The sequence below is a fragment of the Azospirillum sp. Sh1 genome (genome assembly GCF_008365135.1).
GTDB classification, from domain to species: domain Bacteria; phylum Pseudomonadota; class Alphaproteobacteria; order Azospirillales; family Azospirillaceae; genus Azospirillum; species Azospirillum oryzae.
Genome location: NZ_VTTK01000019.1, coordinates 55,611 through 113,281, shown reverse-complemented (window position 1 = coordinate 113,281; position 57,671 = coordinate 55,611). Strand labels below are relative to the sequence as shown.

The 57,671-nt window shown below is 67.8% G+C and carries 43 protein-coding genes and 1 pseudogene (1 of these 44 only partly in view); 37 read left to right on the top strand and 7 right to left on the bottom strand.

Features of this window, described 5'->3' with window-relative positions:
* From FZ029_RS19415 to FZ029_RS19370, 10 genes and pseudogenes are all read left to right on the top strand, one after another.
* Nucleotides 1–442: the 3' portion of an amidase gene (locus FZ029_RS19415; RefSeq protein ID WP_149271107.1), read on the top strand. Its footprint begins 938 nt before the window's first position; the window shows 442 of its 1,380 coding nt (coding positions 939–1,380); its start codon lies beyond the left edge, outside the window; it ends in the stop codon at nucleotides 440–442.
* Between the two features lie 90 nt (nucleotides 443–532).
* Entirely contained in the window at nucleotides 533–1,660 is a 1,128-nt protein-coding gene (locus FZ029_RS19410) for an ABC transporter ATP-binding protein (RefSeq protein WP_247892396.1), read from the top strand.
* Between the two features lie 11 nt (nucleotides 1,661–1,671).
* The gene (locus FZ029_RS19405) at nucleotides 1,672–2,553 is read left to right on the top strand and encodes an ABC transporter permease (protein WP_149271105.1); all 882 of its coding nucleotides are present in this window, start codon (nucleotides 1,672–1,674) and stop codon (nucleotides 2,551–2,553) included.
* Nucleotides 2,550–3,404, top strand: coding sequence for an ABC transporter permease (locus tag FZ029_RS19400; RefSeq protein ID WP_149271103.1), 855 nt, complete (start codon nucleotides 2,550–2,552; stop codon nucleotides 3,402–3,404). The genes FZ029_RS19405 and FZ029_RS19400 overlap by 4 nt, the downstream gene beginning before the upstream one ends.
* A 10-nt stretch (nucleotides 3,405–3,414) precedes the next feature.
* Entirely contained in the window at nucleotides 3,415–4,944 is a 1,530-nt protein-coding gene (locus tag FZ029_RS19395) for a D-aminoacylase (RefSeq protein WP_149271102.1), read from the top strand.
* An 18-nt stretch (nucleotides 4,945–4,962) separates the two neighbouring features.
* Nucleotides 4,963–6,624, top strand: coding sequence for a methyl-accepting chemotaxis protein (locus FZ029_RS19390; RefSeq protein WP_149271100.1), 1,662 nt, complete (start codon nucleotides 4,963–4,965; stop codon nucleotides 6,622–6,624).
* Nucleotides 6,625–6,673: 49 nt separating this feature from the next.
* Nucleotides 6,674–7,963: a D-amino acid dehydrogenase gene (locus FZ029_RS19385; protein ID WP_149271098.1), complete on the top strand. Its 1,290-nt coding sequence runs from the start codon at nucleotides 6,674–6,676 to the stop codon at nucleotides 7,961–7,963.
* Nucleotides 7,964–8,062: 99 nt separating this feature from the next.
* Entirely contained in the window at nucleotides 8,063–8,974 is a 912-nt protein-coding gene (locus FZ029_RS19380; protein ID WP_149271096.1) for an ornithine cyclodeaminase family protein, read from the top strand.
* A 239-nt stretch (nucleotides 8,975–9,213) separates the two neighbouring features.
* Nucleotides 9,214–9,495 (top strand): annotated as a pseudogene (locus FZ029_RS19375) (transposase); the annotation flags it as partial.
* Nucleotides 9,496–10,160: 665 nt separating this feature from the next.
* Nucleotides 10,161–10,415: a hypothetical protein gene (locus FZ029_RS19370; RefSeq protein ID WP_149271094.1), complete on the top strand. Its 255-nt coding sequence runs from the start codon at nucleotides 10,161–10,163 to the stop codon at nucleotides 10,413–10,415.
* Between the two features lie 5 nt (nucleotides 10,416–10,420).
* Here FZ029_RS19370 and FZ029_RS19365 read toward each other — a convergent pair whose 3' ends face one another.
* Both FZ029_RS19365 and FZ029_RS19360 read right to left on the bottom strand, forming a co-directional pair.
* Nucleotides 10,421–10,966, bottom strand: coding sequence for a GNAT family N-acetyltransferase (locus FZ029_RS19365; RefSeq protein WP_149271092.1), 546 nt, complete (start codon nucleotides 10,964–10,966; stop codon nucleotides 10,421–10,423).
* Between the two features lie 5 nt (nucleotides 10,967–10,971).
* Entirely contained in the window at nucleotides 10,972–12,213 is a 1,242-nt protein-coding gene (locus FZ029_RS19360) for an MFS transporter (RefSeq protein WP_149271090.1), read from the bottom strand.
* Nucleotides 12,214–12,288: 75 nt separating this feature from the next.
* Here FZ029_RS19360 and FZ029_RS19355 point away from each other — a divergent pair, with 75 nt between their 5' ends.
* Together FZ029_RS19355 and FZ029_RS19350 are read left to right on the top strand one after the other, a co-directional pair.
* A complete protein-coding gene (locus FZ029_RS19355; RefSeq protein WP_149271088.1) occupies nucleotides 12,289–13,188 on the top strand; it encodes a LysR family transcriptional regulator in 900 nt (299 codons plus the stop codon).
* Nucleotides 13,189–13,395: 207 nt separating this feature from the next.
* Nucleotides 13,396–15,816 (top strand): PAS domain-containing protein, encoded by a 2,421-nt coding sequence (locus tag FZ029_RS19350; protein WP_247892395.1) that lies wholly within the window; start codon nucleotides 13,396–13,398, stop codon nucleotides 15,814–15,816.
* A gap of 42 nt (nucleotides 15,817–15,858) precedes the next feature.
* Here the strand turns inward: FZ029_RS19350 and FZ029_RS19345 are convergent, their stop codons facing one another.
* Nucleotides 15,859–16,263 carry a 6,7-dimethyl-8-ribityllumazine synthase gene (locus FZ029_RS19345; protein WP_085084143.1) on the bottom strand — a complete coding sequence of 135 codons (405 nt, stop codon included), beginning with the start codon at nucleotides 16,261–16,263 and terminating at the stop codon, nucleotides 15,859–15,861.
* Nucleotides 16,264–16,665: 402 nt separating this feature from the next.
* Between FZ029_RS19345 and FZ029_RS19340 the strand changes: the two genes are divergently transcribed.
* Together FZ029_RS19340 and FZ029_RS19335 are read left to right on the top strand one after the other, a co-directional pair.
* Complete coding sequence (locus tag FZ029_RS19340; protein WP_149200195.1) at nucleotides 16,666–17,772, top strand: hypothetical protein; 1,107 nt, start codon at nucleotides 16,666–16,668, stop codon at nucleotides 17,770–17,772.
* Nucleotides 17,769–19,187, top strand: coding sequence for a hypothetical protein (locus FZ029_RS19335; protein ID WP_149271084.1), 1,419 nt, complete (start codon nucleotides 17,769–17,771; stop codon nucleotides 19,185–19,187). Before FZ029_RS19340 ends, FZ029_RS19335 begins: the two co-directional genes overlap by 4 nt.
* Nucleotides 19,188–19,365: 178 nt before the next feature.
* Here the strand turns inward: FZ029_RS19335 and FZ029_RS19330 are convergent, their stop codons facing one another.
* On the bottom strand, nucleotides 19,366–20,373 hold the full coding sequence (locus FZ029_RS19330) for a bile acid:sodium symporter family protein (RefSeq protein ID WP_149271082.1): 1,008 nt from the start codon (nucleotides 20,371–20,373) through the stop codon (nucleotides 19,366–19,368).
* Nucleotides 20,374–20,674: 301 nt separating this feature from the next.
* Here FZ029_RS19330 and FZ029_RS19325 point away from each other — a divergent pair, with 301 nt between their 5' ends.
* The 16 genes from FZ029_RS19325 (at nucleotide 20,675) to FZ029_RS19245 (ending at nucleotide 45,448) form a co-directional block, all read left to right on the top strand.
* Entirely contained in the window at nucleotides 20,675–21,847 is a 1,173-nt protein-coding gene (locus tag FZ029_RS19325; RefSeq protein WP_149271080.1) for an isovaleryl-CoA dehydrogenase, read from the top strand.
* Nucleotides 21,848–21,890: 43 nt separating this feature from the next.
* The gene (locus FZ029_RS19320) at nucleotides 21,891–23,072 is read left to right on the top strand and encodes an acetyl-CoA C-acyltransferase (protein ID WP_149271078.1); all 1,182 of its coding nucleotides are present in this window, start codon (nucleotides 21,891–21,893) and stop codon (nucleotides 23,070–23,072) included.
* Nucleotides 23,073–23,231: 159 nt separating this feature from the next.
* Nucleotides 23,232–24,365: an acyl-CoA dehydrogenase gene (locus tag FZ029_RS19315; protein ID WP_149271076.1), complete on the top strand. Its 1,134-nt coding sequence runs from the start codon at nucleotides 23,232–23,234 to the stop codon at nucleotides 24,363–24,365.
* Nucleotides 24,366–24,407: 42 nt separating this feature from the next.
* Nucleotides 24,408–26,015, top strand: a complete 1,608-nt coding sequence (locus tag FZ029_RS19310) for a carboxyl transferase domain-containing protein (protein ID WP_149200189.1) — start codon at nucleotides 24,408–24,410, stop codon at nucleotides 26,013–26,015.
* Nucleotides 26,016–26,026: 11 nt separating this feature from the next.
* Nucleotides 26,027–26,809 (top strand): enoyl-CoA hydratase/isomerase family protein, encoded by a 783-nt coding sequence (locus tag FZ029_RS19305; RefSeq protein WP_149271074.1) that lies wholly within the window; start codon nucleotides 26,027–26,029, stop codon nucleotides 26,807–26,809.
* Between the two features lie 4 nt (nucleotides 26,810–26,813).
* Entirely contained in the window at nucleotides 26,814–28,817 is a 2,004-nt protein-coding gene (locus FZ029_RS19300) for an acetyl/propionyl/methylcrotonyl-CoA carboxylase subunit alpha (RefSeq protein ID WP_149271072.1), read from the top strand.
* Between the two features lie 2 nt (nucleotides 28,818–28,819).
* Entirely contained in the window at nucleotides 28,820–29,719 is a 900-nt protein-coding gene (locus FZ029_RS19295; RefSeq protein ID WP_149271070.1) for a hydroxymethylglutaryl-CoA lyase, read from the top strand.
* A gap of 431 nt (nucleotides 29,720–30,150) precedes the next feature.
* The gene (locus FZ029_RS19290) at nucleotides 30,151–33,645 is read left to right on the top strand and encodes a DNA methyltransferase (protein WP_149271068.1); all 3,495 of its coding nucleotides are present in this window, start codon (nucleotides 30,151–30,153) and stop codon (nucleotides 33,643–33,645) included.
* A gap of 689 nt (nucleotides 33,646–34,334) precedes the next feature.
* Nucleotides 34,335–35,114: a hypothetical protein gene (locus FZ029_RS19285; RefSeq protein WP_247892394.1), complete on the top strand. Its 780-nt coding sequence runs from the start codon at nucleotides 34,335–34,337 to the stop codon at nucleotides 35,112–35,114.
* A gap of 28 nt (nucleotides 35,115–35,142) precedes the next feature.
* Complete coding sequence (locus FZ029_RS19280; RefSeq protein ID WP_149271064.1) at nucleotides 35,143–35,967, top strand: response regulator transcription factor; 825 nt, start codon at nucleotides 35,143–35,145, stop codon at nucleotides 35,965–35,967.
* On the top strand, nucleotides 35,948–37,567 hold the full coding sequence (locus FZ029_RS19275) for a HAMP domain-containing sensor histidine kinase (protein ID WP_149271062.1): 1,620 nt from the start codon (nucleotides 35,948–35,950) through the stop codon (nucleotides 37,565–37,567). Before FZ029_RS19280 ends, FZ029_RS19275 begins: the two co-directional genes overlap by 20 nt.
* A 314-nt stretch (nucleotides 37,568–37,881) precedes the next feature.
* The gene (locus FZ029_RS19265) at nucleotides 37,882–38,376 is read left to right on the top strand and encodes an Lrp/AsnC ligand binding domain-containing protein (protein ID WP_109075116.1); all 495 of its coding nucleotides are present in this window, start codon (nucleotides 37,882–37,884) and stop codon (nucleotides 38,374–38,376) included.
* A gap of 274 nt (nucleotides 38,377–38,650) precedes the next feature.
* Entirely contained in the window at nucleotides 38,651–41,629 is a 2,979-nt protein-coding gene (locus tag FZ029_RS19260; protein ID WP_149271060.1) for a methyl-accepting chemotaxis protein, read from the top strand.
* 301 nt (nucleotides 41,630–41,930) lie between these two features.
* Complete coding sequence (locus tag FZ029_RS19255; protein WP_149271059.1) at nucleotides 41,931–42,722, top strand: hypothetical protein; 792 nt, start codon at nucleotides 41,931–41,933, stop codon at nucleotides 42,720–42,722.
* Nucleotides 42,723–42,827: 105 nt separating this feature from the next.
* Nucleotides 42,828–44,477: a DUF4852 domain-containing protein gene (locus FZ029_RS19250; protein WP_149271057.1), complete on the top strand. Its 1,650-nt coding sequence runs from the start codon at nucleotides 42,828–42,830 to the stop codon at nucleotides 44,475–44,477.
* Complete coding sequence (locus FZ029_RS19245) at nucleotides 44,477–45,448, top strand: hypothetical protein (RefSeq protein WP_149271055.1); 972 nt, start codon at nucleotides 44,477–44,479, stop codon at nucleotides 45,446–45,448. The genes FZ029_RS19250 and FZ029_RS19245 overlap by 1 nt, the downstream gene beginning before the upstream one ends.
* Before the next feature lie 37 nt (nucleotides 45,449–45,485).
* Here FZ029_RS19245 and FZ029_RS19240 read toward each other — a convergent pair whose 3' ends face one another.
* Together FZ029_RS19240 and FZ029_RS19235 are read right to left on the bottom strand one after the other, a co-directional pair.
* Nucleotides 45,486–46,043, bottom strand: coding sequence for a TetR/AcrR family transcriptional regulator (locus tag FZ029_RS19240; protein WP_149271053.1), 558 nt, complete (start codon nucleotides 46,041–46,043; stop codon nucleotides 45,486–45,488).
* 71 nt (nucleotides 46,044–46,114) lie between these two features.
* On the bottom strand, nucleotides 46,115–47,860 hold the full coding sequence (locus tag FZ029_RS19235) for an AMP-binding protein (RefSeq protein WP_247892393.1): 1,746 nt from the start codon (nucleotides 47,858–47,860) through the stop codon (nucleotides 46,115–46,117).
* A gap of 199 nt (nucleotides 47,861–48,059) precedes the next feature.
* On the opposite strand from FZ029_RS19235, the gene FZ029_RS19230 reads away from it, so the two are divergent.
* From FZ029_RS19230 to FZ029_RS19200, 7 genes are all read left to right on the top strand, one after another.
* Nucleotides 48,060–48,953 (top strand): ABC transporter ATP-binding protein, encoded by an 894-nt coding sequence (locus FZ029_RS19230; protein ID WP_211104177.1) that lies wholly within the window; start codon nucleotides 48,060–48,062, stop codon nucleotides 48,951–48,953.
* Nucleotides 48,953–50,896 carry a long-chain fatty acid--CoA ligase gene (locus FZ029_RS19225; RefSeq protein WP_149271051.1) on the top strand — a complete coding sequence of 648 codons (1,944 nt, stop codon included), beginning with the start codon at nucleotides 48,953–48,955 and terminating at the stop codon, nucleotides 50,894–50,896. The genes FZ029_RS19230 and FZ029_RS19225 overlap by 1 nt, the downstream gene beginning before the upstream one ends.
* 186 nt (nucleotides 50,897–51,082) lie before the next feature.
* Nucleotides 51,083–51,970, top strand: coding sequence for a branched-chain amino acid ABC transporter permease (locus tag FZ029_RS19220; protein ID WP_014187949.1), 888 nt, complete (start codon nucleotides 51,083–51,085; stop codon nucleotides 51,968–51,970).
* Between the two features lie 7 nt (nucleotides 51,971–51,977).
* On the top strand, nucleotides 51,978–53,051 hold the full coding sequence (locus tag FZ029_RS19215) for a branched-chain amino acid ABC transporter permease (protein ID WP_149271049.1): 1,074 nt from the start codon (nucleotides 51,978–51,980) through the stop codon (nucleotides 53,049–53,051).
* Nucleotides 53,052–53,256: 205 nt separating this feature from the next.
* Nucleotides 53,257–54,537 (top strand): ABC transporter substrate-binding protein, encoded by a 1,281-nt coding sequence (locus FZ029_RS19210; protein WP_149271047.1) that lies wholly within the window; start codon nucleotides 53,257–53,259, stop codon nucleotides 54,535–54,537.
* 145 nt (nucleotides 54,538–54,682) lie between these two features.
* On the top strand, nucleotides 54,683–55,465 hold the full coding sequence (locus FZ029_RS19205) for an ABC transporter ATP-binding protein (protein WP_211101125.1): 783 nt from the start codon (nucleotides 54,683–54,685) through the stop codon (nucleotides 55,463–55,465).
* A gap of 182 nt (nucleotides 55,466–55,647) precedes the next feature.
* Nucleotides 55,648–56,877, top strand: coding sequence for an AMP-binding protein (locus tag FZ029_RS19200; protein ID WP_149271045.1), 1,230 nt, complete (start codon nucleotides 55,648–55,650; stop codon nucleotides 56,875–56,877).
* A gap of 146 nt (nucleotides 56,878–57,023) precedes the next feature.
* Here FZ029_RS19200 and FZ029_RS19195 read toward each other — a convergent pair whose 3' ends face one another.
* A complete protein-coding gene (locus tag FZ029_RS19195; RefSeq protein WP_149271043.1) occupies nucleotides 57,024–57,647 on the bottom strand; it encodes a glutathione S-transferase family protein in 624 nt (207 codons plus the stop codon).
* Nucleotides 57,648–57,671: the final 24 nt, after the last annotated feature.

Below are 57,671 nucleotides of genomic sequence, written 5' to 3'. Positions count from 1 at the left end.
ATACGCCGCCCACGGAGCGGCGATCGAGGCGACGCCGGAGCTGTTCGGGCCGGTCGTCCGCAACCGCATCCTGAGCGGCCGGGGCAAGCCGCCGCACGAGGCGATGATTGCGGAGCGGCGGCAGCACCAGCGGCGGTTCGACGCCGCGATGCGCGGGTTCGACCTTATCGCGCTTCCAACCTGCCCCGACGGCGCGATCCCCGTATCCGCGGTGGACGAGGACCACGTGCCGACAGTCTTCACCCGGTTCGCCAACTATCTCGACCTCCCGGCGCTGTCCATCCCGATCGGCTTCACCGCCCGCGGCATGCCGGTGGGCCTGCAGTTCGCCGCGCGGCGCCATGACGACACGATGCTGCTGTCGTTCGCGGCCAAGGCGGAGCGCGCCATCGACAGCCCGGTTCCAAGGCAGCGCGAGACGCTGTGCCGCGTCGCGGCGTGACGCACGTCGTCCCGAATATTCCCCATCGCCGCACCAAGAACCCCGCCCCGCCGCCATGCAGCGGTGGGTGTCTCCTGAGAGGAGAACTCCATGACCACAGCCCACTCCATGCACGAGGACTATTCCGGCTTGCAGCCCATTCGCGGCGGAACAGTGTCGATGGACAGCATCATCAAACACTACGGCAGCTTCACGGCGGTGGACGGCGTCAGCCTCTCCGTCGGCCGGGGTGAGTTTGTGGCGCTGCTCGGCCCCAGCGGGTCGGGCAAGACGACGCTGCTGATGATGATCGCCGGCTTCGAACATCCGGACAGCGGCGCCGTGTGCATCGACGGCGTCGACGTGTCACATATGCCGGCGCACCGCCGCGACGTCGGCATGGTGTTCCAGAAATATGCGCTGTTCCCGCACATGACCATTCTCGACAATGTGGCGTTCCCGCTGCGCATGCGCGGCGTTTCCGCCGGGGAGCGCAGGCTCAAGGCGCTGGACGCGCTGCGCGTCGTCGGGCTGGAGGGTATGGAGAAGCGGCTGCCGGCACAGCTCTCCGGTGGCCAGCAGCAGCGCGTGGCCCTGGCCCGCGCCATCGTCTACCGGCCCCCGGTGCTGCTGATGGATGAGCCGCTGGGGGCGCTCGACAAGAAGCTGCGCGAGCGCATGCAGATCGAGATCAAGCACCTTCAGGAATCGCTGGGCGCCACGGTGATCTACGTCACCCACGACCAGGAGGAGGCGCTGACCATGGCCGACCGCATCGCGGTCATGAATCGCGGCCGGCTGGAGCAGGTCGGCACCCCGGCGGAGCTGTACGAGCGGCCGGCGAACCCCTTCGTCGCCAGCTTCGTCGGCGAGACCAACCTGCTGGACGGCGAGCTTGTGGCCACCGCCGGAAAGGAGTGGACGGTGCGGCTTGCCGGCGGGGCGGTGGTGCGGGGCACGCCGGCCGCCGCCGCTGTCCGTCACGGCACGGCGGCGGGGGCACGGGTGCGTCTGACGGTCCGTCCGGAGCGCATTGCTCTGGCACCCGCGGCCGCCGGCGGGATGGGCGCCACAGTGACTGACGTGATCTACGCCGGCCCGACGCTGATCTACCTGCTTCGCTCCGACGGCCTGCCCGAAATCACCATGCGCGTCCCGGTGCAGAGCGACGCGATGAAGCCCGCGCGCGGCGAGGCCGTGTCCCTGACCTGGGACCCCGCCAACGCGCTGGTCTATTGAGGGGCACCGCCATGACCGCATCACTCAAACGGCTTGCGGCCACGCTGTGGCAAACCGACGGACGGAGATTTCCGGCACCGCTCTCCCTGCTGCTGGTCGGCCCGCTGGTGATCGGCCTGTGCGTGGCCTTCCTCCTGCCGGTCGGCCGCCTGCTTGCGGTGAGCGTCTGGAACCCGGACTTCACCCTCGCCGAGTTCGTCCACATCGCCGAGTCCCCGCTCTACCTGCGCATCCTCGGCCGGACCCTCCTGCTGGGTACCATGGTCACCGCCCTGACGTTGGTGCTGGCCTATCCGGTGGCCTTCCTGATGGCCCGGCTGAGCGGCTGGCGGCTCGCCGTCGCGACCGCCTGCGTCCTGGTGCCGCTGTGGACCAGCGTGCTGGTGCGCAGCTATGCCTGGATCATCATCCTGCAACGCAATGGCCTGCTCAACTCCGTGCTGATGGGCCTGGGGCTGACCGATGCGCCGCTGCCGCTGCTCTACAACGAGCTGTCGGTCGCCATCGCCATGACCCACGTGCTGCTGCCCTACATGATCCTGCCGATCTGGGCGGCGCTGCGCACCATCCCGCGCGACCTGCCGCTGGCGGCGCAGAGCCTCGGCGCCAACGCCGTCCGCGTCTTCTTCCTGGTGGTGCTGCCGCTGAGCCTGCCGGGCGTCGCCTCGGGCGTGCTGATGGTCTTCATCCTGTCGCTGGGCTTCTATGTCACACCGGCGCTGGTCGGCGGACCGGAGACGCTGATGGTCGCCACGCTCATCGGCCAGCAGACCACGGAGCTGCTCAACTGGCCCTTCGCCGGAGCGCTCGCTGCCCTTCTGCTCGCCATCACACTGCTGCTCGTCACGGTGTTCAACCGCTTCCTCGGGCTCGACAAGAAGGCCGCGTCATGACCTCGCACGCGCATTCCGCGCCGGCGGCCAACGCGGCCGCCCGGCGCCAGAACCTCTCGAAACACCTCGGCGACGCGCTGCTCAAGGGCGTCTGCGCCCTGATCTTCCTGTTCCTGCTGCTGCCGACCCTCGTCGTCATTCCGACGTCGTTCAGCGACACCCAGTATCTGGCTTTCCCGCCGGCCCACTGGTCGCTGCGCTGGTACGTCGCGTATTTCCAGGACCCGGAATGGATCGGCGCCACGCTGTTCAGCCTGAAGGTCGCCGGATTGACCACCGTCGCGGCCATGACCTTCGGCACCTTGGGCGCGCTGGCGCTGGTGCGGGGCAGGGTGCCGTTGAAGGGCGCGGTGCGGGCCGTCGTGCTGGCGCCGATGATCGTGCCGCACATCGTGATCGCCGTCGCCATGTACATGGTCTACATGAAGTGGAACCTGCTGGGCTCGCTGACCGGCTTCGTGCTGGCCCACACGGTGGTCTGCCTGCCCTTCGTGGTCATCACCGTCTCGGCCGGCCTGCAGAAGATGGACCCCAGCCTGGAGATGGCGGCGGCCAGCCTGGGGGCGAACCGGCTGCGCGCCTTCCGGCATGTCACGCTGCCGCTGCTGGGACCGAGCTTCGCGACCGCTGCGGCCTTCGCCTTCATCACCTCGCTGGACGAGGCGGTGATCTCCTACTTCCTATCCAGCAGCACCGAAAAGACGCTGACGCGCAAGATGTTCGAGGACATCGACTTCGACCTGTCGCCGACCATCGCGGTGGTTTCCACGCTCATCATCGTCATGTCCGTGCTGTTGATGGGCACCATCGAGGGACTGCGGGCGCGGGCGGCACGCCGGGCCAAGGCATAAGGCACGCACCATGGAAAAGCTCATCGCTCCGTCTCTGCCGCAGCCCTGCGGCGGGGACGGAAACGGGGAACCGCGCCCGCTCTACGACGTGGTTCTGCGCAACGGCATGGTGGCCGACGGCAGCGGGCGACCGGTTTTCGCGGCGGATGTCGCCATCCTGGCGGACCGCATCGTCGCGGTCGGTCCGTTGCCCCAGGGCAGCGGCGCGCTGGAACTGGACGTCACCGGGCTGGTGGTGGCGCCCGGATTCATCGACGTCCACACCCACGACGACCGGCTGATCCTCATCCAGCCGGAGGCGGAACCGAAGGTCACGCAGGGCGTGACGACCGTGGTCACCGGCAATTGCGGCGTCAGCCTCGCTCCCGTGATCCTCGATGCCGCGGGCTCCGACGGCGCCGTGCCGGCCCCGCTGAACGTGCTGGGCAAGGCGACGGACGACTTCTTCGGCACCTTTTCCGCTTATCTGGCGGCGGTGGAGGGGGCGTCACCCGCGGTGAACGTGGTGCCGCTGGTCGGGCACATGGGGCTGCGCGCATCGGTCGGCGCCGACCCGGCGCGCGCGGCGTCGGACAGCGAGGTCGCCGCCATGCAGGCGATGCTGGACGAGGCGATGCGTGCGGGGGCCTTCGGCTTCTCCACCGGCCTCGCCTATCCCTTCAGCCGCAACGCGCCGATGGAAGAGGTGGTGGCGCTCGCCTCGGTGGCCGGCCGCTACGATGCGGTCTACACCACCCACATGCGCGACGAAGGGGAGGGGGTGCTGGCGTCGCTGGAGGAATCCTTCGCCACCGCGCGGGCGGCCGGCGTGCGGCTGGTCATCTCCCACCACAAGTGTCTCGGCGTGTCGGTCTGGGGGCGTAGCGTCCTGACGCTGGCGGCCATCGACGCGGCGGCTGAGATGTCGGACATCGCCCTCGACGCCTACCCATACACCGCAAGCTCCACCGTTCTGCTGCCGGAAAAGCTCAAGCGGTCCAGCGAGACCTGGGTGACCTGGTCCACCCCCTTTCCCGAGGCGACCGGCCGGCGGGTCGAGGATATCGCCGCCGACTGGGGCTGCACGCCGGAGGAAGCGGCGGGACGCCTGGCGCCGGCCGGTGCGATCTACGTCAACATGGACGAAGGGGATGTCCGCCGCATCCTGAAGCACCGGCTCTGCATGATCGGGTCGGACGGTTTGCCGCACGATCAGCACCCGCACCCGCGGCTCTGGGGCACGTTCCCGCGCGTGCTCGGCCATTATTGCCGCGAGACCGGCCTGTTCACCCTGGAAGAGGCGGTGCACCGGATGACCGGGCTGCCGGCGCGACAGTTCGGCATTCCCGACCGCGGAGTAGTCCGCGCCGGAGCCTACGCCGACCTCTGCGTCTTCGACCCGGCCACGGTGAGCGACCGCGCCGACTTCCGCAGCCCCACCGAGCCGGCGGACGGCATCGTCCACGTCTTCGTCAACGGCCAGCCCGTGCTGCGGGACGGCGGCATCGTCGGCGCGCGTCCCGGGCGGGTCATCCGCAATCCCCACACCAGTGCGGCCTGACCCGCGCAGGAGGCGTTCATGAACACAGGTCCGGGCACGCGCGCCAGAGGCATCGCGGCCAAGCTGCTGCTCCTCTTCGGTGCCTTTACGGCGGTGTCGCTCGCCGTGGCCGGCGTCAATCTGCGGGGTCTGGAGGCGATCGGCCGCAGCGGGGAGGCCACCGTCCAGGGGTATGAAGTGATCGGCCGGCTGCAGCAGATCCTCCAGAACGTCTCCGAGCAGGACATGGCCGTCAGCCTCTATCTGGCGTCCACCAATCCGGAGGTTCTGGCGCCGTTCAGGGACACGCTCAGGCGACGGTTCGACACCCTTGTCGGCGAGACGCAGGCGCTCCGGCCGGCTGACCTGTCTCACCGCGCCCGCCTTGAGGCGACCGTCGAGGCGGTCAACCTGTGGCGTGAGGCGGTGCAGGGCGACATGCGGATCATGACCGCCACCGACGCGTCGCGCACCGCGATCGAACGCATCCGCCACGCGGTCAGCGAAACCATCGAGGCGGAGCGCGCGAGCCTTGCCGCGCAGTCGCGGGCTGCGTCGGAACGGTTCGCCGAGCAGCGCCTGATCATGGCCATCGGAGCGGCGGCGTCGGTGATCGGAGCGGTCATCCTCTATGCGTTCGTGGCGCGGCTGGTGTCCCGTCCAATGCTGCGCATCGCGCAAGTCATGCAGCAGCTGTCGGCCGGCGATACGAGGATCACGGTGCCGCATGCTTCGCGCTCCGACGAGATCGGCACCATGGCGCGGTCCGTCCAGGTGTTCCGCGACGCGCTGCTGGAGCGTGGGCGGCTGGAGACCGAAGCGGCGGCACAGGCCGATCGGGCCGCGGCCGAGCAGCAACGTCTGATGGCCGGTATCTCGAACCGCCTGGAAAGCAGCGTGCACAGCGTGGTCGCGGCGCTCAACGAGCGTGCCGGCCAGCTCCAGCAACGCTTCGGCATCGTCTTCGAGGCCGCCGAGTGCTCGAGCCGCGAGGCGGCCAATGTCGCCTGCTTGGCCGACGAGGCGTCGGTGCGCGTGGATGCCGTGGCCGGCGGTGCCGAGGAACTGTCGGCATCCATCGCCGAAGTGTCCAGCCAGGTCAGCCGCGCCGCCGATGTCGCCCGCGAGGCCACCGCCAAGGCCCATCACACCAACGCGATGGTCGCCGGCCTGGAGGAGGCGGCGGAGCGCATCGGGCGCATCGTCACGCTGATCAGCGAGATCGCCCACCGAACCAACCTGCTTGCTCTGAACGCCACCATCGAAGCGGCACGGGCCGGCGAGATGGGCCGCGGCTTCGCGGTCGTCGCTTCGGAGGTTAAGAGCCTGGCCTCGCAGACGGGCAGGGCGACCGACGAGATCAAGGAGCAAGTCGGCGCCATGCAAAGAGCCACCGGCGGGGCGGTGACCGCCATCCGCGAGATCGCCGATACGATCTCCGCCATGCAGGAGATCTCCGCCACCATCGCCACGGCGGTCGAACAGCAGGGCGCCGCCACATCCGACATCGCCCGCAACGTCCAGGGAGTGGCGTCGGGCACACGGAAGGTGTCGCACCACATCACCGACGTCAGCGTGGCGGCCGAAACCTCGTCGAAGATGGTCCGCGAAGTGCAGGCGGTCGCCGGCGAATTCGTCACCGAAGCCGAAAACCTGCACGGAGCGGTGGCCCGGTTCCTGGCGCAGCTGCGCGCCGCGTGAGCGGGGGGGCCGCACTCCACCTGCCGCGCTACAATTGAGAGACGCACGCATGCACATCATCGTTCTCGGAGCCGGCGTCGCCGGCCTGACCACCGCCTATTGCCTTGCCCGGGACGGCCATGAAGTCACGGTCGTCGACCGGGAGCACGGTTCGGCGCGCGGTGCCAGCTACGCCAACGGCGGTCAGCTCAGCTACAGCTACGTCGCACCGCTGGCCGGCCCCGGCGCCTTGCGGGATTTGCCGCTCTGGCTGCTCGACCGCAATTCGCCGCTGCGTTTCCATCCGCGTCTCGATCCGCATCAATGGCGCTGGTGCCTGCAGTTCCTGGCGGCGTGCACCGGCCGGCAGAGTCGCCGCGCAACTGAGCGGCTGCTGGCCCTCTCCTTGTACAGCCGCGCTCTGCTGGAAGAGTTCGTAGCGCGAACCGAACTGGACTTCTCGCACTCCCGCACGGGCAAGCTGGTAGTCTACTCCAGCGAGAAGAGTTTCCAGGGCGCCGTGGCGCAAATGCGCTACCAGGAACGCTTCGGCTGCGTTCAGCACGCCGTGGAGGCGGCAGAGTGCCTGACGATCGAGCCGTCCCTGTCCCGCATTCGCGACCGCTTGGTCGGCGGGATTTTCACGCCCAGCGAGCAGGCCGCCGATTGCCATCGGTTCTGCGTCGGGCTTGAAGCGCTGCTCCGTGCAGAGCCCTACAATGTCAAATTCGCCTATGGCCTCGCCGCCAGCCGGTTCGTCTGCGACCGGGAGCGGGTGTTGGCGCTCGAAACCGACCAGGGCGCGATCGAGGCCTACGCCTATGTCCTTGCTTTCGGAACGGGAAGCCGGGCGCTGGCCGGCACGGCGGGGATCGATCTGCCGATCTACCCGCTGAAGGGATACAGCATTTCGGTGGCGGTGCGCGCAGCGGCGGCGTCTCCCGCCGTCAGCGTCACGGATTATGCCCGGAAGATCGTCTACGCTCCGTTGGGCAATCGGCTGCGTGTCGCGGGTATGGCCGACATCGTCGGGTACGGGCGGGACATGGACGAACAGCGGCTGGCGCTGCTGATCCGGGAGGCGAGGGCTGCTTTCCCTGACGTTTCCGATTATCGACAGGTCGAGCCATGGTGCGGCTTGCGGCCGGCGACGCCGACCAGCATGCCGATCCTCGGACCGACGAAATTGTCCAATCTGCTCTTGAATGTCGGGCACGGCGCCCTCGGCTTTACCTTGGCGATGGGGTCGGCGCGGGTCGTCGGCGATCTGGTGGCCGGCCGTCGCCCGGCCATTTCGCTCCAGGGGTTCACCTTGCCCAGTCTCGCTGCAACCAGCGCCGAACTGGTTCCCGCCTCTTAGCGAGTGCCTGGGCGGATATCCGGGCGGATCGGGCAATTGAACCGACCAATCTGCCAATTTTGCTCAACGGCGGCCATTCGGCCATTTCCGGAGGTTCCAGTGTTCATCAGCGATGCAGACGTTCGTAGCGTCCTGACCTTTCCCGATGCCATTGCTGCCATGGCAGACGCTTTCCGTGATCATGGACGCGGTGGCGGCGCCATGCAGGAGCGCGTTCGGGTACAAGGCGGCGGTGTATCGCTCAGCATGATGGGTGCCATCCTCACCGACGCTGGCGTTACGGGCGCCAAGATCTATCCGACAGTGGGCGGCAAGTTCAATTTCATCCTTCCTCTGTTTTCCAACACGGATGGGCGGCTGATCGCCGTCATGGAAGGCAACGCGCTGACTGAATTCCGCACTGCGGCGGTCACGGTGGTGGCTGCCAATGCCTTGGCCCGGCCCGATGCCGAGGTGCTGGCCGTGTTCGGCACGGGCATCCAGGCCCGTGCGCATCTGGAAGCCTTTCTGACCACCCGGACATTCGGCCTCGTGCACATTGTCGGTCGCGAGGGGGCTGTCGATTGCGCCACATGGGTTCGCGACAGCTTCGGTGTCGATGCGGCGGCGGTCGAGGCGGATGAGGCAGTGCGTGAGGCCGACATCATCGTCACGGCCACCCGTGCCAAGACCCCACTTTTTTCCGGAAATTTAGTGAAGCGTGGTGCCTTCGTGGCGGCAATCGGATCAAGCAAGCCCGACACCCGGGAAATCGATGCGATCCTGCTCGAGCGCGCGGGGCGCATTGTCGTGGAGTGGAAGCCGCAGGCGCGCCGCGAGGCGGGCGATCTGGTGCTTGCCGGCGACGCGGTGGACTGGGAGCGTGTGGAGGAACTGGGCGCCGTAGTCGCCGATCCCAATGCGTGGAGAGGTGATCACGAGCAGATCATCGTCTACAAGTCGGTTGGCGTAGGAATTGAAGATGTGGCGCTCGCCAACCTCGTTGCTTGTCGGCTCTGTATCCGCACATAAGATTAGAGAATTGCCACTGAGATCTTGTTCGTAGCGGGGGCATTCCAATTATAAGCTGTTTGAACGCTACCTTAACAAGAGCGGAACTGTTGCAGCGGTCGGACGTACTGGTATGCAGATAGCCGTCAACAATACTATCACCTTCATGGTCGGTTGACGAGCTGAGGGTCTGAACAACCTGCGTTCTGATTGGTTTGGGCGTTTGCAAAGTCGCGCCCGGACTGGAGGCCCTACTCCCGCGCTACCGGGCCGCGCCGCCCGCCGCCATGCCGCCGGGAACGCCGTTCGATCCGGGTATCCGCTCGCTGCTGGCCTACCTGCATCACAGCCATCATGTCGGCTTCGAGCGGCTGTCACGCCTGCTGAAGGAGGTGTTCGGGCTGACCATCTCCGAAGGCGCCATCGCCAATGCCTTCCGCCGCATGGGCGCGGCGTTCGACACCGCCTGCGCGGCGATCAAGGCCAAGCTCCTGACGGCCCCCGTCATCGCCTCGGACGAGACGACGACACGGGTCAACGGCACTTTCGTCGTCGCTTGACGGCTCAGCTGCCGCCACCCGGGTGGGCAATCACATCTCCGCTCCATCTGGAGCTTAGCAGAGGTGTCCACTGATACGGAGGAGGGCCAGGTTCGAAATCTGTCGCGTAAAGGAGAGGCAAGTGCCTGAAGCGGCAAGCTCGCCATCAATCAGAAATGTGGGAGCCTGCAGCTGAAATGCTCCACTTGGTCATACCGGTTTCCGATGGTTTGGCGTCACTGAACTTACGATTGGTCATTACGTCAGAGACGGCGACAAGGTCATTGCCTGCGCTGGACTCATTCTGGAATGAAATGGAAAAATTCCAACACGCTAATCAATGATTTTGTGCTTTTACAGCCGTCATCGCTCGGGACAGAACTCGCGCCTTGGGTGTATAAAAACACTCATAAAATATACAGCCTGCCATTGTTGTTTCCAAGATTTTACTGAACTAATTTATGGTTCCAAAACAGCCTCCAGAGACCATTCCATGGTTCCAGCGTCGCGTTTTATGGTTCCTTCCAGACGATTCTCATAAGCCCAAGAGCCGCAGCCTGCCTTCGTCTCAGCCGAAGGCAGGCTGCGCCAAAGCCACATTGTGACCATCCGTCGCATCGATCAAGCTTGTTCCAGAGAACGAGGCCGACTGGACGGGAGGACGGAGCATGGCCCTGCTGGATCGCGACAACACCGGACCCGGCGACGGCAAAGGTCCTATGGCCGGGGTGGACCGCCGGCTGCTGCTGCTGGCGCTTGCCCTGGCGCTGCTGACCCTGCTGGCGCTGCTGGACCAATACCGGCCGACGCCGGGATCGGCGCCGCCGGTGGAGTGGCGGCTGCCCACTGTGGAGCTGCCGCGGACGGTGCCGATGGCGCAGGCGCCAAGCCCGCGCCGGGACGAGCTGCTGGGCGCGGACTGAGCGGATCAGCCGACCGGCAGGCTGTCGCTTCCCTCGCCCAGCGGGCGTTCCATCATCACGCCGTCCAGCCAGCGGCCGAACTTGAAGCCCACCGCAGGCAGGATGCCGACATGCCGGAAGCCGCAGGCGCCGTGCAGGCCGATGGAGCCGTGGTTGGCGCTGTCGCCGATCGCCGCGATCATCCGGCGGTAGCCCGCCGCCTCGCACATCTCCAGCAGCGGGATCATCAGCGCCCGGCCGATGCCGCGCCGGCCCATTCCGTCGGCGACATAGACCGAGTTCTCCAGCGTGAAGCGGTAGGCGCTGCGCGTGCGGTACGGCCCGGCATAGGCGTAGCCGGCCAACCGCCCCTCGCACTCCGCCACCAGATAGGGCAGGCCGCGGGCCAGGATGTCGGCGCGGCGGCGGGCCATCTCCGCCTCGTCCGGCGGGACCTCTTCGAAGGAGGCGGTGCCGTGCAGCACATGGTTGGCGTAGAGGGCGGTGATGGCGGGAATGTCGGCGTCGGCGGACGCCCGCACCGTGATGGCAGGGCCGATGAGCGAAGACATGAGAATCAACTCCGGTCAGGACGGTCGGCGGGAAGAAGAAGGGCGCAGACGGTCGCCAACCCGCCGCCGACGCCGAGAAGCGCGAAACCCCAGCCCCAGCCGGAACCACCGGTGCCGCCGGCATGGTCAAGCACCAGCCCGACCGCCAGCGGTGCCGCACCGCCGGCGCCGAAGCCGAGGATGGAGCGCACGGCGAGCGCCGCCCCCAGGCTGCCCGGCTCGACCGATTCCGTCATCGCCGTGGACAGCACCGGCGAATCGCCGAGCGCGGAAAAGCCGTAGAGCGCCGCCACCGCCAGCACCAGCACCAGCGGCATCCCGTCCATCCAGCCGATGGTGAAGGAGCAGGCCGCGCCCAGCAGTCCCATCGCCACCAGCACCGCCCGGCGGCCCAGCCGGTCGGACGCGCGCCCCATCAGCAGCGAGGACAAGAAGCCCGAGATGTGGATGGCCCCGGCGATCCACAGCCCGCGCACGCCCGCTCCACCGGACCCTGCAAGGCTGGCGGTGAGGAAGGCCGGAAGCCAGGCCCACATACCCAGCAGTTCCCAGCAATGGGTGGTGTAACCCACGGTCAGCAGGAGGGAGCGGCGGTCGGCCAGGAAGCGGAAGGCGCCGCGCAGCCGCCGCGCTCCCCCGCCGGCCACCAGATTGGCCCGGCCGCGCAGTCCCGGCGTGCCGAGCAGCGCCGCCAGCAGCGGCCCCAGCCCGCAGGCGATGAAGGCGGTCTCGTAGTCGAACCGCTCCGACAGGCCGGCGGCGAGCGCGATGGAGCCGAAATAGCCGAGCGACCCCGCCGCCAGCAGCCAGCCCACCGCCGCCCCGCGCCGCGCTGCAGGCACGCCCTGCGCCACCAGCATGATGGACGGGGCGTAGGTGCCGCCCTGGGTCAGCCCGACCAGCGCGAACAGCAGCAGCCCGCTTTCCGCGGAACGGGCGAAGAAGGCGAAGGCGATGCCGGTCAGCGCTGTCGCCCAACTGGCCCACAGGAAGACGCGCTTGGCGCCCAGACTGTCGGCGAACCAGGAGGACCCGACCAGCGACAGGGCATAGCCGACGTTGAAGGCGGTCTGGATCGACCCGGCTTCCCCTGCCGACATGCCCCAGGCCTGCATCGCCGGCCCGAGCGCGCCGGCATAGACCATGAAGGACAGCGAGGTGGCGAAGCGGCTGGCGCACAGCAGCACGAGCCAGATCGGTCGAGGAGCGGGGCTGGGGGCGGCGGTGGGGATGGCGGCGGTCGTCATGACCACACCGTCGCGGAGGGCGGATAAAAAGGCAAATTTATTGATTTGATCGGAATCATAAGGAAGACTAGGGGTATGCGCGGCCTGAACCTCGACCAGCTCATCACCTTCGCCACCGTTGTCGAGCATGGCGGCTTCACCGAGGCGGCCGGCCGGCTCGGCCTGACCCAGCCGGCGGTCAGCATGCAGATCCGCAATCTGGAGGAGCGCTTCGGCGTGCGGCTGGTGGAGCGGGTGGGCAAGCGGGCCTTGCCGACGGCGGCCGGGCGCGACCTGCTGCCCTTCATCCGCCGGCTGCGCGAGGAGATGGAGGCGGCGGCGGTCGCCATGGGCCGCCACCGCGCCGGGCAGGTCGGGCGCGTGCGCATCGGCACCGGCGCCACCGCCTGCATCTACCGGCTGCCGCCGATCCTGACCGCGTTGCGCAGCGCCCATCCGGGGCTGGAGATCATCGTCGTCACCGGAAATACGCCCGACATCCTGGACGCGGTGGAGGGCGGTTCGCTCGATCTGGCGCTGGTCACGCTGCCGGCCGGCCGTCCCGGCCTGTCCATCGAACCGGTCTGTGCCGAAGAGCTGGTCTGTGTCGGCCCCGGTGGCGACCCTTGCGACGGCGCCCGGTCTCCGGCGCCGGGAGTCACCCCGGCGGCGCTGGCCGACCAGACGCTGATCCTGTACGAGCGCGGCGGGACCATGCGCGCGGTGATCGACGGCTGGTTCATGGCCGGCGGCATCCAGCCGCGCCCGGCGATGGAACTGGGCAATGTTGAGGCGATCAAGAACCTCGTCGCCGCCGGGCTGGGCCGGTCGATCCTGCCGTCGGTCACCGTCGGGAGTCCGCAGGATTGCGACCGCTTCGCAGTTCAGCCGCTGATGCCACCATTGATCCGCAAGTTAGGGTTGGTATTGCGGCGTGATAAAGTGCTTGATACGGGCGTGCGGGCAATGGTGAAGGCGATTACCGATATGCGGTAACAGCATCGGTTAAATTTCACACACTGAACATCTTCCGGAATATTGCTTTTGGATGGTTTACAGAGGCTTTAGGCAACGCGCACTCTCGCCAACTGAGACTTTCGTTTTTCTTGGGCGGCTATGACCAAGCAGCAGTCTGTCCCGAAAGAGTCCGCCGGCAACCGAATGGAAGGCGGGCGGGGCCGGGATGCCCAACCGGACGCCGGATTGGCTTCCGGACCGGCCTCCGGACCCGACGCGAAACTGCTGGCGCGGCTGAAGGAGCTGGAGCGCGAGAATGCGCGGCTGCAGACGGCGCTGTCCACCGCCTGCACCGGCTGCGACGACCTGCTGACGGTCACCGCGCTGAACCAGGATCTGCGCACCGCGTGCAACGCGCTGGAACGCAGCCGCGCCGCCCATGCCGACAGCGAAAGGCGGTTGCGCGCCATCCTGGACAGCGCCACCGGCCATGCCATCCTGACCCTGTCGCCGGCCGGCCGGGTGACCAGCTGGAATCCCGGCGCCGTCCGCATCCTGGGCTGGACGGAGGAGGAGGCGCGGGGGCAGCCGGTCGACATCCTGTTTCCGCCGGAGGAGGTCGCCGCGGGCGTGCCCGACGCGCTGCGGGTGCGTGCGCTGGCCGAGGACCGCATCCAGGAGGAGCGCACCTTCCGCCATCGGGACGGATCCGCCGTGTGGGGGTCACTGACCATCCTGCCGCTCCAGGGCGACGAGGAGGGCTTTCTGTGGATCCTGCATGACCGCTCCGACCAGCGGCGGATGGAGGAGGCCATCGCCGACGCGCGCCGGCGCGCCACCGACATTCTGGACAGCATCGACGAGGCGCTGGTGGCGCTGGATTGCGACTATCGCGTCATCTACCAGAACCGCCGCGCCGAACAGCTCGACCGCCAGTCGCTGTCGATGATGCGCGGTCGCCAACTGTGGGAGGTGTGGCCGCAGTTCGCCGGGTCGGATCTGGAGGCGCTGTGCCGCAAGACGATGACGGAGCGCCAGCCGACCAGCATCGAGAAGCGCTTCGACGGCGAAGACACCACCATGTGGCTTGAAATCCGCTTTCTGCCGACGGCGGAAGGGGTGGGCTGCTTCTTCCGCGACATCACCATGCGCAAGCGGGCGGAGGAGGAGGCCCGCGCCTCGCACGAGCGGGCGGTGACGATCCTGGAGAGCATCAGCGACGCCTTCTATGCCGTCGACCACGACTGGCGCTTCACCTACATCAATCGCAAGGCGGAACAGCTCTGGGGCCGGTCGCGCGACACGATGCTGGGCCGCCGCCTGTGGGAAGTCTTCCCCAAGGCATTGGGCAGCGATTCACTGGAGGCGCAGAAACAGGCGGCGCGCGAAGGGCGGGAGATGACCGTGGAGGTGCTGTCCCCCGTGCTGAACTGCTGGGTGGAGGTCAACATCTATCCCAGCGCGGACGGCCTCTCCGTCTATTTCCGGGACATCACCGCCCGCCGGCAGGCGCAGCAGGCGCTGATGCAGGCGAAGGAGACGGCGGAGGCGGCCGACCTTGCCAAGGGCAAGTTCCTGGCCGCCGCCAGCCACGACCTGCGCCAGCCGCTGCAGGCGCTGCTGCTGTTCGTCGACGTGCTGAAGCCGCATGTCCAGGGCAGCCAGGGCGCCAATGCGCTGATGCATCTGGGACGCGGACTGGACGCGCTGAAGGAACTGCTGGACAGCCTGCTCGACATGTCGCGGCTGGATGCCGGCGTGGTCCAGCCGAACATCGAGAATGTGCCGGTCGCGCCGCTGTTCGACCACATCGCCGCGTCGTACCGGCCGGTGGCGGCGGCGAAGGGGCTGGAACTGCACGTCTCCTCCTGCAACGCCGCCGCCCGCACCGACCGCACGCTGCTGACCCGCATGGTGCGCAATCTGGTGGAGAACGCCCTGCGCTATACCGAAAGCGGGCGGATCGACATCGAATGCCGGCGGGCCGGCGGGCGGCTGCTGATCGAGGTGCGCGACACCGGCATCGGCATCCCACCCGACCATCTGGAGCGCATCTGGGAGGAGTTCCACCAGGTCGGCAACCCGGAGCGCGACCGCAATCGCGGCCTGGGTCTGGGGCTTGCCATCGTGCGGCGGCTGTCGCAGCTGCTGAACCATCCGGTGGACGTCCAGTCCAAGCCGGGGCAGTGGACCAGCTTCGTCATCGCCCTGCCGCTCGGCCGGACCGTCGAGGCGCCGGCGACCGCGGCGGAGGCGGCGACGGCCGGGCGGGGCCGCTTCGCCGTGGTGGTCGACGACGACGCCATCGTGCTGCTGGGGCTGGAGACGATCTTCCGCGAATGGGGGTACGAGGTTCTGGTCGCCGGCTCCGAGCAGAAGGCGGTGGAGGGGCTGAGCCGCAAGGGCCGGCGCCCGGACCTGATCGTCGCCGACTACCGACTGCGCGAAGGGCAGTATGGGACCGACGCGGTCGCCCACATCCGCGCGCTGTACGACGCCCCCGGCAAGCCCCCTTCCCCCGGCCCGATCCCCGGCCTGATCCTGACCGGCGAGACCGGCCCCGACTGCGAACGCGACGCCGCCGCCCATGGGCTGGGCATCATCCACAAGCCGGTGACCCCGCGCCAGCTGAGCCACGCGCTGGGCGAGCTGCTCGGGGGTACGTGACGGTTTCGCCGCCGTCCGTCCCCCCGGCGGAGCGTGGGTGCCTCAGCCCTGCTCGATCAGGTCGGCGCAGGCGTCCACCGCGGCGGCGGCGTAGGGGCGGATGCGCGGCGGGATCTGCGACGGGTTGATGCCCGGCCCGAGGATGCCGACGCCGACCGGCTTCATGAACTGAAGCTGCAGGTCGATCAGGCTGGAGATGACGGCATGGCCCATGACGTTGCCGTGCTCGGTCTCGCCCCGCTCGATGATGCCCAGCGCCACGGCGCCGGCGACGTCGTCGCGCATCAGGAGGCGCTTGATCGCCAGCGGCTTCTCCATCGAGCCGGGAACCCAGACCTCCGCGACGATGCCGAGGCCGCGGCGGGCGGCGACGGTGCGCGCCTCGTCCAGCATCTCTTCCACCTCTTTGCGGTGGAACCGTCCGAGCACGATGCCGATGTTGCTCACCCTCTGCTTCTCCCATGTTCGCGGTGTCATCTTCGCCCAAACTGTCGCGTCGCCGCGCAAAGCGCAAGGGGCGTCGCGCGGTGCCGACGGCGGCTTGGGCGGTATGGAGATTTCCCATCGGCTTTATAAAGTTGCGCGGGTAATTCCCACCGCATCGCGGAGACGGCCAAGCTGTCGCGGAGGTGGCCCAAGGAAAAACCCCTATGGACAGGCTCGGTCTCCTTGCGCGAACTGTTGCCGAGTGCGACAGGCCGTCGCACTGCGCTACAATTCAGCACAAATTGGTCGCCGCCGCTTTTCTTACGACCATGTAATGATGAGGGCGTGGCGTTTGCGACGGGCCTGGAGGGCTGGGACGTCGCCGGCGCAAGAGAACGACCAGGCGAATCCGGAACGGCAATCATGTTGAAAGGTGCGATCGAATACGCGCCGTCGACCTTCGAGGAGCGGGGGGCCGCGGTGGCCTTCACCACGCCGCTGCTGTCCCAGACCCGCGTGCGCCGCGGCGAGCGGTCGAAGCTCGAGGTGCTGATCCCCAGCCTGTCGCAGGGCATGGGCATCTATGTCGTCGCCTGGAAGGCGGTGCCGGACATGGTGTCGATGACCATGCACGACCGCTATCTGCACGACCTGATCGTGAAGGAGGACGCCTGCTCCCCGCATGAGATCCGCCGGGCGACGCTGAAGGCGGCGCGGCGCGGGCTTGCCGGGCCGCAGGCGGCGCAGGCCGCCCGCCGCGCCCTGGAGGAGGACGAGGAGCAGAGCACGCTTACCCACTATCTGCTGATCCTGGCGATCCTGAAGGCGGTGGGTCTTGAATCGCCGGAGATGCTGAAGGCCGGCATCGACACCGACGAGGGGCAGCGGCTGACCCGGCAGCTGATGACCCGCGCGGCGGAAAGCCTGAAGATGGATGCCACGCTGCTCTATTCCCGGCTGGCCGACATCGCCGCGGTCACCGCACCGGTGGGGCTGGCGCGCTCGCCCAGGCCGGGGCGGCTGACGCGCGGGCTGAACGACCTGAAGGCCTTCCGCGACAGCATGACCGGCTGGGCGAACGACGTGCCGAGCGACGCCGCCCCGGTGGCGCAGTTCTGCGCCGAGGTGGCGCAGCACACCATCGCCATCGGCGACAAGGTTCTGGGCGACTTCCACCGGCGGGTGGAGGCCATCGGGCCGTTGATGCGCGATTGGGACAGCGAGATCGTCCGCGTGCGCGCCCAGGCCGGCCGCATGGCGTGGCTGCTCGACGGCTGGAGCCATATCACCGGGGCGTGGGAGGTGGCGCAGGCCGAGGACCACCACCAGCAGGCGGCGACCGTCAACGACCTGTTCCGCATCCTGCCTCTGCTGCCGCGCAAGGAGTCGAGCCGCGATTTCGTCGAGGATGCCAAGCAGGTCAAGCTGGCCCACCGCCGCTCCGTCCGCATGCTGGAGGACTGGCGCACCGGCCAGATGGACATCGACGCCATCCGCCGGATCGAGGCGGTGAAAGCGCGCGTGCCATGACCGGCGGGGCAGGGGAAAAAGGGCAAGCCGACCGTTTGCCGGGGCTGGAGACCCGGCTGTTCGACATCCCCGAGGACAAGTTCATCGAGGTGGTCCGCCTGCTGGAGCGGGTGCGCGACCATCCCGACGTGCGCCAGACCTTCGCCGCCATCCGTCCGCGGCTGGTCCAGGTGCGCCCGAACCGCCGCCCGACGCTGAAGCGCGTGCTGTGCATGCCGTTCGAGGATGTGCTGGAAAGCTTCAGCGGCGTCGACGTGCCGCTGGGCCGCATCGAGCGGCGGGTGATCGACCCGGTGTGGAAGCTGGTGACGGAGTGCGGCGACACCGCCCTGATCGACCAGCTCGACCGGCAGGTGCAGGAGACGGCGCCCGGCAATCTCAACGCGCTGCGCAACATCGGTCGGCGGCTGTGGCCGATGGCCGCCCAGGCCATTCGGGGGGCGGTGGAGCAGGACGGCGCCCGGCATGCGCTGTGGCGCGTGCTGCATGGCGACGAGGATCTGCAGCGGCAGGTGCTGGACGTCGCCGCCTTCCTGGAGATCGGGCTGACGGTGGAATCGCTGAAGGACGCGCTGGCGCCGAAGCCGCTGCCGGCCTTCGAGGACGAGCATGTCGGCATCATCGAGCAGGCGGTCCAGGCGGTGGCGCGGCAATCCGCCGGGCTGGTCTATTACCTGCTGCTGGTCGCCGCCTCGCGCATGGCGAACCCGGCCGACCTGCTGACGGTGCTGAACGATCTGGATTTCGGCAAGGCGCGGCGCGAGCAGCCGGTGATCTTCGCCCAGCTGAGCGGGCTGGTGGTCACCAACCTGGAGGAACGCTCGGCCCGGCTGGACGGCAACGGCTACAGCGCCGGACCGGGCGTGGCCGCCGCCGCTATCGCGCCGGAGGAGGCCATCGCCATCGCCGAACGGCTGGTCGCCAGCGTCGCCACCACCTCCGCCGTCATGGATTTCCTGGCCGAGCCGGTCTATCGCGAGCGGCTGGAGGCGGTGAAGACGGCGGTGCGGACCATGGTGACCGGCACCGTGCTCGACACCGCGTCCGGCGGCATCCTGACCGCCGTCGCGGCCCCGGCCGAGAATGGCCGTCCTGCCGCGGTGGACGAGGAGGCCCAGGCGGCGGCCGAGGACCACGCCCGCGCGCTGCGGCGCTGCGAGGGGCTGGCCGACGCGCTCGGCCTGCACGAGCCGCTGAAGACCGCGATGGCGTCGATGGAAAAGGGACTGATGGCGCGGGCGCACGCCCTGCTGGCGCAGTACCCGAAGGCGGCTGGCGACCCCGACGACGCCGAGACGGCGGAGATCGGCCTGTTCTACGCCCTGCGCCTGCTGGAACTGGTCGCCGGCCCCGCCAAGGCCGACCAGCTCCGCACCGCCATCATGGCCGCGACCGGCGAGTTCGCGGAGGAGTAGGGGGCTCCCAATCTCCCTCTCCCCCCCGGGGAGAGGGTCGGGGTGAGGGGGATGCATGGGGTGAATTTGCCGGGGAGCGGAGAGTGTGCGATGCTTGGAGATCCTCGCCGCGCGACCCCCTCACCCTAACCCTCTCCCCGGGGGGGAGAGGGGGCCTTGCTCGGGAGAGGGCACTTTCTCACGAGGTCGCCGGCAGGGCGTCCCTCGCCTCGTCCTTGGCTGCGCGCTCGTCGGCGTAGCGGCGGGCCAGGACGGCGCCGACCATCAGCTGGATCTGGTGGAACACCATCACCGGCAGCAGCACCAGACCGGCGGTGGCGGGGGCGAACAGAACGCCGGCCATCGGCACGCCGCTGACCAGCGACTTCTTGGAGCCGCAGAAGACGATCACCGCCTCGTCGGCGCGGGAGAAGCCCAGGCGGCGGCTGAGCAGCGTCGTGCCGATCAGGAACAGCGCCAGGATGGCGCTATCGATCAGCACCACCATGCCCAGCGCCGACGGTGGCACCTGATGCCACAGGCCGTTCACCACCGCCTCGCTGAAGGCGAGATAGACGACCAGCAGGATCGAGCCGCGATCGGTGACCCGCAGCATCGTCTTGTGCCGCGCCGCCCAGGCGCCGACCCAGCGCCGCAGAAGCTGGCCGGCGACGAAGGGCAGCAGAAGCTGTGCCGCGATGGTCTGCAGCGTGTCGAGCGACAGCGCCGTCCCCTGCACCTTCAGGAACAGCGCCACCAGCAGCGGCGTCATCAGGATGCCGGAGATGTTGGACAGGGTGGAACTGCACACCGCGGCCGCGACGTTGCCCCGCGCCATCGAGGTGAAGGCGATGGAGGACTGGACGGTGGAGGGCAGCAGGCAGAGGAACTGCACCCCGATCGCCAGGGCCGGCGGCAGCAGGCTGTGCGGCAGCGTTTCCACCACGGCCCAGCCGATCAGCGGGAAGGCGACGAAGGTCAGGCTGAAGATCAGCAGATGCAGGCGCCAATGCGCCATGCCCGCCACCACCTCTTCCGGCGGCAGCCGGGCGCCGTGCAGGAAGAACAGCAGCGCGATGGCCGCCTCCGCCAGCCAATGCACGCCCTGGGCGAACTGCCCATGCACCGGAAGAACGGTCGCCAGACCGACGGTCGCCACCAGGGCCATGGTGAAGCCGTCCAGGTTCGGGCGAGGCACGCGAATCATTGGTTGGTCCCCCAAATCGATGGTACTGGCCGGACATAACGCCTTGGCTTCTCTTATAACGGCCTTCCCCAGTCTGGAATACAGTATTCAACATGCATGGCAGCCTTGAAAAGATTGGGGAAAATCGGCGCACCCCCGGCTTTTTTCCACGATGCGGAAATGCGCGGCGGAGGTGCGGCGCGGCCAATCCCCTGAAGCTCAATGGGTTTTCGGCGGTCTCAGCTTCCCCCTTGCCACCGGCCTCGCCATACGGTAACGTATGGTCAAAGAACGGATGATTTCCCAGGGGAGCGATACGTCCATGCTGTCCAACCAGTACCCCAGCCTGAATTTCGACCTCGGCGAGTCGGCCGACATGCTGCGCGATTCGGTGCGGAGCTTCGCCGCCAACGAGATCGCCCCCCGCGCCGCCGAGATCGACCACACCAACGAGTTCCCCAACGAGCTGTGGCGCAAGATGGGCGACCTCGGCATCCTCGGCGTGACGGTCGAGGAGGAGTACGGCGGCGCCGGCATGGGCTATCTGGAGCATGTCGTGGCGATGGAGGAGGTGTCGCGCGCCTCCGCCTCGGTGGGCTTGAGCTACGGCGCGCACTCCAACCTCTGCGTCAACCAGATCCGCAAGAACGGCAATGAGGATCAGAAGCGCCGCTATCTGCCCAAGCTGATCTCCGGCGAGCATATCGGCGCGCTGGCGATGTCGGAGCCGAACGCCGGGTCGGACGTGGTGTCGATGAAGCTGCGGGCCGAGAAGAAGGGCGACCGCTATGTGCTCAACGGCACCAAGATGTGGATCACCAACGGCCCCGACGCCGACACGCTGGTCATCTACGCCAAGACCGACATCAATGCCGGCCCGCGCGGCATCACCGCCTTCCTGGTGGAGAAGGGCTTCAAGGGCTTTTCGGTGGCGCAGAAGCTGGACAAGCTGGGCATGCGCGGCTCCAACACCGGCGAGCTGGTGTTCGAGGACTGCGAGGTGCCGGAGGAGAACATCCTGGGCGGCGTCGGCCGCGGCGTGAATGTCCTGATGTCGGGCCTGGATTACGAGCGCGCGGTGCTGTCCGGCGGTCCGCTCGGCATCATGCAGGCCTGCATGGACGTGGTGATCCCCTATGTCCACGACCGCAAGCAGTTCGGCCAGCCCATCGGCGAGTTCCAGCTGATGCAGGGCAAGCTGGCCGACATGTACACGATCATGAACGCCGCCAAGGCCTATGTGTACGCCGTCTGCAAGGCCTGCGACCGGGGCGAGACCACCCGCAAGGACGCTGCCGCCGCCATCCTGTTCTCCGCAGAAAAGGCGACCTGGATGGCGCTGGAGGCCATTCAAACGCTGGGGGGCAACGGCTACATCAATGAATACCCGACCGGCCGCCTGCTGCGCGACGCCAAGCTCTACGAGATCGGCGCCGGCACCAGCGAGATCCGCCGCATGCTGATCGGGCGCGAACTGTTTAAAGAGACCGCGTAAAGCGGTTCGGCAACAAGGCATCGAGGGAAAGGGACAGACCACCATGACCGACAGCATCGTCATCGCCGCCGCCGTCCGCACGCCGATGGGCGGCTTCCAGGGCGACCTCATGGGCCTGACCGGCCCGCAGCTGGGCGCCGTCGCCATCCAGGCGGCGCTGGAGCGCGCCGGCCTGGCCGGAGACGCGGTGGACGAGGTGTTCATGGGCAACGTGCTGTCGGCCGGTCTGGGCCAGGCCCCGGCGCGCCAGGCGGCGCTGGGCGCCGGGCTGCCGAAGGGGGTGGGCTGCACCACCATCTCCAAGGTCTGCGGATCGGGCATGCGGGCGGTGATGTTCGCCCATGACGTCATCAAGGCCGGCTCGGCCAAGGTGGTGGTGGCCGGCGGCATGGAGAGCATGTCCAACGCCCCCTACCTGCTGGACCGCGCCCGCGGCGGCTACCGCATGGGCCACGGCAAGGTGCTGGACCACATGTTCTTCGACGGGCTGGAGGACGCCTACGAGAAGGGCCGCCTGATGGGCACCTTCGCCGAGGAATGCGCCAGCAGCTACAACTTCACCCGTGAGGCTCAGGACAACTACGCCATCGAAAGCCTGAACCGCGCCCGCAAGGCGGTGGAGGACGGCTCCTTCAAGGCGGAGATCGCGCCCGTGCTGGTCAAGGGCCGCAAGGGGGATACGCTGGTCGATACCGACGAGCAGCCGGCCAAGGGCGATCCGAAGAAGATCCCGACGCTGAAGCCCGCCTTCGCCAAGGACGGCACGGTGACGGCGGCCAACGCGTCGTCGATCTCCGACGGCGGTGCGGCGCTGGTCGTCACCACCCGCAGCGAAGCGGACAAGCGCGGCCTGCGCGTGATCGCCGAGATCAAGGGCCATTCCAACCACGCCCAGCAGCCGGCGCTGTTCACGACGGCTCCGGTCGGCGCGATGCAGAAGCTGTTCGAGAAGGTGGGCTGGTCGGCCCGCGACGTCGATCTGTTCGAGATCAACGAAGCCTTCGCCGTGGTGACCATGGCGGCGATGCGCGATCTGGACCTGCCGCACGACAAGGTGAACGTCCATGGCGGCGCCTGCGCGCTCGGGCACCCGATCGGGGCTTCGGGCGCGCGGATCATCGTCACGCTGCTGGCGGCGCTGGAGAAGTACGACCTGAAGCGAGGCGTGGCCAGCTTGTGCATTGGTGGTGGTGAGGCGACAGCGATCGCGGTGGAGCGGGTGTAAGGCACTCCCGCCCCTATTCCCCCTCTCCCCCCCCGGGGAGAGGGTCGGGGTGAGGGGGATGCACTGCGTGCCTTCCCGAGAGTCCTTGCCGTGCTTCCCCCTCACCCTAACCCTCTCCCCGGGGGGAGAGGGGACTATAGAAATCCGAGGAAACGCCCGATGCACCTGACCGAAGAACAGACCATGGTCCGCGACATGGCCCGCGCCTTCGCGCAGGACCGGCTCGCGCCGACCGCCGCCGAGCGTGACCGCAGCGGCGCCTTCCCCAAGGCCGAGCTGGCCGAGATGGGCGAACTCGGCCTGATGGGCATGCTGGTGCCGGAGGAGTTCGGCGGCGCCGCCACCGACCATGTCGCCTATGCGCTGGCCATCGAGGAGATCGCCGCCGGCGACGGTGCGGTGTCCACCATCATGAGCGTGCACAATTCGGTCGGCTGCATGCCGATCCTGAAGTTCGGCACGGATGCCCAGAAGGACCGCTTCCTGAAGCCGATGGCGCGCGGCGAGATGCTGGGCGCCTTCTGCCTTACCGAACCGCAGGCGGGGTCCGACGCCTCGGCGATCAAGACCCGCGCACGGCGCGACGGCGATCACTGGGTGCTGAACGGCACCAAGCAGTTCATCACCTCCGGCTCGCAGGCCGATGTCGCCATCGTCTTCGCGGTGACCGATCCGGCGGCGGGGAAGAAGGGGCTGAGTGCCTTCATCGTGCCGACCGGCACGCCGGGCTATCAGGTGGCGCGGACGGAGGAGAAGCTGGGCCAGCACTGCTCCGACACCTGCCAGATCGTCTTCGAGGAGTGCCGGGTTCCCGCCGACCTGATGCTCGGGGCGGAAGGGGCGGGCTACAGGGTGGCGCTGGCGAACCTGGAGGGCGGGCGCATCGGCATCGCCTCGCAGTCGGTCGGCATGGCGCGCGCGGCGCTCGACCACGCCATCCGCTACGCCCAGGAACGCCAGAGCATGGGCGTGCCGATCATCCAGCATCAGGCCGTCGCCTTCCGCCTCGCCGACATGGCGACCCGCGTGGAGGCCGCGCGCCAGATGGTGCTGCATGCGGCATCCTTGCGCGATGCCGGGGTGCCCTGCATGAAGGAGGCGGCGATGGCCAAGCTGTTCGCCTCCGAAATCGCCGAGAAGGTCTGCTCCGACGCCATCCAGGTCCATGGCGGCTATGGCTATCTCAACGATTTCCCGGTCGAGCGCATCTATCGCGACGTCCGGGTCTGCCAGATTTACGAGGGCACCAGCGACATCCAGCGGCTGGTGATCAGCCGCGCGCTCGTTCAGTAACCCATTCAGCAATCAAGACCGCCAAACCGGGAGGAAGACGGCATGACCGTCCTGAAGAGCGCCCTGAACGCGCGCTCCGCCGAGTTCCAGGCCAACGCCGACGCCATGCAGGCGCTGGTCGACGATCTGCGCCGGAAGGTCGCCGCCATCCAGCAGGGCGGCGGCGCGAAGGCCCGCGACAAGCATCTCGCCCGCGGCAAGCTGCTGCCGCGCGAGCGCATCCGCCAGTTGCTCGACGTCGGCTCGCCGTTTCTGGAGCTGTCGCAGCTTGCCGCCGACGGTGTGTATGCCGAAGACATCCCGTCCGCCGGCATCATCGCCGGCATCGGCAGCGTTGCCGGGCAGGAATGCATGATCGTCGCCAACGACGCGACGGTGAAGGGCGGCACCTATTACCCGCTGACGGTCAAGAAGCACCTGCGGGCGCAGGAGATCGCCCAGCAGAACAACCTGCCCTGCATCTATCTGGTGGATTCAGGCGGCGCCAACCTGCCGAACCAGGACGAGGTCTTCCCCGACCGCGACCATTTCGGCCGCATCTTCTACAACCAGGCCAACATGTCGGCCGAGGGCATCCCGCAGATCGCAGTGGTGATGGGAAGCTGCACCGCCGGCGGCGCCTATGTCCCGGCGATGTCGGACGAGGCGATCATCGTCCGCAACCAGGGCACCATCTTCCTGGGCGGCCCGCCGCTGGTGAAGGCGGCGACCGGCGAGGTGGTGTCGGCGGAGGATCTGGGCGGCGCCGACGTGCATTCCCGCACCTCCGGCGTGACCGACCATTACGCGATGAACGACGCCCATGCGCTGGCGATGGCGCGCCGCGTGGTGTCGAACCTGAACCGCGCCAAGCACATCGACCTCGACCTGCGCGAGCCGGAGGAGCCGGCCTTCGACCCGCGCGAGCTGTACGGCGTCATCCCCAGCGACGCCCGCAAGCCGTTCGACGTGCGCGAGGTGATCGCGCGGGTGGTCGACGGTTCCCGCTTCGACGAGTTCAAGCCGCTCTACGGCACGACGCTGGTCACCGGCTTCGCCCACATCTTCGGCTATCCCGTCGGCATCATCGCCAACAACGGCATCCTGTTCAGCGAATCCGCCCTGAAGGGCGCCCATTTCGTCGAGCTGTGCTGCCAGCGCCGCATTCCGCTGGTGTTCCTGCAGAACATCACCGGCTTCATGGTCGGCCGGAAGTACGAGGCCGGCGGCATCGCCAAGGACGGCGCCAAGCTGGTCACCGCCGTCGCCTGCGCCAAGGTGCCGAAATTCACCGTCATCATCGGCGGCAGCTATGGCGCCGGCAATTACGGCATGTGCGGCCGTGCCTACAGCCCGCGCTTCATGTGGATGTGGCCGAACGCCCGCATCTCGGTCATGGGCGGCGAGCAGGCGGCGGGCGTGCTGGCCCAGGTCAAGCGCGACGCCATGGAAGCGCAGGGCAAGCCCTGGTCGGCCGAGGACGAAGAGGCGCTGAAGGCGCCGATCCGCGCCCAGTTCGAACGGGAGAGCCATGCCTATTACGCCAGCGCCCGGCTGTGGGACGACGGCATCATCGACCCGGCCGACACCCGCATGGTGCTGGGCCTCGGCCTGTCGGCCTCGCTGAACGCGCCGGTGCCGAAGACGCCCTTCGGCGTCTTCCGGATGTGATGGGGGTGGGCATGAGCGATATTCTGATCGAGGTTGCCGACACCGGCGTCGCCACCGTCACCATGAACCGCGGCGACGTGCACAACGCCTTCAACGAGCAGGTCATCGCCGACCTGACCGCAGCCTTCCGGCAGGTGGGCGAGGATCCGGCGGTGCGCGTCGTCCTGCTGCGCGGGGTGGGCAAGAGCTTCTCGGCCGGGGCGGATCTGTCCTGGATGAAGAAAATGGCCGGCTACTCCCACGCGGAGAATCTGGCCGACGCCATGGGCCTCGCCACCATGCTGCGCACGTTGGACGAATGCCCGAAGCCCACGGTCGCCGTGGTGCAGGGGCCGGCCTTCGGCGGCGGCGTCGGGCTGGTTTCGGCCTGCGACATCGCCATCGGCGTCGAGACCGCGACCTTCGCCCTGTCGGAGGTGCGTCTGGGCATCATCCCCGCCGCCATCAGCCCCTATGTCATCGCCGCCATCGGCGAGCGCGCCTGCCGCCGCTACTTCCTGACCGGCGAGCGGTTCAGCGCGGCGGAGGCCCACCGCATCGGCCTGCTGCATGAGCTGACCAAAGCCGACGGGCTGGAGGAGACGGTGGCGAAGACGGTCAAGAACCTGATGGACAGCGCCCCCACGGCGGTCACCGCCGCCAAGGAGCTGATCCGCGCCGTCGCCCGCCGGCCGCTGACCGACGACGTGGTGCGCGACACGGCGGAGCGCATCGCCCGCCAGCGCGCCAGCGCCGAAGGCAAGGAGGGCGTCGGCGCCTTCCTCGACAAACGCACCCCGTCCTGGCGGAGCTGATCCAATGTTCGACAAGATCCTGATCGCCAACCGCGGCGAAATCGCCTGCCGGGTCATCCGCACCGCCCGCCGCCTGGGCATCAAGACCGTCGCCGTCCATTCGGAGGCCGACGCCAAGGCGATGCATGTCCAGATGGCCGACGAGGCCGTCTGCATCGGCCCGGCCCCGGTCGGCGAAAGCTATCTGCGCGGCGACGTCATCCTCGACGTGGCGAAGCGCACCGGCGCCCAGGCCATCCATCCCGGCTATGGCTTCCTGTCGGAGAATGCCGGCTTCGCCGCGGCTTGTGCGAAGGCCGGCGTCGTCTTCATCGGCCCGCCGATCGAGGCGATCCGCGTCATGGGCTCCAAGGCGGAATCCAAGCGGCTGATGGCGAACGCCGACGTGCCGCTGGTGCCGGGCTATCACGGCACCGACCAGGACTTCGCCACCCTGTCGGCGGAGGCCGAACGCATCGGCTATCCGGTGCTGGTCAAGGCGTCGGCCGGCGGCGGCGGCAAGGGCATGCGTGTGGTGCGCGCCGCCAACGAGCTGGCCGATGCGGTGGCCGGCGCCCAGCGCGAAGCCAAGGCCGCCTTCGGCGACGACAGCCTGCTGCTGGAGAAGTATCTCGGCCGGCCGCGCCATGTCGAAATCCAGGTCTTCTGCGACACCCACGGCAACGGCGTCTATCTGTTCGAGCGCGACTGCTCGGTCCAGCGCCGCCACCAGAAGGTGATCGAGGAGGCGCCGGCCCCGAACCTGCCCGACGATCTCCGCCGCCGCATGGGCGAGGCCGCCGTCGCCGCCGCCAAGGCGGTCAACTATGTCGGCGCCGGCACCGTCGAGTTCCTCTATGAGGATGGCGGCTTCTACTTCATCGAGATGAACACCCGCCTGCAGGTCGAGCATCCGGTGACCGAGAAGATCACCGGCCTCGATCTGGTCGAATGGCAGCTGCGTGTGGCAGCCGGGGCGGAACTGCCGCTGCGCCAGGAGCAGCTGACCCGTAGGGGCCATGCCTTCGAGGCGCGGCTCTATGCCGAAGACCCGCAGCGCGACTTCCTGCCCGCCATCGGCAAGCTGGTTCGCCTGCGTCCGCCGTCCGAGAACGAGCATGTCCGCGTCGACACCGGCGTCCGCGAAGGCGATTCGGTGACGATGTATTACGACCCGATGATCGCCAAGCTGATCGTCTGGGACGAGGACCGCGACAGCGCGCTGCGCCGCCTGCGGGTGGCGCTGGCCGAGTATGAGGTCGTCGGCGTCACCACCAATGTCGGCTTCCTCGGCGCCATCGCCGGCCATCCGGCCTTCAAGGCGGTGGAGATCGACACCGGCTTCATCGAGCGCCACCGCGCCGACCTGCTGCCGCCGCCGGCCCCGGTGGCCGACAAGGCGCTGGCCGCAGCATCCCTGTCGGTGCTGCTGAAGCGCCGCGAGGAGGCGCAGGCGGCGCTGCGCGCCCGGTCGGACCGCTATTCGCCCTGGCTGCTTGCCAATGGCTGGCGGCTGAACGAGGAGAACCATTACGACCTGCGCCTGATGGACGGCGAGACGGCGCGCGAAGTGACGCTGCATTTCCGGGCTGATGGCTATGAGGTCGCGGTGGATGGCGGCAGGCCGATGCCCGTCACCGGGGTCAGCCTGACGGACGGCCTGCTGACCGCGACGCTGGACGGCATGCGTACCCGCGCCACCGTGGTGCAGCAGGGGCTGGACATCACCGTGCTGATCGACGGTGCCGTGTCGCGCCTGACGCTGGACGATCCCAGCGCCCGCGCGGCGGAGCAGGAGGGCGGCTCCGGCCGTCTGACCGCGCCGATGCCGGGCACCGTGGTCCGCGTGCTGGTCGAACCGGGCCAGAGCGTCGAGGCCGGCGCGCCGCTGATGCTGCTGGAGGCCATGAAGATGGAGCACACCATCAAGGCCCCGGCCGCCGGCACCGTCAGCGCCGTGAATTTCGCGGCGGGCGATCAGGTGTCGGAAGGCGTCGACCTGCTGGTTCTCGACATCGCGGAGGCCTGACGATGCAACTGCCGAAATTCGTCCGCATGGTGGAGGTCGGCCCACGCGACGGCCTCCAGAACGAAAAGTCGATGGTGCCGACGGCGGTGAAGGTGGAACTGGTCGACCGCCTGTCCGACGCCGGGTTGAGTGTGGTGGAGGCGGCCAGCTTCGTCTCGCCCAAATGGGTGCCGCAGATGGGCGACAGCGCCGACGTGCTGGCCGGCATCGCCCGCAAGCCCGGTGTCCGCTATGCCGCCCTTACCCCCAACCTGAAGGGGCTGGAGGGCGCGCTGGCGGCCAAGGCCGACGAGGTTGCGGTGTTCGGCGCCGCGTCGGAGAGCTTCAGCCAGAAGAACATCAACTGCTCCATCGCCGAAAGCCTGGACCGCTTCGCGCCGGTGATGGAGCAGGCCAAGGCGGCGGGCGTGCCGGTGCGGGGCTATGTCTCCTGCGTGCTCGGTTGCCCCTATGAGGGGGAGATCGCGCCGAAGGCGGTGGCGGAGGTTGCGGAGCGGCTGTTCGCCATGGGCTGCTACGAGATCTCGCTGGGCGACACCATCGGCACCGGCACGCCGACCAAGGCTCAAGCGATGATCGCCGCGGTGGCGGAGCGGGTGCCGGTCGAGAAGATCGCCGTCCATTTCCACGACACCTATGGGCAGGCGCTCGCCAACATCCTGGCGGCGCTGCAGATGGGGGTGGCGGTGGTCGACAGCTCCGTCGCGGGCCTGGGCGGCTGCCCCTATGCCAAGGGGGCCAGCGGCAATGTGGCGAGCGAGGATGTGCTCTACATGCTGAACGGCCTCGGCATCGAGACCGGGGTGGACCTGGACAAGCTGATCGCGGCCGGGGCGTTCATCAGCGATGCCATCGGCCGCCCCACCGCATCGAAGGTGGCCCGCGCTCGTGGTTGTGCGTGAGGGAATCTTCGGCAACGAAGGGCCGCGCTTCCGAAAGGGGGCGCGGCCCTTTTGTATTTGGGGGCGCCCGATATCCGAACGTCCCGTATTAACGAGAAGGTATCGACGAGAAAGACTCTGCAATGTATGTGATAATGGCTGGCGTTAATGAAGGAATATGCTATAGTTATATTCACAACATACATTTAAATGTAATTCCTTTTGCGCCGAGTCGGGCATAATTATTTATAGTTTGTATATGAAACCCTGTGCCAGTGGTAAATTTTTTATGAATTCTCTTTTCTCTTCTCAATATACTGAGGGGGCGCCAGTGAAAGCCCACCATATGATGACAGGAAAATAAACCGCCTATTAATTGTCAATATCGCGTTTGACTCCCCAAAAAACATACAAAATACCCTTGCATTCTCGTTATAAGGGAATGCCGGGCGATGGGCATACTATCTTCGAAAAGCTGCGATGAGCAGGTTGAACAGAATCCGTCGTGCTCCCCCGAAGCCTTCATCAAATATTGGAGCGACAAGGGCGGATCGGAGCGCGCCAATTATCAGAAATTCATCAACCAGCTCTGCGCGCTGATCGGGACGGCGGAGCCGGAAGCGTCGTCGGAACAGGACGCGCTCAACAATTACGTCTATGAAAAGAGGGTGCGCGCGCTCGATCTGGAGGGCGATGACGGGCGGAACAACTATCTTGACTGCTACAAGCGGGATTGCTTCGTTCTGGAGGCCAAGCAATCGCGCAAGCGCCAGCGCGGCGGGCAGGAAGGGAGCGACCTGTTCGGCGGGTTGCCCCACAGTTCCCCGCCCGCCGGGACGCGGCCGTCATGGGACCGGCTGATGCGGCAGGCGCGCGCCCAGGCCGAACGCTATGCCAAGGCGTTGCCGACCGATCACGGCTGGCCGCCCTTCCTGATCGTCGTCGATGTCGGGCATGTGGTAGAGACCTATGCCGACTTTACCGGACTGGGCAAGGCCTACATGCCCTTCCCCGACAGCCGGTCGCATCGGATCAGGCTGGCGGATCTCGCCGATCCGGAGATACGGGCGCGGCTGAAGGCGATCTGGGAAGCGCCCAAGAGCCTCGACCCCAGCGCCCGGCGGGCCGAGGTGACGCGGGACATCGCGCAGCGCCTCGCCCGGCTGGCGCAGAGCCTGGAAAAGCGATACGAGCCGAAACAGGTGGCGCTGTTCCTGATGCGCTGCCTGTTCACCGCCTTTGCGCAGAATGTCGGGCTGCTGCCGGACGGCGCCTTCACCGGCGTGCTGAACGACGCCCGGCCACACCCGCAATTCCTGCCGCGCTATCTGGAACCCTTCTGGCGCAGCATGGACAAGGGCAGCGATCACGACACCACCATCCGCGCCCGCGTCCGCCATTTCAACGGCGGGCTGTTCCGGGAAGCCGAGGCGCTGGCGCTCGACGAACAGGAGATTGGCGAACTGATCGCCGCCTGTTCACGCGACTGGAAGAATGTGGAGCCGGCGATCTTCGGCACCCTGCTGGAAAACGCGCTGAGCAAGCGCGAGCGCAGCCAATACGGCGCCTTCTTCACGCCGCGCGCCTATGTGGACCGGCTGGTGGTGCCGGCGGTGATCGAACCGCTGATGGCGGAGTGGCGGGCGGCGCAGGTGATCGCCGAGAACGCCCAGAGAAAGAACGAACCGGCGCAGGCCATCAAGGAAATCAAGGATTTCCATCGGAAGCTCTGTTCCGTCAGGGTCTTGGATCCCGCCTGCGGAAGTGGAAATTTTCTTTACGTCGCCCTGGAGAAGATGAAGGCCCTGGAAGGGGAGGTCATTGCGACGCTGGAGGACATCGGCGGCGGGACGCAGGCCAATCTCGACCTCGCCGGGCACACCGTCGGTCCGCACCAACTGCTTGGGCTGGAGAAGAATCCCCGCGCCGTGCCGATCGCCGAACTGGTGATCTGGATCGGTCATCTGCAATGCCATCTGCGCCAGCGCGGGCCGGAAAGCCTGAGCGAGCCGATCCTCCACTCCTACGACAACATCCGGCAGTGCGACGCGGTGCTGTCCTGGGAGCGGGTGGAGCCGATGCTGGACGAGGACGGCCAGCCGCGGGTGAAGTGGGACGGCCTCAGCTGGAAGACCGATCCCTTCACCGGCCAGGAGGTGCCTGACGAAAGCCGGACGGTTCCGCTGCAACGCCATGTCGGCGCCAAGCCCGCCGACTGGCCGGAGGCCGATTACATCGTCGGCAACCCGCCCTTCATCGCCGGCAAGGACCTGCGGGCCGAACTGGGCGACGGCTATGCCGAGGCGCTGTGGCGGGCCTACCCGCACATGCCCGGCGGCGCCGACTTCGTCACCTACTGGTGGGACAAGGCGGCCGATCTGGTGCGCAAGCGGGCGGCCCGGCGCTTCGGCTTCATCACCACCAACAGCATCACCCAGACCTTCAGCCGCCGGGTCATCCAACGGCACCTCGACGCGAAGACGCCGCTGTATCTGCCCTTCGCCATCCCCGACCATCCCTGGGCGGACGGGCAGGGCACGGCGGCCGTGCGGGTGGCGATGACGGTGGGTGCGCTCGTCGAGCATGACGAGCGGACCGGCTTGTTGAAGACGGTGGAGCGTGAAGAAAAATCCCCTGACAAGGACGGAGCCGTTCCAGTCGAGTTGAAACCATTTCCCGGAATTGTGAGAAGCGATCTCACGGTCGGTGCAGACATCGCATCCGCCAAGCCGCTGGCATCGAATGGGAAGATTTCTTCACGCGGTGTGTCGCTCCATGGGGCGGGCTTTCTCGTCACCCCGGCACAGGCGCGCGCTCTCGGCTTGGGGCGGATTGCCGGATTGGAAGAGAGGATACGCGAATACCGGAACGGCCGTGATCTGACCGGGCGCTCCCGCGGGCTGATGGTCATCGACCTTTTCGGCATGACGGAAGCCGAAGTCAGGCAGAAGTATCCGGAAGTTTACCAGTGGCTGTTGGATCGCGTGAAGCCGGAGAGAGATAAGAACAACAGAAAATCATATAGAGAGAATTGGTGGGTGTTTGGCGAGCCGAGGACGGAACTGCGAAGTGCGATTAATGGTATAAGTAGGTATATTGCAACTGTTGAGACGAGCAGGCATAGAATATTTCAAGTGTTGCCGTCGAATACGAGGCCGGATAACAAGCTCGTTCTAATTTTCTCCAATGAAGCGTACATCCTTGGGGTGCTGTCGAGCAAAATTCATTGCACATGGTCGATATCTGCTGGAGGTTGGCTCGGGCAGGGTAACGACCCTGTCTATGTCAAAACCCGTTGTTTCGACACCTTCCCCTTCCCCAACGCCACGCCGCATCAGAAGCGCGTGATCGGTCAGCTTGCCGAGGAACTCGACGCCCATCGCAAGCGGGTGCTGGCCGAGCATCCCGACCGGTTGACGCTGACCGAGCTTTACAATGTCCTGGAGAAGGGGCGGAGCCGGGAGGAGCTGACCGCGCGCGAGATGGAGATCTACCAGCTGGGGCAGGTCGGCGTGATGCTGGACCTCCACAGCCGGATCGACCATGCGGTGGCGGACGCCTATGGCTGGCCTGCCGATCTGGAGGATGCGCGGATTCTGGAAAATCTCGTGGCGCTGAACGCCGAGCGCCACCGCGAGGAACGCGACGGCCTCGTCCGCTGGCTGCGGCCGGACTACCAGAACCCGAAGGGGCAGGGCGCCGCCGTTCAGATCGCGGCTACGCTCGACATCGCGGCGGATACGGCGAAGCGGATCGTCTGGCCGAAGGCGCCGACCGAACAGGTCCACAGCCTGATGGCGGCGCTGAACCGCTGCGGCCGTGCCGTCGAAGCCGAAAGCCTCGCCCGCCAATTCAAGGGCGCGCGGTCGCCGAGGGTCAAGGAGCTGCTCGACATCCTGGTGTCGGTCGGCCATGCCCGTCAGATCAACGACCGCTATGCGCCTTGACCGAAACTCTCGCGGTCGTCCGCCGTCCGCATCGTCCGGATATGCGGACCACTAAATTGTACGTACTACAAACTTGACGATCCGGACCGTCCAGGGCATCATCATCGGCGTGATGGATGGTGCCGAAAACGCATTGTTCCCACGACGCCGACCGGACTGAGTGCCGGTCGGAACCACGGCTGGAGTTCCAGTGGCAACGACCCACGGCCGCTAACCGCGCGCCGCCACATGACCTGTTGCCCGTCCGGCTGTTCGGCGGCGGAGCCATACCCGGGTGGCTCCGCCGCCGATTGTTTTTTGGGCATAGGCCCCGATCCGGCAATCCCCGCCATCCTCCCGCCTCATTTCTGTCACGTCCTGTCCCGCTCCGCATTTCACAACGGCGGCGGTCAGCGCGTAATGGATTTTGCCGAATTTCATACCACTTTTGAGCAAAGACACCGGAAACCCCTGCCGGAATCGCTCGAAATTCAAACGAAACTTCCAAAAATATTGATGCGCTTTCGCAAAATGGGGGTATGGGCTGTGGCTTTAACGCGCCATTAACCAGACTGGATTGAGTTTAGGCATATCAGACGCGGCCAACTCCAACCAGCGCGCGAAGTTGACTTCCAGGCTAGATGGAAATGGTTCGTCCCGTGTTAATGCCGATATCTCCGTTTCCCCTTGGATTTGAAAGGCCCGCCCCCATGACCGTGCCGGCAGTCCTCCGCGATGTGGCGCAGTACGGCGCCTACGCCGCCGGCCGGGGCCGACATGCGGGCCTGCTGGTCGCGGTCCTGCTGCTGGCCGGTTGCCCGGCCAACACCGCCGGACCCTGGGGCGGACCGGACGTGACGGCGGCCCGCTCGAATGCCCATCCGGCCTCCCCGCCGGTGCCCAAGCCCAAGCCGGTCCGGAAGCTCCCCGACGCCGCCACGCTGGCGCCGGCCCTGCCGATGCCGCAGCCGGGGCCGCCGGTGACCGCCGGGGAACTGACCGCCGGCAAGCTGACCGCCGATCAGGCCACCACCCATCTGGCGGCCATCGGATCCGACATCGCCAACCAGGCGGCGATGCCGCCTAACGCCACCCAGGCGGCGACACCGCCTAACGCCACCCAGGCGGCGACACCGCCTAACGCCGCCCAGGCGGCGGCACCGCCGACGGGGGGCACGCCAACCCAATCCGCAACCACCAACGCCGACCCCGACAGCCTTGTCGGGCTGGACGAAGTCCAGACGCTCAAACTCCTGGGGTCCCCCGTTGCACGGGAAGAGGCGCCTCCCGCCAAGATCTGGCGGTATGCCAAGGGCGATTGCACCCTCAAGGTGTTCTTCTTCATGGATATGACCTCGTCCCAGGACTTCCGCGCCCTCTCCTACGATATGAAGAGCAGCCAAAATGTCCCTGACGCCGACCACCGATGCTTCGCCCAACTCCTCGCTCAAGCTGACGCAGGGCGCCCTGTCCGCGCCGGGATTCAGTAAGGCGGAGTCGAACAAGGGAATGTCCGCAATGACCGATCCGACCATTGCCCGCATCGCTCTGGTGGACGACGACGACCTGTTCCGTGAGTCGCTGAGCCTCAACCTCGGCGACGAGGGGTACGAGGTCATCACCTTCGACCGCGGCGAACCGGCGCTCGACTTCTTCGCCGAAGGCGGGTCGGTCGACATCGTCCTCCTGGACTGGCGCATGCCCAAGCTGGACGGCATCGACGTGCTGCGCCAGATGCGTGCCCGCGGCATCGCCACGCCGGTCATCTTCCTGACCGTGCTGTCCGACCAGATTTACGAAGAGGCCGCCCTGGCCGGCGGCGCGCTGGACTTCGTCGAGAAGTCGCGCAGCCTGTCGATCCTGCTGAAGCGCATGCGCCTGATCCTTGACGGGATCAAGGGCGACGCCACCAAGGGCACCGAGGATGCGGAGGCCGGCGGCGCCAGCACCAGCCACCGCCTGGGCGAGCTGGAGCTGCGCCTGGACAACAGCCGCGCCTTCTGGAAGGGCAAGCGCATCGACCTGACGCTGACCGAGTTCAACATCGTCAAGCTGATGTCGACCCGCCCGGAAGAGGACGTGTCCTACCGCGAGATCTACGACCTCGTCCACGGCAAGGGCTTCGTCGCCGGCTACGGCCCGTCGGGCTACCGCGCCAACGTCCGCGCCTTCATCAAGCGTATCCGCCAGAAGTTCCGGTCGGTCGACGCGACCTTCGCCTGCATCGAGAACTATCCGGGCTTCGGCTATCGCTGGGGCAAGGGTGAGAACGCGGCCAACCAGGGCCGCGATGAAGATGGTATCGGCGAGGATATGTTGATCGATGGCGCTGCTGCCGATTGACCTCGCGATGCGGGCGCCCCGACGGGCGTCCGCCCGCCTGCTCTGGCTCTGGCGCTCGATGGCGAGCCGCCTGGTGCTGCTCACCCTTGTCTTCATCGCAGTGCCGGTCCTGCTCTATGACCAGTTCCAGCGCGCCGACGAGGCGTCGCAGCAGCTTCTTCTGAAAAGCGCCCAGCGCCAGGGCGAACTGATCGCCCGCGCGCTGGAGCCCGAACTGCTGGGCGTCGACCGCACCGCCCTTCCCAGCCTGAGCATCGCGCTCGCCCGCTATGGCGACGACCGCACGCGGCTGAAGCTGCTGGTGCGCCCGCGCGTGGCAGCATCCGGCGCCGCCACCACCCCGTCCGGGGCCAAGGCCGGGCCGGAGCCCTTCTTCTACGTCGCCGCGGCGCCCAGCCTGTCCACCGCCGACATCGATGCCGAACGGCGCCTGCTGCTCGAACAGGGTGTGCTGGACCGGCTGGGGTCGAGCTGCGCCGGCAATTCGACGCTGGCGATGCGCGTCCCCCATCTGGAAGGCGGGGAGGAGGTGCTGTCCTCCATCACCCCGATCAAGACCAGCTTCGGCTGCTGGGCGCTGGTGACCAGCCACGCGACGGAAGCCTATATCTCCTCCTCCATCGGCCGCCCATACTGGAGCACGCCGGCGGTCCAGGCCGCCGCCGTTATCTATCTGGCGATGGCCGCCCTGGTGCTGGCGGTGCTGGCCGGCATCTGGCGCAACCTGAACCGCTTCGGCGATCTGGCCCGCCGCATCGTCGGCGGTGACGACACGCCCGAGCGCGAGGACCGCGACGCCTCCTTCGCCGCGCGCAACACAGTGCCGGAACTGGCCGGCGTGGCCGAGGATTTCGACCGGCTGGTCGCCACGCTGCGCGACAGCGCCCAATCGCTGCGCCGTGCCGCCGAGGACAACGCCCACGCCTTCAAGACGCCGATCGCCGTGATCCGCCAGTCGGTGGAGCCGCTGCGCCGCGCCCTGCCGGCGGAGAACGCCCGCAGCCAGCGCGCCCTGACGATGATCGAGAAGTCGCTGGACAAGCTGGACGGGCTGGTGTCCTTCGCCCGCCGCATGGACGAGGCGGCGGCCGACCTGCTGGCCCCGTCGCGCCGCCGCGTCGATTTGTCGTCGCTGGTGGAGCGGATGGCCGGCGGCTATACCGGGCTGCTGGCCGAACGCCGCCTGCACATGCGCTCGCGCATCGACGCCGGGCTGGTGGTGCGGGCCAGCGAGGAGACGCTGGAGACCATCGTCGAGAATCTGGTGGAGAACGCCGTCAGCTTCTCGCCGCCCGACGGGACGGTCAGCGTCCGCCTGACCCGTACGGGGGCCTGGGCGGAGCTGGTGGTGGATGACGAAGGACCGGGCGTCGATCCCGCCAACCTGGACCGCATCTTCGAACGCTATTTCTCCCACCGCGAACCCGGCCGCGGCATGCCCGAGGACGAGGCGGCGGCGCATCAGGCCGGCGCGGCGCATTTCGGCATCGGCCTGTGGATCGTCCGGCGCAACATCGAGGCGTTCGGCGGCCGTGTCCGCGCCGAGAACCGCCCGACCGGCGGCCTGCGCATGACGGTGGCCCTGCCGCTGGCGGCCTGATCGGCTGTGCTGCGGGCAAGCAGGCTCGGTTCGGCGTCCTTGTTGCCGCTGCGCCCGTCAGAGGCATCGAATTTGAGAATCCTGTTCCTACCCAAGGAGGAGCGTCATTCCCGCGAACGCGGGAATCCAGCCGGTTCGGCGACGTTCCGTGAAAGTGTCCTGGATCCCCGCCTTCGCGGGGATGACGGAAGTCTCGTCGTAGGAAATTTGCTTTCATATACGATGATCCTGCTCCGGCTATGGTCCGGCATGGCCTGATCCCGTTTTTTCCGTTAGGATCGTGGCCGCCAGCCGAACAGCATTCCGAGCCGCCGATGGACCGCAACCTCGATTCCACCGACATCAAGATCCTGCGCGAACTGCAGGATGACGGCCGCCTCAGCAATGTGGAACTGGCCCGCCGCATCAACCTCAGCCCGGCCGCCTGCCTGGAGCGGGTGAAGCGGCTGCAGGCCGACGGCATCATCCAGCGCTATGTCGCGCTGCTCGACCCTCATCGGCTGGAAGCGGGGATGCTGGTCTTCGTCGAAGTGGTGCTGGACCGCACGACGCCCGATAACTTCGACGATTTCAAGGCCACCGTGCTGCGCATGCCGCAGATCATGGAATGCCACATGGTCGCCGGCGGCTTCGACTATCTGGTCAAGGCCCGCGTGCGCGACATGAACGAATACCGCCTGTTCCTGGGCGAGTTGCTGTCCACCGCCCGCGGCGTGCGGGAAACCCACACCTACGCCGTGATGGAAGAGGTGAAGAGCGTCACCGCGATCCCGCTGGACGGGCTGTCCAACGGGTCGTTGCGCGGCTGAATGGTCAGACAGCAAAGCATTTTCCAAATTGCATAATACTTTGGGGCCAGTCCGCTTTTCCGGACGCATTTTGCGACGAGCGGCGCTGTCCGATTTCGCGCTACTGGTGCAATCCGACACAAAATTCGTTCGTTATCTGACAATTTGATGCGGCACACCGCTTGCAGCAAAAGGTCCGGTCCGGGGGGCGACCGATCCGGCCGTCCGGCGGCTTTCGTTTCGCCCCGATCCCCGGCCGCTTCCTTCGAGACTTTGGCTGGAGCGGAGCCGCCTAATGCGCGTCAACACACCGATCACCGACCGGGAAGTCCATCTGACCGAGGGGGTTCCCCTGGTGTCCCGCACCGACACCGGCGGGCGCATCACCTTCGTGAACCAAGCCTTCGTCGAGATCAGCGGCTTTGACGAACATGAGCTGATCGGCGCGCCCCACAATCTCGTCCGCCACCCCCACATGCCGAAGGAGGCCTTCGCCGACCTGTGGGCGACGGTGAAGACCGGACGGCCCTGGGAAGGGCTGGTGAAGAACCGGACCAAGGGCGGCGATTACTATTGGGTGCGGGCCAACGTCACCCCGGTGGTCGAGAACGGCGCCGTCACCGGCTATATCTCGATCCGCTCCAAGCCCGCGCGCGAGGACGTCGCGGCGGCCGAGGCGCTGTATGCGGAGATGCGCGACGGCCGCGCCGCGCTGGCGCTGGCGGAAGGCGCCCTGGTGCGGAAGAACCGTGCCGGCCGCGCCGCCGCCTTCGCCTGGGCCAGCCTGTCGGGGCGGCTGGCCGCGGTGTTCGGGCTGCTGATCCTGGCGGTTCTGCTGGCCGGCTGGCTCGGCCTGGACGGCATGGCGGATTCCAACCAGTCGCTGCGCACGGTCTACGAGGACCGCACGGTTCCCGCCTATCAGATCGGCGCCATCCAGAACCTCGCGCGCGACAGCCGGCAGCGGCTGACCGACCTCGCCGCCGACCTGCGGGCGGGAAGCGGCGCCGGCGACCTCGCCGCCGTGGAGGCCGCGGTGGAGAAGGACGTGGTGGAGAACGCCGCGGCGATGCGGCGCCTTCTGGCCGACTATCTGGCGACCTACCTGACTCCGGAGGAAGCCGTCCTCGCCGAAAAATTCAAGCCGCTGGTCGGGACCTATCTGCAAGGCGGGATCGGCCCGGCGCTGGCGCTCGCCAAGCAGAAGGATGCCGCCGGGCTGGACGCCCATCTGCGCAGCGCCGTCCGCCCGGCCTTCGCCGATCTGCGCCGGGTGTCCGACGCCCTGCTGGAGCTTCAGATCCGGGTCGCGCGGGAAGAGTTCGACAAGGCGGAACGGGATTACGGACGCCGCGTCGTCCAGGTGGCCGTGGCGATGCTGCTGAGCGCCCTGCTTGCCGCCCTGTTCGGCTGGGCGATCCTGCGCATGGTGCGCCGCCCGCTGGTGGTGCTGGAACGGACCTTCGAGCGCATCGCCCGCGGCGCCCTGACCGACCCGATGCCGGCCGTTGGCGTCCCGGAGTTCCGCCGCGTGGCGTCGGAGTTGAACGCCATGAAGGCGAAGCTGGCCTATGGCATCCATGAGAAGCACGAGACCGAACTGCGCCAGAAGGCGCTGACCCGTCAGGCCCTACTGGAAACCTGCAAATCGATCGAGAGCGATCTGGACTCCACCTGGATCGGGGTGGAACTGGCCAGCAACCGCGCCGGCGACGGCATCCGCCACCTGATGCAGTCCCTGGGCGTGGTGCGGGAGAACACGGTGGTGGTGTCGGCCGCCTCCGAACAGGCCAGCGCCAACGCCCAGTCGGTCGCCGCCGCGACGGAGGAGCTGAACTCCGCCGGGCACGAGATCGCCCGTCAGGCGGCGCGCTCCAGCGAGGTGGCGCGGCGCGCGGTGGACAGCGCCCGCGGCTCCGCCACCGCCATCGGCCAGATGGAGGTCGCGACGGAGGAGATCGCCAAGGTCGCCAACCTGATCAACTCCATCGCCGGCCAGACCAACCTGCTGGCGCTGAACGCCACCATCGAGGCGGCGCGTGCGGGGGAGGCCGGCAAGGGCTTCGCCGTCGTCGCCAGCGAGGTCAAGACTCTCGCCAACCAGACGGCGAAGGCGACCGAGGACATCGCCCGCCAGATCGAGCAGCTGAAACAGGCCGTGGGCGGCAGCGTCACCGCGATCCAGACCGTCATCTCGGTGATCGAGGAGATCGACGAGGCCGCCGCCGCCACCGCCGCCGCGGTGGAGGAGCAGTCGGCCGCCAACGCCGAGATCGGGCGCAGCGCCACCAACTCGGCCGGCGGCGCCTCCCAGGTGTCGGGCAGCGTGCTGCACATCCGCGACCAGACTGACGAGATCACCGGCATCGCCACCGACGTCAGCCGCCGCATGACCGATACCCAGGGCGCGGTGGCCGACCTGAAGCGCCGGCTTGTCATCGCGCTGCGCCAGTCGGTGGCGGGCGACCGCCGCGTCTCCGACCGCATCCCGTGCGAGGAGCCGATCGGCCTGGCCGTTGCCGGCGACCGCCGCACCGTCACCATGCTCGACCTGTCGCTGGACGGGCTGCTGGTGGAGAGCAAGGGGCTGCCGGAACTGGCCGAGCAGACGCGGCTGATCGTGACGCTGCGCGACGTCGGCGACCTGCCGGCCATCGTCGCCGGTACCAGCGACCTTGGCCTGCATCTGGCCTTCGACGAGCTGTCGGACGTGCAAACCGACCGGCTGCAGCGTGCCTACACCGCGATGATCGAGGCGGATTCGGCCATCATCCGCACCGTGCAGGACACCGCGGCGGCCTTGGGCAAGGCGCTGGACGGCGCGCTGTCCAACGGCAGCATCGGCGAGGAGGCGCTGTTCTCGACGGAGCTGTCAACCGTCCCCGGCACCGAGCCGGAACAGTGCCTCGCCCCCTTCACCGAACTGACCGACCGGCTGTTCCCGGCGATCCAGGAGCCGGTCCTGGCCTCCAACCCGCGCTTCCAGTTCTGTGCCGCGGTCAACGCCGTCGGCTATCTGCCGACCCACAACGCCCGCTATTCCGAGCCGCAGCGGCCGGGCGACACCGCCTGGAACGCCGCCCATTGCCGCAACCGCCGCGTCTTCGCCGACCGGTCCGGCCTTGCCGCCGCCCGCAACACCCGCCCGTTCCTGCTGCAGGCCTACCGTCGCGACATGGGCGGCGGCCAGATGGTGCGCCTGAAGGAGATCGACGCGCCGATCGTCGTGCGCGGCCGCCACTGGGGCAATCTGCGGCTGGCCTTTATGCCGTAGGCGTCCCAGGGCGCGAGGCGAGTGTCCGGGCGGCCGCGTGGCTGCGGGAATTGAGCGGAGTTGCGACATCGGGACGCATTTTGGCCGGCAAAATTGCTTTTGACTAACGGGATTGCATTTCGCACCATCCGCAAGTTGCGGAAATGATTGAAGAATAAGTTATGAATTGAGTGGGACCAATCCCCCAGGGTCAGGAACCGGCCTTGTCCGCCACGGAGGGGGCCTTCCGCTTCGTCCGGCCATCCTGCCGCACCCGCCACCCGCTCCCGATTTGACCGGGCCCATCCCGGAAGGACACGCGATGCCGATCAGCACCGCCGGCCGTGCCGGCATTCTTCTCGCCCTTGCCTGCAGCCTTCCGCTGCTGGCGTCCTGCCAGACCGGCCGCGGCCCCGTCTACCCGAGCACGTTCGTGCCGACGGCCATCTATGCCCAGCAGCGCGGCTGGCTGGTCGAGCGCTACACCCCGACCAATCCCGGCGCCGTGCCCTATTGCGTCGCGTCGAAGCAGTCGCCCGCCCAGGAGCTGGCCTTCATCGCCACCCGGAGCAACACCGGTCTGGCGATGAACAAGACGGGCGTGCCGGTGATGGCGGGGGCGACCTATCCGATCGAAGTTGTGTTCGACAGCGGCAAGATCCATCATGTGCAGGCGAGGCCGGGCGGATTCGGCATGCTGATCGCGCCGCTCGGCGGGCCGGACGTCGGGTCGGTGCTGTCCCGCTTCGCCTCGGCGGACACGGTGGCGCTGGCGGTGCCGGGGCTCGGCATCCGCAAGCTGTACGAGCTGGACGGGTCGAGCTGGGCCATCGGCAAGCTGTCCGAGTGCATCGGCGCGCCGTCGCGGCCCAAGCATGCGCCAAAGCCGACGCCTGGGCCGGCGCAGCCCGGCGGTCCCTCCGCGCCGGGCAAGGCGCCATCCGCCGGCCCCACCCCGCAGTTGGAACCCATCGCGCCCCAGACGCCTGCGCCCGCCTACAGCCCGGCTCCGGCCCCGGCCCAGTCGGCGCCTCCGGCAGCCCCGGCCAGCGGCGGCATCGACCTCGACATGCAGATCGACCAGCCCATCGATCTCGACGAACCGAAGCGCTGATCGGTCCGACCGCCGGACGGCGGCCTTGCCCGAACTCGCGGAAATACGCCTGACCCGGACGCCGCCCCTTCGCGGGCGGCGACGGACATGCAGTGGGGATGTCTCGTGAAACAGCTTTTGATTCCGCCCCTGGCGCTCGGCCTGCTGCTCTCGCTCGCCCCAGCGGCGGGTGCGGCGGAAGACGGCCGGCGCCTTGCTTTCTCCGGAGCCCTGAAGGTCGAGGTCTTCGCCGACGGACCGTCCTGGTGCGCCGACCGCGCCGCGTTGAAGGTGGTGGCGGAGGATAGAGCGTTGTTCGCGACGGACGGTTTCACATCGCTGGTCCGCCGCATCGGCGCCGTGGTTCTGTCGAAGGAATGCCCGGCCGCCGGCCGCGCCGCGCTCGTCGGGGTGGAGAAGGCCAGCGGCGCCGTGGTCTGGCGTGGCGAGGCCGCCGCGGCCAGCGACTGGACGGTGGTCGCCGCCGCCCCTGCGCCGGTGCCGCAGCCGGCTCTCCAATCGGCACCCCCGCCCGCGCCTGCCCCCGCGCCAGCCTCGGTCGCGGCGCTCGCCCCGGCGCCCGCTCCGGCTCCGGCGCCCATGCCGCCTCCTCAGCCGGTCCTCGAGATCGGCAAGAACTATCCCGGCATGCTGCTGCTTCTGCTGCGCCGGAACGCGGCGCTGGCGGAGGACAACGGAACCCTGGCCTGGTGGGCCGGACACCGGTTCAACCGCGAGTTCCAGCAGGTCCGCTACCAGGAATTCAAGCTCCAGCCCCTGCTGGAACGGGCCAGGGCCGATCTGTTCACCGAGATGAGCCGTGCCGATCCCGACCGGGTGACCATCGTCTACCGCACCGAATTCCAGGCCTACGACTTCGCCACCCAGCGGTTCCCGGTCACGCAGAAGTTCACCTCGCTGTCCGTCCAGCCCAACTGGTGCTGCACCGACTCCAAGCTGCCGAACAACATCACCGTCGAGATCGACGGGCTCGACGCTATCACTGGCGTTCCGATGGACCGGTCGTCGGCCCAATCCTTCGCCGAGGGCCGCACGCATTACGGGTCAGTCGACCGGACGCTGATGATCGGGGCGACGCTGAAGATCGACCCGGCGGGCATCAAGGTCGACAACTGGCGCGGGGCGACGGCCAAGGCGAAGCTGGAGAGCGCGGTCATTTATGCCGACCGCGAAGCCACCAGCGTGCTGTACCGCCTGGACGAGCGGACGCTCGCCGGCCTGTTCGCCGAGCGCGACGCCCGCAAGGCCGCCGCCGCCAGGGCGGAGCAGGAACGACAGCGCGAACAGGAACGCCAGCGGATGGCCGCCCAGCGCGAGCAGGACATCAGCATACTGGCGTCCCTGCCGACCGGCGCCCGCCTTGCCAACCTGATGCAGCCCGGCCGGATCGAGTATGGCGCCCGGCTGGACAATCTCCGCGATGCACGGACCAATGCGCTGATCCAGGGCGGGGCGGTTTCCGTCACCATGCTGGTCCAGGCCGGATCGGACGGGCGCAGCGCCGTCGCCACCCGCTGGCCGGGCAAGCTGCAGGTCACCGTGCCGGAGGCGGGGCCGGCGCTGAAGGCCGACGGCTGGTACGTGGTCCGCGGCGCGCTGTCGGTTGCCGACGGCGACGAGGCGCTGCCGCCGGCCCGGCTGGAGGCTGCGGTCGTCCATGCCTGCGGCAAGGCGGAATGCGCCGATGCGGCCGACGCCGTCTTCATCGTCGACCAGAAGCTCGCCGCGGCGGGCCTGTCCAAGGGAGCCCCGTGATGAAAGTCAGCAACAAGGCCGCCTCGGCGCTCGTCCTCGGCGCCCTGGTCGTGGCCGGCGGCGGCTGGACCCTGGCGAAGCGGCAGGCCACCGCCCAGGCCCGCGATCTGGTCGACGGCTTCCTGATCCGCGAAGGGTTGAACGGCCGGATCAACTATGCCGATTTGTCGGCTTCGCCCTTCGGGTCGGTCAGCCTGCAGGGGGTGACGGTCACCCTGTCGCCCGACGCCGTGGTCCGCGCCGCCAGCGTGGACGTGTCCGACATCGCCCTGCAGAACGGCGAGATCCGCAAGGCCCGCCTGTCGGCCAGCGGCGCCGACGTGCCCGTCCTGGCGATGGCGCGGGCCGACCGCTACAACCACGCCCTGCGCGACATGGTCAGCCTCGGCTACACCAACCTGCGCGGCGACGTCTCGCTGGCGCTGGATTATGACGACCAGCGGCAGTCGCTGTCCCTGGAGACCAGCGGCACCGTGCGGGATGCCGGCGGCTGGAGCGCGCGGCTGCGGATGGAGGGGATCGACCCGGCGATGGTGGCGACCGCCCGCCGGCTGGCCTCCGGCAATTTCAACCCGCTGGAGCTGATGGGCGCCGCCGCGCAGAACATGGACATGCTGTTCCGCGTCGCCCTGGCCGAGGTCGACGTGACGGTCGACAACAGCGGCATCCGGCGCCGCGAGCGCGAGATCGTGGCGACCGATGTTCCGCAGAAGCAGGACCCGTCGGCCCGGCAGGCGGCGGCGCTGAACCCCACCACGCTGATCCGCGCCGGCATGGCGCCGGAAGCGGCGAGGACGTCGGCCGCCGCCGTGGATGCCTGGACGAAGGACGGCGGCAAGCTGCGGGTGGCGACCGGCCTGACCCGGCCGATGCCGGTGTTCAAACGGGGCGCGGGCTTCGCACCGATCCTGCCCGCCTTCGACAGTCCGGAAGGCTTCCTGGCCGTCACCAAGGCGACGGTCAGCAACTGACCGGGAGCGCGCCGGCCGTGTGGGAGTGCCGGCCCGCTCAGGCCGCCGGCACCAGCACGTCGGCGCAGATCGCCCGCACCACCTCGGCGCGGTCGGCGGCGGCACCGGGGGCGAGAAGGCCCTGGCCGAAGGCGAAGGCGTAGAACAGGTAGGCGCGGGCGAAGGCCTGGTCGGGGGGCAGGCCCAGCGCCACGAACAGGCCGGCGACGCTGTGCAGGCGCTCGCGGTCGACCTCGGCGATCACGCTTTCCGCCTCGGGATCGCGCCGGGCCCAGTCGCGCACCGCCAGTTCTATCGCCATGCCCCGCGGCTTGCTGCCGCCATAGAGCGCCAGCAGGTCGCGCAGCTGCTGCGCCGGCTCGCGGCCGTCCAGCCGGGTCTGTTCCTTGATGGCGGCGATGCGGCCCGTCTTCCAGCTGTCCAGCAGGGCGTTCATCAGGTCGGTGCGGTCGCGGAAATGCCAATAGAAGCTGCCCTTGGTCACCTTCAGGGCCTTGGCCAGCACCTCCACCCGCACCTTGTCGACGCCGCCTTCGGCCAGTGCCGCGAAGGCGGCGGCCAGCCAGGATTCGCGGTTCTTCGTCTTGGATTCCATACCCGTCCTTCGCGCTTTCCCGGCTGCCGCATCCTTGGAGGCGATCTATACCCGAAAAGGAGGGCCGCTGACTATTCGCCCTGCTGCATCTGGATCGCGTCGGACGCCCGGCCGCGATAGTGGATGTTGCCGTCGGCGTCGAGGAAGGCGCGGTCGCCGGTCAGGTAATAGCGCCGGCCGTGGCGGAAGCGCCGGGCGGTGCGTTCCGGGTTGTTGGCGTAGGATTCGAACCAGAACAGCGGGGAATGGTCGACGTCGATGGCGATCTCGCCGGCGCCGCCCACCGGCGCCTCGCGCCCGTCGGGGTCGAGGATGACGACGCGGAAGCCCGGCATCGGCCGGCCGAGCGAGCCGCTGGGCGGCTGGACCGCATCGCCGTCCTCCGGCGCGTCGGAGTCGTAGCGGCCGATGCCGTCGGGGTCGTAGCGGTTCACGATGAAGATGCCGGTCTCGCGCTGGCCATACTGGTCGAGCAGCGGGACCTTCACCGTCCGGTTGGCCCAGGCGATCAGGTCGGGTGGCAGCGGCTCGCCCACCACCGACAGGATGCGCAGCGCGAACTGGTGCGAAACGCCGGGATCGGCGCCGTGCCAGGCGCGGATCTGCGACGGCGCCGCGGTCAGGTTGGTCACGCCGAACTTGGTCAGCATCCGATAGCCCTGCCGCACGTCGTAGGGACCGTCGCAGAAGATCGTCGTCCGCCCCAGCAGCAGCGGCCCGACCAGACCGTAATAGGCGCCATAGGCCCAGCCGGGATCGGCCATGTTCCAATAGATGTCGTCGTCGCGCAGGTCGAGGCCGATGCGCATGTACTGCTCGATCCCCGACAGCGCCTTGACCGGCAGCGACACGCCGAGCGGTGTCGGTTCCGATTCCGACGTGTAGATCAGGGCGAAGGCGTCGCCTTCGCGGTAGCGCGCCACTTCGGCCAGCGGGGCGGCTTCGTGCAGCGACGACCAGAAGGGCACGGCGTCGGGACCGAAGGCCTCGTCGCCCTCCACCGTCACCACCGGCCGGGTGTTGTCGCGCGGCACCTTGCGGCGCAGGAAGCCGTTGGTGACGATGGCGCGCGCGTCGCTGTCGGCCAGCCGGTAGGCGACGGCAGAGGCGGTGTAGGTGGTGAACAGCGGCATATAGACGCCGCCCAGCCGCCAGATCGCCAGCGCGGTGATCAGCAGCTCCGGCCCCTTCGGCAGCAGCACCGCCACCCGGTCGCCCGGCCCCACCCCCATGCCGGCCAGCACCGCGGCGAATCGCGCCGAATCGCGGGCCAGCCGGGCGAAGCTCAGCTCCGTCGTCTGGCCGGCCACGCTTTCATGCAGCAGCGCCGCCCGCGCACCGTCGGCGGCGCGGACATGGCGGTCGCACAGCAGCGTCGCCAGCGCGATGGAGTCGCCGCGATATTCCGGCCGCAGGAAGGCTGACGGCCGCACCATCAGGGCGGGCGGCGAGGGCAGCGCCGGCTGGGCTGGCGCGGCCTCCGGCGGCTGGGGCGGGGCGGGGGAGGGGAGCGGGGCGGCAGGGGGGCGGTGGCGCAGCGCCGCCAGATCGCCGAGCGCCACCAGATCCGGCCCCAGGTGATAGCGCTTGCTGCGGGCGTCCTGCTCCACCAGCCCGTCGCGTGCCAGCGCCATCAGCAGCCGGTGGGCGGTCGCCTTCGACAGCCCGACCCCCGTCATCAGGTCGGCCAGCCGCGCGCCGCCGCTTTCGGCGTCGGCGACCGCGCGCAGCAGGGCGATGGCGCGCTCCAGGCTCTGGGTGCCGCCCGCCGCGTTGGGAGCGGCCGGGGAGGGGGCGATATCGGCTGGGCTGTTCATGAGGTCCATCATATGGACCGTGCGGTGCCTTATCGCAACAAAAAACATGCACTGGCGGAATGTCAGTGTTGAAAACAGACGGAGGCCCGGTATATAGTGCGGAAGTTGCTCATGAAACGGTCCACAATATGGACCCCGCCGGCCCCCAAGAGCCGGATCGTGACCCTGAGAAGCGGTACCAACAGCAACGGAGGAGGAAATGTCAGGCGCGCCCGTCGCACCACACCCCGGCCCTGCCCAGAATTCGCCGACCACCCAGGCAGAGACCATTTTCGAGGCTCGGGGCGTCAACCTGCGCTTCGGGGGCGTCCATGCGCTGACCGACGTCAGCTTCGGCATCCGCAGGGGCGAGCTGTTCTCGATCATCGGTCCCAACGGGGCCGGCAAGACCTCCATGGTCAACTGCATCTCCGGCCGCTACCGGCCGACCGACGGCAAGGTCTTCTTCAAGGGCCGCGACGTGACGGGGATGACCCCGAACCATCGCGCCTCGCTCGGCATCGGCCGCACCTTCCAGAACCTGGCGCTGTTCGGGCACATGACCGTGCTCGACAACATCATGGTCGGCCGCCACCACCTGCTGAAGAACAACTTCCTGACCGGGTCGCTCTATTGGCTGACCGGCGCCAGGAAGGAGGAGCTGTCCCACCGCCGCGAGGTGGAGGAGATCATCGACTTCCTCGAAATCCAGCATGTGCGCAAGGCCACCGCCGGCACGCTGTCCTACGGCCTGCGCAAGCGGGTTGAACTGGCCCGCGCCATCGCGCTGAAGCCGGACCTGATCCTGCTGGACGAGCCGATGGCCGGCATGAACCTGGAAGAGAAGGAGGACATGGCCCGCTACATCGTCGACCTGAACGAGGAGTTCGGCATGACCGTGGTCATGATCGAACACGACATGGGCGTGGTCATGGACATCTCGCACCGGGTGATGGTGCTGGAATTCGGCAAGAAGATCGCCGAAGGCAAGCCGGAGGAGGTTCTGGCCGATCCCCGCGTCCGCCGCGCCTATCTGGGCGAGGACGACGAGGAGGAGGCGCCGGTCGCCGCCGGTTCCACTGCGGATGTGCCGCCCCGGAAGGAGGTCGCGTGATGTCGAGCCTCAATCTGCCCGATCTGGTCGCCAACGACACCCTGCCGAAGCTGCTGGCCCTGCATGCCCGCGACCACGGCGGCGACATCGCCATGCGCGAGAAGGATTTCGGCATCTGGCGCACCTTCACCTGGAGCCAGGTCCATGCCCGCGTCCGCGCCTTCGCGCTGGGCATGACCAAGCTCGGCGTCGTGCCGGGCGAGGTCGTCGGGCTTCTCGGCGACAACCGTCCCGATTGGGTGATGGGCGAGATCGCGACCCACGCGGTGCGCGGCTACAGCCTTGGCATCTACCGCGACGCGCTGGATGAAGAGGTCGCGTACCTCATCACCTATGCCGACGTGAAGGTGGTGTTCGCCGAGGACGAGGAGCAGGTCGACAAGCTGCTGAACCTCGCCGACCGGCTGCCGACGCTGCAGCACATCATCTATTCCGACCCGCGCGGCATGCGCAAATACGACGATCCGCGCCTGATGCCGGTCACCGATCTGGTCCGGATGGGCGAGGAGTTGCACGCGCAGCAGCCGGACCTCTACGACCGCATGGTCGCCGCGACGAAGGGGGAAGAGGTCGCCATCCTCTGCACCACCTCGGGCACCACGTCGAACCCCAAGATGGCGATGCTGCCGGCCGGCCGCCTGATCCGCCATGTCGCCAGCTACCTGTCCGCCGATCCGAAGGGACCGGAGGACGAGTATGTCTCGGTCCTGCCGCTGTCCTGGATCATGGAGCAGGTCTATGCCGTCGGCATGGGCATGGTGTCGCGGATGCGCGTGAACTTCGTCGAGGAAGCCGAGACGATGATGCACGACTTCCGCGAGATCGGGCCGACCTTCGTACTGTTCGCCCCGCGCCTGTGGGAGCAGATCGCCGCCGACGTGCGCGCCCGCATGATGGACGCCTCGCCCTTCAAGCAGAAGATGTACGATCTCGGCATGAAGCTGGGGCTGGAGGCGCTGACCAAGGGGCAGCGGTCGGCGATGGCCGACGCGATCCTGTTCAAGGCTCTGCGCGACCGGCTGGGCTTCACCAACCTGAAATCGGCGGCGACCGGCGGCGCGGCCTTGGGGCCGGACACCTTCAAGTTCTTCCAGGCGCTGGGCGTCCCGCTCCGCCAGATCTACGGCCAGACCGAGACGATGGGCGCCTACACCGTCCATCGCGGCACCGACGTGGATTTCGACACAGTCGGCGTGCCGTTCGACGGCGGCATCGAGGTGAAGGTGATCGACCCCGACCACAACGGCGTCGGCGAGATCGTCACCCGCCACCCCAACATGTTCGCCGGCTATTACCGGAACGAGAAGGCGACCGTCGCCGACATGCGCGACGGCTGGATGCACACGGGCGACGCCGGCTTCTTCGACAAGAAGGGCCATCTGGTCATCATCGACCGCATCAAGGACATCGCCACCACCGCGCACGGCGACCGCTTCAGCCCGCAATACATCGAGAACAAGCTGAAGTTCTCGCCGTACGTGGCCGAGGCGGTGATCCTGGGCGACAAGCGCGAGTATCTGTCGGCGATCATCTGCATCCGCTTCCCCATCGTGTCGAAGTGGGCGGAGAAGAACCGCATCGCCTTCACGACCTATTCGGACCTGTCGTCGAAGCAGGAGGTCTACGACCTGCTGCGGGCCGAGGTGGAGCGGGTCAACCAGACGCTGCCCGAGTACCAGCGCATCTCCAAGTTCCTGCTGCTCTACAAGGAGCTGGACGCCGACGACGGCGAGCTGACCCGCACCCGCAAGGTGCGCCGCGGCGTCATCGGCGAGAAGTACGGCACCATCATCGACAGCATCTATGCCGGCCAGCCGAAGATCGACGTGGACACCACGATCGCTTTCCAGGACGGCACCAAGCAGCGCATCCGCACGACGCTGACCGTCATCGATCTGGCTCCGGCCGCCGCCAAGGCGCCGCGGCAGCCGGTCGCGGCTTGAGGAGAGCGCGATGCACACCGCCAATCACACCCTCTCCCGCCCCGGGAGAGGGAGGGGACCCGTGCGCAGCACGGGGAGGGTGAGGGGGCCGGCAAGAAACGGGCGCCCCGATCCTTGCAGCACCCTCACCCGGCCCCTCGGGCCACCCTCTCCCGGGGCGGGAGAGGGACAGAAAGAGGCCACGCCATGACCCTTCTGTTTCAGCTTCTCGTCAACGGCCTGATCGTCGGCGCGCTGTATGGCGTGGTCGCCATGTCCTTCGTGCTGATCTACAAGGCCAGCCGTATCGTCAACTTCGCGCAGGGCGAATTCCTGCTGATCGGCGCCTGGACCTGCTGGTGGCTGCTGACCAGCTGGCAGCTGCCCTTCTGGATCGGCTTCCCGATCACGCTGGTCTTCATGCTGGCCTTCGGCGTCATCCTGCAGATCGTCGTCTTGAGGCCGATGATCGGCGAGCCGATCATCTCCGTCATCATGGTGACGATCGGCCTGTCGATCGTCTTCCAGGCGGCGATGAAGTGGATGTTCGGCGTCTTCGCCAAGCCCTTCCCGCCGATCTTCGCCAGCCCCACCATGAACCTGTTCGGGCTGGAGGTGCAGACCGTCTACGTGATGTCGCTGCTGATCTCGATCCTGATCATGGCGGGCTTCGGCTGGTTCTTCAAATACTCGCGGACCGGTCTCGCCATGCGGGCCACCGCCTTCGACCAGCAGGTGGCGCAGTCGCTGGGCATCTCGGTCCGCCACATGTTCGCGATGAGCTGGGCGATCTCCGCCATGGTGTCGGCGGTGGCCGGCGTCACGGTGGGCGTGGTCAACGGCGTGTCGTCGGCGCTGTCCTTCTTCGGCATCAAGGTGTTCCCGGCGGTGATCCTGGGCGGTCTCGACAGCGTCATCGGCGCGGTGGTCGGCGGCCTGATCGTCGGCGTGCTGGAGAACATGGCGCACTACCTGGACAGCCAGTGGCTGAACTGGGGCAACATGTACGAGATCGCCCCCTTCTACGTCCTGATCGCCATCCTGATGATCAAGCCCTACGGCCTGTTCGGCACCAAAGACATCGAGCGCGTGTGAGGCTCCCATGGCATCCGTCAGCATCATCCCGAGCGGCGATTACAAGACGTCCTACGGGACCGACACCACCATCTTCCCGACCAGGACCAGCCGCAACTTCGCGATCCTGGGCGTGGTCCTCCTGCTGGCCTGCCCGGCCTTCATGGACCGCTACTGGCTCAGCCTGCTGATCCAGATCAGCTATCTCGGCATCGCCGCGCTGGGTCTGAACATCCTGGTCGGCTTCACCGGCCAGATCTCCATCGGCCATTCGGCCTTCTTCGGCTTCGGCGCCTTCGCCTCGGCGTGGCTCAGCAACAGTGTCGGCGTGCCGGTGGCGCTGGCCATTCCGCTGGCGGGCGTCATCACCACGCTGGTCGGGCTGCTGTTCGGCATGCCGGCGGCGCGGCTGAAGGGCCTGTACCTCGCCATCGCCACGCTGGCGGCGCAGTACATCCTGCAGGACTTCTTCGCCCGCGCCGACTGGTTCACCGGCGGCACCGCCGGCACCATCGCCGAGCCGCTGACCATCTTCGGCTTCGCTTTCGACACCGACGAGCGCTTCTTCTACGTGGCGCTGGTGGCGCTGGTGGTGATGTATATCCTCGCCACCAACCTGATGCGGACCCGCGACGGCCGCGCCCTGGTGGCCGTGCGCGACCATTATCTCTCCGCCGAGATCATGGGCATCAACCTGACGAAGTACCGGACGATGTCCTTCGGCATCTCCGCCTTCTACGCCGGCATCGGCGGCGCGCTGTACGCCCACTACCTGCAGTTCGTGTCGGTGGAGGGCTTCACCATCCTCTTCTCGATCCAGTTCCTGGGCATGATCATCATCGGCGGGCTGGGGTCGATCATGGGCACGCTGATGGGCACCGCCTTCATGGTCTTCCTGCCCGAGGCGATGCAGGCGCTGACCAAGCTGGTCAGCGGCACCGCCATCGACACCGCGCTGAACCTGAAGGACAACATCGCCTTCCTGCGCGAAATGTCGATCGGCCTCGTCATCATCCTGTTCCTGGTGTTCGAGCCCGACGGGCTGGCCCACCGCTGGAAGCAGATCAAGGCCTATTGGAAGCTCTATCCCTTCTCGCACTGAGGCACGCCGAACCGTCTGGCTCCTTCCAACAAGCAACCACCCACCGTCATTCCCGCGCTCCCGTCATTCCCGCGAAGGCGGGAATCCAGAACTCCCGGCAAAGCCTGGATCCCCGCCTTCGCGGGGATGACGACCGGAAACGGTTATGACGGTCGGGAAGCCTTCATCGATCAACAAACAGAACAGAATGGGGAGTAAACGCACCATGTCGATCAAGACCGCGCTCTTCGCGACCTCTGCGCTTTTGCTGGCGACCTCCGCCGCGGCTTACGCCGACATTCCGGTCGGTCATCTGGCGGACCAGTCCGGCGCCACCTCCGATGTCGGTGTGCCTTATGCGCAGGGCGTGTCGGACGCGCTGGCCTACATCAACGCCCATGGCGGCGTCAACGGCACCAAGCTGGCGGTCGACACCGTCGACTACGGCTATCAGGCGCCGCGCGCCATCAGCCAGTACAAGAAGTGGTCGTCGGGCAGCGACAAGATCGCGGCCCTGCAGGGCTGGGGCACCGCCGACACCGAGGCGCTGACCGGCTTCGTCGGCAAGGACGAGATCCCGGCCTATTCCGGTTCCTACTCCGGCCACTTGACCGACCCGACCGGCAAGGGTCCGCACGGCTCCAAGCCGGCGCCCTACAACTTCTTCTACGGCCCCTCATATTCCGACGCGCTGCGCGGCATGCTGATGTGGGCGGCGGAGGACTGGAAGAAGCAGGGCGGCCAGGGCAAGCCGAAATACGTCCACATGGGCGCCAACCACCCCTATCCCAACGCGCCGAAGGAAGCCGGCGAGCAGCTGGCCAAGGAACTGGGCTTCGAGGTGCTGCCGGCCGTGCAGTTCGCCCTGACCCCCGGCGACTACACCGCCCAGTGCCTGACCCTGAAGGAAGCCGGCGCCAATTACGCTTATCTCGGCAACACCGCCGGCTCCAACATCTCGGTGCTGAAGGCCTGCCAGACGGTCGGCGCCAAGGTGCAGTTCATGGGCAACGTCTGGGGTATGGACGAGAACGCCGCCAAGGCCGCCGGCGCCGCCGCCGACGGCGTGGTGTTCCCGATGCGCACCGCGGTGACCTGGAACGGCGATGCGCCGGGCATGAAGACGCTGATGGAAATCTCGAAGCTTTCCGATCCGTCGGGGAACGCCTATCGCCCGGTGCATTACCTGGCCGGCGTCTGCACCGCCTTCTACATGAAGGAGGCGATGGACTGGGCGTCGAAGAACGGCGGCGTCACCGGCCCGAACATCCGCAAGGGCATGTACCAGAAGAAGGACTGGGTTCCGGCCGGGCTCGAGGGCGTCTGCGTTCCGTCGACCTGGACCGAGAACGACCACCGCGGCATGACGGCGGTCAACATCTACCGCGCCAAGGTGTCGGGCGAGACCGGCGCCAGCGTCGCCGATCTGGTCAAGGCCGGCACCATCAAGCTGGAGAAGCTGACCACCGTCGACGTCCCGCGCAAGCCGGAATGGCTGGGCTGGTAAGCCGACAAGTACCCGGCGCCTCCGCCCGTCGCGGCGGGGGCGCCCCCCTTCTTCCGAACAGTCCAGGTGCCGCATGCTGAACACCGCCACGGCCGCTTCGACCAACGCTCCAGTTGTACCGCCCGTCACGGCTGCGAAGCGGATGATGCTGTCCGTCAACAACATCGAGGTCGTCTACAACGACGTGATCCTCGTGCTCCGCGGCCTCAGCCTGGAGGTGCCGGAGGGCGAGATCGTGGCCCTGCTGGGCGCCAACGGCGCCGGCAAATCGACGACGCTGAAGGCGATCTCCGGCCTGTTGAAGACCGAGGACGGCGAGGTCACCCGCGGCGACATCACCTTCAACGGCGAGCGCATCAACGGCATCGACCCCGACCGGATCGTCCGCAAGGGCATCTTCCAGGTCATGGAGGGCCGGCGCATCATCGCCGACATGACCTGCCTGGAGAACCTCCGGCTCGGCGCCTACACCCGCCGCGACAACGGGGTGAAGGACGATCTGGACATGGTCTTCAGCTATTTCCCCCGGCTGAAGGAGCGCACCGGCCTTGCCGGCTATCTGTCCGGCGGCGAGCAGCAGATGCTGGCGATCGGCCGCGCGATGATGGCCCGGCCGAAGCTGATCCTGATGGACGAACCCAGCATGGGCCTGTCGCCGTTGATGGTGAAGGAGGTGTTCAGCATCGTCCAGCAGATCAACAAGGACCTTGGCGTCACCATCCTGCTGGTGGAGCAGAACGCCCGCATGGCGCTGCAGGCAGCCAGCCGCGGCTACATCATGGAGAACGGCAAGGTCGTGCTGGACGGCACCGCCGAAGAGCTGCGCAACAACGAGGACGTGAAGGAATTCTACCTCGGCGGCGGCAACGAGGAGCGCAAGAGCTTCAAGAACCTGAAGAGCTTCAAGCGGCGCAAGCGCTGGATTTGAGGGGAGCCGCTTCGGCGGTTGCCCCCTCCCTAACCCTCCCCCGCTCCGCGGGAGAGGGGACTGCCGCCACTCCTTTGCGACACTCCTGCGAGCGTCCTGCCCCCTCTCCCGCGGAGCGGGGGAGGGATGGGGAGGGGGCAAAACTGGCGATGATCGGCCGACCCCTGAACGGACGAACGACCATGACCGATTTCTACGACGACCTCGAAACCCGTTCCTCCGACCGGCGCGAGGCCGAGCAGTTCGCGGCGCTGCCCGTCCATCTGCACCATGCCAAGGACGCGGCGCCCTATTTCCGCCAGCTGCTGGCCGACATCGACCCGGCGTCGATCCACGACCGCAACGCGCTGGCCACCCTGCCGGTGACGCGGAAGTCCGACCTGATCGCGCTGCAGCAGGCGCACCCGCCCTTCGGCGGTCTGGCTGCGGTGGAGGTCGGGCGGCTGGCCCGCGTCTTCGCCTCCCCCGGTCCGATCCACGATCCGGAGCCGCATGGCGTCGATCCCTGGCGCAGCGCCCGCGCGCTGTTCGCCGCCGGCTTCCGCGCCGGCGACCTCGCCCACAACTGCTTCGCCTATCACCTGACCCCCGCCGGTTCGATGTTCGAGACCGGGGCGCACGCCGTCGGCTGCGCCGTCATTCCCGCCGGCACCGGCAACACCGAGATGCAGGCCCAGGTCGTCGCCAGCCTGAAGCCGCGCGGCTATATCGGCACGCCCGACTTCCTGAAGATCATCCTGGAGAAGGGCGACGCGCTGGGGCTGGACGTGTCGTCGATCCGCATCGCCAGCGTGTCGGGCGGTCCCTATCTGCCAGACGCCCGCGCCTTCTACGAGGCGCGCGGGCTGGAGGTCTACCAGTGCTACGGCACCGCGGATCTCGGCATCGTCGCCTATGAGACGGAGGCGCGCTCCGGGCTGGTGGTGAACGAGGGCTGCATCGTGGAGATCGTCCGCCCCGGCACCGGCGACCCGGTTCCCGACGGCGAGGTCGGCGAGGTGGTGGTGACCATCTTCAACCCGGCCTATCCGCTGATCCGCTTCGCCACCGGCGACCTGTCGGCGGTGCTGCCGGGGACCAGCCCCTGCGGCCGGACCAACATGCGGCTGAAGGGCTGGATGGGCCGCGCCGACCAGACCACCAAGGTCAAGGGCATGTTCGTCCACCCGTCCCAGGTGGCGGAGGTGCTGCGCCGACACCCCCAGATCGGCCGCGCCCGTCTGGTGGTGGGGCGGCAGGATGCCAGCGACACGATGACGCTGCGCTGCGAGGCGGAAGAAAGCGGGGAGGGCTTGGCCGCCGCCATCCGCGAGACGCTGGCGTCGGTGACCAAGCTGAAGGGGACGGTGGAGTTCGTGGCGCCGGGGAGCCTGGCGAACGACGGCAAGGTGATCGACGACATGCGGGGGTGAGTGGCCGCGGCGGGTGCCCCCACCCTAACCCTCCCCCGCTAACGCGGGAGAGGGGACCGCCGCCGCACTCCCACAAAGCTCCTGCCCCCTCTCCCACCGAAGGTGGGGGAGGGATGGGGAGGGGGCACCCGCCGCAACAACCTTTCTCAGCACTCCGCGTCCGCCTGCGGCATCAGCTCGTACTGCGGCTTGTAGCCCGGCTGGGCGCGGAAGCGGTCGGCCCAGGCCCGGACATTGGGGTAGTCCTTGGCGTCGATCCCCGATTCAGTCAGCAGGTCGATCCAGGGGAAGGCGAAGATGTCGGCGATGGTCAGCCGCTCGCCCTCGATGAAGCTGCGGCCGGCCAGATGCTGGTCGAACAGCTTCATGCCGCTGGCCGCCGAGGCGTCGATCCAGGGCAGGGCGTTGGCGTCGCCGTTGAACTTGCGCACGGCGCGGGCGCGCTGGACCGGCAGCAGCACGTCGGCCAGCCAGCTCAGCCATTCGGCGAGGCGGATCTTTTCGAGATCGTCACGGCCGCCGAACTGGCCGGTCTGTTCGGCCAGATATTGCAGGATCACGCTGGATTCGGAAATCGACCGGTCGCCATGCACCAGCGTCGGCACCCGGCCGAAGCGGTTGATCGCCTGATACTCGGGCGATTTCTGCTGGCCGTTGCGCAGATCGACATGGCGGTACTGGAACGGAATGTTGCCCAGCCGGAAGAACAGCGCGATGCGGGTCGCGGGCTGGGAATTCACGTTGCCGTAGAGGATGAAGGGCGCGGTCACGATGCTCTGTCTCCCTGAAGTTCG

Coding starts and splice junctions, on each gene's coding strand:
- FZ029_RS19320 (WP_149271078.1), top strand. CDS start 21,891: ATGACCGACAGCATCGTCATCGCCGCCGCCGTCCGCACGCCGATGGGC.
- FZ029_RS19280 (WP_149271064.1), top strand. CDS start 35,143: ATGACCGATCCGACCATTGCCCGCATCGCTCTGGTGGACGACGACGAC.
- FZ029_RS19370 (WP_149271094.1), top strand. CDS start 10,161: ATGGCCCTGCTGGATCGCGACAACACCGGACCCGGCGACGGCAAAGGT.
- FZ029_RS19390 (WP_149271100.1), top strand. CDS start 4,963: ATGAACACAGGTCCGGGCACGCGCGCCAGAGGCATCGCGGCCAAGCTG.
- FZ029_RS19310 (WP_149200189.1), top strand. CDS start 24,408: ATGACCGTCCTGAAGAGCGCCCTGAACGCGCGCTCCGCCGAGTTCCAG.
- FZ029_RS19330 (WP_149271082.1), bottom strand. CDS start 20,373: ATGATTCGCGTGCCTCGCCCGAACCTGGACGGCTTCACCATGGCCCTG.
- FZ029_RS19200 (WP_149271045.1), top strand. CDS start 55,648: ATGACCGATTTCTACGACGACCTCGAAACCCGTTCCTCCGACCGGCGC.
- FZ029_RS19285 (WP_247892394.1), top strand. CDS start 34,335: ATGACCGTGCCGGCAGTCCTCCGCGATGTGGCGCAGTACGGCGCCTAC.
- FZ029_RS19395 (WP_149271102.1), top strand. CDS start 3,415: ATGGAAAAGCTCATCGCTCCGTCTCTGCCGCAGCCCTGCGGCGGGGAC.
- FZ029_RS19275 (WP_149271062.1), top strand. CDS start 35,948: ATGGCGCTGCTGCCGATTGACCTCGCGATGCGGGCGCCCCGACGGGCG.
- FZ029_RS19340 (WP_149200195.1), top strand. CDS start 16,666: ATGTTGAAAGGTGCGATCGAATACGCGCCGTCGACCTTCGAGGAGCGG.
- FZ029_RS19220 (WP_014187949.1), top strand. CDS start 51,083: ATGACCCTTCTGTTTCAGCTTCTCGTCAACGGCCTGATCGTCGGCGCG.
- FZ029_RS19260 (WP_149271060.1), top strand. CDS start 38,651: ATGCGCGTCAACACACCGATCACCGACCGGGAAGTCCATCTGACCGAG.
- FZ029_RS19385 (WP_149271098.1), top strand. CDS start 6,674: ATGCACATCATCGTTCTCGGAGCCGGCGTCGCCGGCCTGACCACCGCC.
- FZ029_RS19400 (WP_149271103.1), top strand. CDS start 2,550: ATGACCTCGCACGCGCATTCCGCGCCGGCGGCCAACGCGGCCGCCCGG.
- FZ029_RS19325 (WP_149271080.1), top strand. CDS start 20,675: ATGCTGTCCAACCAGTACCCCAGCCTGAATTTCGACCTCGGCGAGTCG.
- FZ029_RS19215 (WP_149271049.1), top strand. CDS start 51,978: ATGGCATCCGTCAGCATCATCCCGAGCGGCGATTACAAGACGTCCTAC.
- FZ029_RS19405 (WP_149271105.1), top strand. CDS start 1,672: ATGACCGCATCACTCAAACGGCTTGCGGCCACGCTGTGGCAAACCGAC.
- FZ029_RS19210 (WP_149271047.1), top strand. CDS start 53,257: ATGTCGATCAAGACCGCGCTCTTCGCGACCTCTGCGCTTTTGCTGGCG.
- FZ029_RS19235 (WP_247892393.1), bottom strand. CDS start 47,860: ATGAACAGCCCAGCCGATATCGCCCCCTCCCCGGCCGCTCCCAACGCG.
- FZ029_RS19265 (WP_109075116.1), top strand. CDS start 37,882: ATGGACCGCAACCTCGATTCCACCGACATCAAGATCCTGCGCGAACTG.
- FZ029_RS19230 (WP_211104177.1), top strand. CDS start 48,060: ATGTCAGGCGCGCCCGTCGCACCACACCCCGGCCCTGCCCAGAATTCG.
- FZ029_RS19245 (WP_149271055.1), top strand. CDS start 44,477: ATGAAAGTCAGCAACAAGGCCGCCTCGGCGCTCGTCCTCGGCGCCCTG.
- FZ029_RS19355 (WP_149271088.1), top strand. CDS start 12,289: ATGCGCGGCCTGAACCTCGACCAGCTCATCACCTTCGCCACCGTTGTC.
- FZ029_RS19205 (WP_211101125.1), top strand. CDS start 54,683: ATGCTGTCCGTCAACAACATCGAGGTCGTCTACAACGACGTGATCCTC.
- FZ029_RS19365 (WP_149271092.1), bottom strand. CDS start 10,966: ATGTCTTCGCTCATCGGCCCTGCCATCACGGTGCGGGCGTCCGCCGAC.
- FZ029_RS19240 (WP_149271053.1), bottom strand. CDS start 46,043: ATGGAATCCAAGACGAAGAACCGCGAATCCTGGCTGGCCGCCGCCTTC.
- FZ029_RS19255 (WP_149271059.1), top strand. CDS start 41,931: ATGCCGATCAGCACCGCCGGCCGTGCCGGCATTCTTCTCGCCCTTGCC.
- FZ029_RS19305 (WP_149271074.1), top strand. CDS start 26,027: ATGAGCGATATTCTGATCGAGGTTGCCGACACCGGCGTCGCCACCGTC.
- FZ029_RS19225 (WP_149271051.1), top strand. CDS start 48,953: ATGTCGAGCCTCAATCTGCCCGATCTGGTCGCCAACGACACCCTGCCG.
- FZ029_RS19410 (WP_247892396.1), top strand. CDS start 533: ATGACCACAGCCCACTCCATGCACGAGGACTATTCCGGCTTGCAGCCC.
- FZ029_RS19335 (WP_149271084.1), top strand. CDS start 17,769: ATGACCGGCGGGGCAGGGGAAAAAGGGCAAGCCGACCGTTTGCCGGGG.
- FZ029_RS19295 (WP_149271070.1), top strand. CDS start 28,820: ATGCAACTGCCGAAATTCGTCCGCATGGTGGAGGTCGGCCCACGCGAC.
- FZ029_RS19315 (WP_149271076.1), top strand. CDS start 23,232: ATGCACCTGACCGAAGAACAGACCATGGTCCGCGACATGGCCCGCGCC.
- FZ029_RS19300 (WP_149271072.1), top strand. CDS start 26,814: ATGTTCGACAAGATCCTGATCGCCAACCGCGGCGAAATCGCCTGCCGG.
- FZ029_RS19290 (WP_149271068.1), top strand. CDS start 30,151: ATGGGCATACTATCTTCGAAAAGCTGCGATGAGCAGGTTGAACAGAAT.
- FZ029_RS19360 (WP_149271090.1), bottom strand. CDS start 12,213: ATGACGACCGCCGCCATCCCCACCGCCGCCCCCAGCCCCGCTCCTCGA.